52 protein-coding genes (2 of these 52 only partly in view) are annotated in these 57671 nt (G+C 56.6%); 20 read left to right on the forward strand and 32 right to left on the reverse strand.

Annotated features, from left to right (window positions below; translation table 11 throughout):
• The 8 genes from sucD to sdhC all read right to left on the reverse strand — a co-directional run.
• On the reverse strand, positions 1 to 223 hold the 5' portion of the coding sequence (sucD, locus tag AC007G_RS01430) for a succinate--CoA ligase subunit alpha (RefSeq protein WP_032688797.1). 647 nt of this gene lie to the left of the window's left edge; 223 of the gene's 870 nt are visible here — the first part of the coding sequence; the start codon lies at positions 221 to 223; the stop codon falls past the left edge of the window.
• Positions 223 to 1389, reverse strand: coding sequence for an ADP-forming succinate--CoA ligase subunit beta (gene sucC / locus AC007G_RS01435; protein WP_004859677.1), 1167 nt, complete (start codon positions 1387 to 1389; stop codon positions 223 to 225). Before sucC ends, sucD begins: the two co-directional genes overlap by 1 nt.
• Before the next feature lie 145 nt (positions 1390 to 1534).
• Complete coding sequence (gene odhB, locus AC007G_RS01440) at positions 1535 to 2755, reverse strand: 2-oxoglutarate dehydrogenase complex dihydrolipoyllysine-residue succinyltransferase (protein WP_032688799.1); 1221 nt, start codon at positions 2753 to 2755, stop codon at positions 1535 to 1537.
• A 14-nt stretch (positions 2756 to 2769) separates the two neighbouring features.
• On the reverse strand, positions 2770 to 5577 hold the full coding sequence (gene sucA, locus AC007G_RS01445) for a 2-oxoglutarate dehydrogenase E1 component (protein WP_004859672.1): 2808 nt from the start codon (positions 5575 to 5577) through the stop codon (positions 2770 to 2772).
• Between the two features lie 507 nt (positions 5578 to 6084).
• On the reverse strand, positions 6085 to 6801 hold the full coding sequence (gene sdhB, locus AC007G_RS01450) for a succinate dehydrogenase iron-sulfur subunit SdhB (RefSeq protein WP_004859670.1): 717 nt from the start codon (positions 6799 to 6801) through the stop codon (positions 6085 to 6087).
• 15 nt (positions 6802 to 6816) lie between these two features.
• Positions 6817 to 8583 carry a succinate dehydrogenase flavoprotein subunit gene (sdhA, locus tag AC007G_RS01455; RefSeq protein WP_004859668.1) on the reverse strand — a complete coding sequence of 589 codons (1767 nt, stop codon included), beginning with the start codon at positions 8581 to 8583 and terminating at the stop codon, positions 6817 to 6819.
• On the reverse strand, positions 8583 to 8930 hold the full coding sequence (gene sdhD / locus AC007G_RS01460) for a succinate dehydrogenase membrane anchor subunit (protein WP_004859665.1): 348 nt from the start codon (positions 8928 to 8930) through the stop codon (positions 8583 to 8585). Before sdhD ends, sdhA begins: the two co-directional genes overlap by 1 nt.
• A complete protein-coding gene (sdhC, locus tag AC007G_RS01465) occupies positions 8924 to 9328 on the reverse strand; it encodes a succinate dehydrogenase cytochrome b556 subunit (protein WP_004859662.1) in 405 nt (134 codons plus the stop codon). The genes sdhD and sdhC overlap by 7 nt, the downstream gene beginning before the upstream one ends.
• Positions 9329 to 9652: 324 nt before the next feature.
• Between sdhC and AC007G_RS01470 the strand changes: the two genes are divergently transcribed.
• Both AC007G_RS01470 and AC007G_RS01475 read left to right on the forward strand, forming a co-directional pair.
• Entirely contained in the window at positions 9653 to 9784 is a 132-nt protein-coding gene (locus AC007G_RS01470; RefSeq protein WP_418325369.1) for a hypothetical protein, read from the forward strand.
• A gap of 181 nt (positions 9785 to 9965) precedes the next feature.
• On the forward strand, positions 9966 to 11252 hold the full coding sequence (locus tag AC007G_RS01475; RefSeq protein WP_032688800.1) for a citrate synthase: 1287 nt from the start codon (positions 9966 to 9968) through the stop codon (positions 11250 to 11252).
• Positions 11253 to 11502: 250 nt separating this feature from the next.
• Here the strand turns inward: AC007G_RS01475 and nei are convergent, their stop codons facing one another.
• From nei to AC007G_RS01515, 8 genes are all read right to left on the reverse strand, one after another.
• Entirely contained in the window at positions 11503 to 12294 is a 792-nt protein-coding gene (nei, locus tag AC007G_RS01480; RefSeq protein WP_142630140.1) for an endonuclease VIII, read from the reverse strand.
• A gap of 15 nt (positions 12295 to 12309) precedes the next feature.
• On the reverse strand, positions 12310 to 12954 hold the full coding sequence (gene pcp, locus AC007G_RS01485; protein WP_085396623.1) for a pyroglutamyl-peptidase I: 645 nt from the start codon (positions 12952 to 12954) through the stop codon (positions 12310 to 12312).
• A gap of 9 nt (positions 12955 to 12963) precedes the next feature.
• Entirely contained in the window at positions 12964 to 13959 is a 996-nt protein-coding gene (locus tag AC007G_RS01490; RefSeq protein ID WP_032700559.1) for a DUF979 domain-containing protein, read from the reverse strand.
• Positions 13956 to 14684, reverse strand: a complete 729-nt coding sequence (locus tag AC007G_RS01495; protein WP_032688805.1) for a DUF969 domain-containing protein — start codon at positions 14682 to 14684, stop codon at positions 13956 to 13958. The genes AC007G_RS01490 and AC007G_RS01495 overlap by 4 nt, the downstream gene beginning before the upstream one ends.
• Before the next feature lie 62 nt (positions 14685 to 14746).
• Entirely contained in the window at positions 14747 to 15493 is a 747-nt protein-coding gene (pxpA, locus tag AC007G_RS01500) for a 5-oxoprolinase subunit PxpA (protein WP_032688806.1), read from the reverse strand.
• Positions 15483 to 16415: a 5-oxoprolinase subunit PxpC gene (gene pxpC / locus AC007G_RS01505; protein WP_032688807.1), complete on the reverse strand. Its 933-nt coding sequence runs from the start codon at positions 16413 to 16415 to the stop codon at positions 15483 to 15485. Before pxpC ends, pxpA begins: the two co-directional genes overlap by 11 nt.
• On the reverse strand, positions 16409 to 17065 hold the full coding sequence (gene pxpB / locus AC007G_RS01510) for a 5-oxoprolinase subunit PxpB (protein WP_032688997.1): 657 nt from the start codon (positions 17063 to 17065) through the stop codon (positions 16409 to 16411). The genes pxpC and pxpB overlap by 7 nt, the downstream gene beginning before the upstream one ends.
• A gap of 14 nt (positions 17066 to 17079) precedes the next feature.
• The gene (locus AC007G_RS01515) at positions 17080 to 17823 is read right to left on the reverse strand and encodes a type 2 GTP cyclohydrolase I (protein ID WP_142630144.1); all 744 of its coding nucleotides are present in this window, start codon (positions 17821 to 17823) and stop codon (positions 17080 to 17082) included.
• A gap of 270 nt (positions 17824 to 18093) precedes the next feature.
• Between AC007G_RS01515 and dtpD the strand changes: the two genes are divergently transcribed.
• Entirely contained in the window at positions 18094 to 19572 is a 1479-nt protein-coding gene (gene dtpD, locus AC007G_RS01520; RefSeq protein ID WP_032700563.1) for a dipeptide permease DtpD, read from the forward strand.
• Here the strand turns inward: dtpD and phrB are convergent.
• Positions 19544 to 20986 (reverse strand): deoxyribodipyrimidine photo-lyase, encoded by a 1443-nt coding sequence (gene phrB, locus AC007G_RS01525; RefSeq protein WP_142630146.1) that lies wholly within the window; start codon positions 20984 to 20986, stop codon positions 19544 to 19546. The two genes, dtpD and phrB, sit on opposite strands and share 29 nt — an antisense overlap.
• Before the next feature lie 194 nt (positions 20987 to 21180).
• Entirely contained in the window at positions 21181 to 21387 is a 207-nt protein-coding gene (locus AC007G_RS01530) for a DUF2517 family protein (RefSeq protein WP_032688813.1), read from the reverse strand.
• A gap of 308 nt (positions 21388 to 21695) precedes the next feature.
• On the opposite strand from AC007G_RS01530, the gene kdpF reads away from it, so the two are divergent.
• The 6 genes from kdpF to kdpE all read left to right on the forward strand — a co-directional run bounded on the left by kdpF (position 21696) and on the right by kdpE (position 29628).
• Complete coding sequence (gene kdpF, locus AC007G_RS01535) at positions 21696 to 21785, forward strand: K(+)-transporting ATPase subunit F (RefSeq protein ID WP_015584874.1); 90 nt, start codon at positions 21696 to 21698, stop codon at positions 21783 to 21785.
• Entirely contained in the window at positions 21785 to 23464 is a 1680-nt protein-coding gene (gene kdpA / locus AC007G_RS01540) for a potassium-transporting ATPase subunit KdpA (protein WP_142630149.1), read from the forward strand. Before kdpF ends, kdpA begins: the two co-directional genes overlap by 1 nt.
• Before the next feature lie 20 nt (positions 23465 to 23484).
• The gene (gene kdpB / locus AC007G_RS01545; protein ID WP_142630151.1) at positions 23485 to 25533 is read left to right on the forward strand and encodes a potassium-transporting ATPase subunit KdpB; all 2049 of its coding nucleotides are present in this window, start codon (positions 23485 to 23487) and stop codon (positions 25531 to 25533) included.
• A 10-nt stretch (positions 25534 to 25543) separates the two neighbouring features.
• A complete protein-coding gene (gene kdpC / locus AC007G_RS01550) occupies positions 25544 to 26119 on the forward strand; it encodes a potassium-transporting ATPase subunit KdpC (RefSeq protein WP_032697735.1) in 576 nt (191 codons plus the stop codon).
• A gap of 1 nt (position 26120) precedes the next feature.
• Positions 26121 to 28808, forward strand: a complete 2688-nt coding sequence (gene kdpD, locus AC007G_RS01555; RefSeq protein WP_046852917.1) for a two-component system sensor histidine kinase KdpD — start codon at positions 26121 to 26123, stop codon at positions 28806 to 28808.
• 142 nt (positions 28809 to 28950) lie between these two features.
• Entirely contained in the window at positions 28951 to 29628 is a 678-nt protein-coding gene (gene kdpE, locus AC007G_RS01560) for a two-component system response regulator KdpE (RefSeq protein ID WP_032688820.1), read from the forward strand.
• Between the two features lie 183 nt (positions 29629 to 29811).
• Here the strand turns inward: kdpE and pgm are convergent, their stop codons facing one another.
• Both pgm and seqA read right to left on the reverse strand, forming a co-directional pair.
• On the reverse strand, positions 29812 to 31452 hold the full coding sequence (gene pgm / locus AC007G_RS01565) for a phosphoglucomutase (alpha-D-glucose-1,6-bisphosphate-dependent) (protein ID WP_032688821.1): 1641 nt from the start codon (positions 31450 to 31452) through the stop codon (positions 29812 to 29814).
• A gap of 32 nt (positions 31453 to 31484) precedes the next feature.
• Entirely contained in the window at positions 31485 to 32033 is a 549-nt protein-coding gene (gene seqA, locus AC007G_RS01570; protein ID WP_142630153.1) for a replication initiation negative regulator SeqA, read from the reverse strand.
• Positions 32034 to 32216: 183 nt separating this feature from the next.
• Between seqA and ybfF the strand changes: the two genes are divergently transcribed.
• From ybfF to fur, 4 genes are all read left to right on the forward strand, one after another.
• Positions 32217 to 32990: an esterase gene (gene ybfF / locus AC007G_RS01575; RefSeq protein ID WP_032688823.1), complete on the forward strand. Its 774-nt coding sequence runs from the start codon at positions 32217 to 32219 to the stop codon at positions 32988 to 32990.
• Between the two features lie 133 nt (positions 32991 to 33123).
• Positions 33124 to 33417, forward strand: coding sequence for a LexA regulated protein (gene ybfE, locus AC007G_RS01580; protein ID WP_004859608.1), 294 nt, complete (start codon positions 33124 to 33126; stop codon positions 33415 to 33417).
• Between the two features lie 149 nt (positions 33418 to 33566).
• Positions 33567 to 34097 (forward strand): flavodoxin FldA, encoded by a 531-nt coding sequence (gene fldA, locus AC007G_RS01585; RefSeq protein WP_032696387.1) that lies wholly within the window; start codon positions 33567 to 33569, stop codon positions 34095 to 34097.
• Between the two features lie 292 nt (positions 34098 to 34389).
• The gene (fur, locus tag AC007G_RS01590; protein ID WP_015584881.1) at positions 34390 to 34842 is read left to right on the forward strand and encodes a ferric iron uptake transcriptional regulator; all 453 of its coding nucleotides are present in this window, start codon (positions 34390 to 34392) and stop codon (positions 34840 to 34842) included.
• A 62-nt stretch (positions 34843 to 34904) separates the two neighbouring features.
• Here fur and AC007G_RS01595 read toward each other — a convergent pair whose 3' ends face one another.
• Positions 34905 to 36050, reverse strand: coding sequence for a phytanoyl-CoA dioxygenase family protein (locus AC007G_RS01595; protein WP_112150031.1), 1146 nt, complete (start codon positions 36048 to 36050; stop codon positions 34905 to 34907).
• A 144-nt stretch (positions 36051 to 36194) separates the two neighbouring features.
• Here AC007G_RS01595 and AC007G_RS01600 point away from each other — a divergent pair, with 144 nt between their 5' ends.
• Positions 36195 to 37211 carry a substrate-binding domain-containing protein gene (locus AC007G_RS01600; protein ID WP_032688827.1) on the forward strand — a complete coding sequence of 339 codons (1017 nt, stop codon included), beginning with the start codon at positions 36195 to 36197 and terminating at the stop codon, positions 37209 to 37211.
• 43 nt (positions 37212 to 37254) lie between these two features.
• Here the strand turns inward: AC007G_RS01600 and AC007G_RS01605 are convergent, their stop codons facing one another.
• From AC007G_RS01605 to AC007G_RS01635, 7 genes are all read right to left on the reverse strand, one after another.
• Complete coding sequence (locus AC007G_RS01605) at positions 37255 to 38427, reverse strand: Gfo/Idh/MocA family protein (RefSeq protein WP_180888661.1); 1173 nt, start codon at positions 38425 to 38427, stop codon at positions 37255 to 37257.
• A gap of 9 nt (positions 38428 to 38436) precedes the next feature.
• Entirely contained in the window at positions 38437 to 39489 is a 1053-nt protein-coding gene (locus tag AC007G_RS01610; protein ID WP_032688829.1) for a sugar phosphate isomerase/epimerase family protein, read from the reverse strand.
• Between the two features lie 71 nt (positions 39490 to 39560).
• Positions 39561 to 40487 carry a substrate-binding domain-containing protein gene (locus AC007G_RS01615; protein ID WP_032696389.1) on the reverse strand — a complete coding sequence of 309 codons (927 nt, stop codon included), beginning with the start codon at positions 40485 to 40487 and terminating at the stop codon, positions 39561 to 39563.
• Positions 40488 to 40652: 165 nt separating this feature from the next.
• A complete protein-coding gene (gene iolG / locus AC007G_RS01620) occupies positions 40653 to 41648 on the reverse strand; it encodes an inositol 2-dehydrogenase (RefSeq protein ID WP_142630155.1) in 996 nt (331 codons plus the stop codon).
• Positions 41649 to 41674: 26 nt separating this feature from the next.
• Complete coding sequence (locus AC007G_RS01625) at positions 41675 to 42667, reverse strand: hydroxyacid dehydrogenase (protein WP_142630157.1); 993 nt, start codon at positions 42665 to 42667, stop codon at positions 41675 to 41677.
• Positions 42667 to 43485 (reverse strand): HpcH/HpaI aldolase family protein, encoded by an 819-nt coding sequence (locus AC007G_RS01630; RefSeq protein WP_073554281.1) that lies wholly within the window; start codon positions 43483 to 43485, stop codon positions 42667 to 42669. Before AC007G_RS01630 ends, AC007G_RS01625 begins: the two co-directional genes overlap by 1 nt.
• A gap of 9 nt (positions 43486 to 43494) precedes the next feature.
• Complete coding sequence (locus AC007G_RS01635; protein WP_227520732.1) at positions 43495 to 44937, reverse strand: NAD-dependent succinate-semialdehyde dehydrogenase; 1443 nt, start codon at positions 44935 to 44937, stop codon at positions 43495 to 43497.
• Positions 44938 to 45272: 335 nt separating this feature from the next.
• On the opposite strand from AC007G_RS01635, the gene AC007G_RS01640 reads away from it, so the two are divergent.
• The 3 genes from AC007G_RS01640 to AC007G_RS01650 all read left to right on the forward strand — a co-directional run bounded on the left by AC007G_RS01640 (position 45273) and on the right by AC007G_RS01650 (position 49059).
• Positions 45273 to 46211, forward strand: a complete 939-nt coding sequence (locus tag AC007G_RS01640; RefSeq protein ID WP_050461029.1) for a MurR/RpiR family transcriptional regulator — start codon at positions 45273 to 45275, stop codon at positions 46209 to 46211.
• A gap of 159 nt (positions 46212 to 46370) precedes the next feature.
• Positions 46371 to 48215, forward strand: a complete 1845-nt coding sequence (gene iolD, locus AC007G_RS01645) for a 3D-(3,5/4)-trihydroxycyclohexane-1,2-dione acylhydrolase (decyclizing) (protein ID WP_479466529.1) — start codon at positions 46371 to 46373, stop codon at positions 48213 to 48215.
• 34 nt (positions 48216 to 48249) lie between these two features.
• Positions 48250 to 49059, forward strand: coding sequence for an SDR family oxidoreductase (locus tag AC007G_RS01650; protein ID WP_032696392.1), 810 nt, complete (start codon positions 48250 to 48252; stop codon positions 49057 to 49059).
• A 75-nt stretch (positions 49060 to 49134) separates the two neighbouring features.
• Here AC007G_RS01650 and AC007G_RS01655 read toward each other — a convergent pair whose 3' ends face one another.
• The 4 genes from AC007G_RS01655 to nagE all read right to left on the reverse strand — a co-directional run bounded on the left by AC007G_RS01655 (position 49135) and on the right by nagE (position 55240).
• Positions 49135 to 49467, reverse strand: a complete 333-nt coding sequence (locus AC007G_RS01655; protein WP_032688836.1) for a ChiQ/YbfN family lipoprotein — start codon at positions 49465 to 49467, stop codon at positions 49135 to 49137.
• Positions 49468 to 49514: 47 nt separating this feature from the next.
• Complete coding sequence (gene chiP / locus AC007G_RS01660) at positions 49515 to 50918, reverse strand: chitoporin ChiP (RefSeq protein ID WP_032688837.1); 1404 nt, start codon at positions 50916 to 50918, stop codon at positions 49515 to 49517.
• A 454-nt stretch (positions 50919 to 51372) separates the two neighbouring features.
• Positions 51373 to 53040 carry a glutamine--tRNA ligase gene (glnS, locus tag AC007G_RS01665; RefSeq protein WP_032688838.1) on the reverse strand — a complete coding sequence of 556 codons (1668 nt, stop codon included), beginning with the start codon at positions 53038 to 53040 and terminating at the stop codon, positions 51373 to 51375.
• A gap of 178 nt (positions 53041 to 53218) precedes the next feature.
• Positions 53219 to 55240 (reverse strand): N-acetylglucosamine-specific PTS transporter subunit IIBC, encoded by a 2022-nt coding sequence (nagE, locus tag AC007G_RS01670; protein ID WP_032696394.1) that lies wholly within the window; start codon positions 55238 to 55240, stop codon positions 53219 to 53221.
• A 313-nt stretch (positions 55241 to 55553) separates the two neighbouring features.
• On the opposite strand from nagE, the gene nagB reads away from it, so the two are divergent.
• The 3 genes from nagB to nagC form a co-directional block, all read left to right on the forward strand.
• Entirely contained in the window at positions 55554 to 56354 is an 801-nt protein-coding gene (gene nagB, locus AC007G_RS01675) for a glucosamine-6-phosphate deaminase (protein WP_004859594.1), read from the forward strand.
• 128 nt (positions 56355 to 56482) lie between these two features.
• On the forward strand, positions 56483 to 57631 hold the full coding sequence (nagA, locus tag AC007G_RS01680) for an N-acetylglucosamine-6-phosphate deacetylase (protein WP_032688842.1): 1149 nt from the start codon (positions 56483 to 56485) through the stop codon (positions 57629 to 57631).
• A gap of 7 nt (positions 57632 to 57638) precedes the next feature.
• On the forward strand, positions 57639 to 57671 hold the 5' end (the start) of the coding sequence (nagC, locus tag AC007G_RS01685; RefSeq protein ID WP_142630161.1) for a DNA-binding transcriptional regulator NagC. 1188 nt of this gene lie beyond the right edge of the window; the window shows 33 of its 1221 coding nt (coding positions 1-33); the start codon lies at positions 57639 to 57641; its stop codon lies beyond the right edge, outside the window.

The following is a 57671-nucleotide window of genomic DNA, read 5'->3' on the forward strand; positions in this document are numbered from 1 at the left end:
CCGGAACGTAGATAACGGTCGCGGTCGCGCCGGTCGCTTCAACGGCTTCGCGTACGGTGTTGAACACCGGCAGACCCAGGTGAGTGGTGCCGCCTTTGCCTGGCGTAACGCCGCCGACCATTTGGGTACCGTAAGCAATTGCTTGTTCAGAGTGGAAAGTCCCCTGGCTACCGGTGAAGCCCTGGCAGATAACCTTGGTGTTTTTATCAATTAAAATGGACATTATTTCCCCTCCACTGCGGCAACAACCTGCTGTGCTGCGTCCGTCAGACTTTTCGCTGCAATAATATTCAGGCCGCTGTCAGCCAGTTTCTTCGCGCCCAGTTCGGCGTTGTTCCCTTCCAGACGTACGACAACCGGTACGTTTACGCCAACTTCTGCTACCGCGCCGATGATGCCGTCAGCGATCAGGTCGCAACGAACGATACCGCCGAAGATATTAACCAGTACGGCTTTAACATTGCTGTCGGAAAGAATGATTTTGAACGCTTCGGTCACGCGCTCTTTGGTTGCGCCGCCGCCAACGTCGAGGAAGTTAGCCGGTTCGCCGCCGTGCAGCTTAACGATGTCCATGGTGCCCATTGCCAGGCCCGCGCCGTTAACCATACAACCGATGTTGCCGTCCAGCGCAACGTAGTTCAGCTCCCACTGCGCAGCCTGCGCTTCACGCGGGTCTTCCTGAGACTGGTCGCGCATTTCACGCAGATCCGGCTGGCGGAACAGCGCATTGCCATCGGCGCCCAGTTTGCCGTCGAGGCAGATCAGATCGCCCTGCTTAGTGATAACCAGCGGGTTAATTTCGATCAGCGCCAGGTCGCGCTCCAGGAAGATGGTCGCCAGACCCATAAAGATTTTGGTGAACTGCTGAACCTGCTTACCTTCCAGACCCAGTTTGAACGCCAGCTCACGCCCCTGGTAAGGCATCGGGCCTGCCAGCGGATCGATCGCAATTTTGTGGATCAGGTGCGGGGTTTCTTCCGCCACTTTTTCGATTTCCACGCCGCCTTCGGTGGAGGCCATGAACACGACGCGACGGGAGCTACGGTCAACAACCGCACCCAGATACAGCTCTTTGGCGATATCTGTCGCTGCTTCAACCAGAATCTGGTTAACCGGCTGGCCGTTGGCGTCTGTCTGGTAGGTCACAAGGCGTTTGCCCAGCCAGTGCTCAGCAAATGCGCGAATGTCTTCTTTACTGTTAACTACTTTCACACCGCCCGCTTTACCGCGGCCACCAGCGTGAACCTGACATTTCACTACCCACGGACCCGCGCCGATTTTTGATGCGGCTTCTTCTGCTTCGCGCGGAGTAGTACAGGCATAACCCACCGGCGCCGGTAAGCCATAGCGGGCAAACAGTTGTTTTGCCTGATATTCATGTAAGTTCATGTGTTCAGTCCATCCTTCAGGGAATAATTATCTTTAAACCTGTAGGCCTGATAAGACGCGGCTGCGTCGCCATCAGGCATCTCATCAACGCCGGATGGCGGCGTAAACGCCTTATCCGGCCTACGGTAGGTAATACTCTTGCTGACTACACGTCCAGCAGCAGACGAGTCGGGTCTTCCAGCAGCTCTTTGATAGCAACCAGGAAGCCTACCGATTCACGTCCATCGATCAGACGGTGGTCGTAAGAGAGCGCCAGGTACATCATTGGCAGAATTTCTACCTTGCCATTGACCGCCATCGGGCGATCTTTAATGGCATGCATACCCAGAATCGCGCTCTGCGGTGGGTTGATGATTGGCGTGGACATCAGAGAACCGAATACGCCGCCGTTGGTAATGGTGAAGTTACCGCCGGTCAGGTCATCTACGGTCAGCTTGCCGTCACGGCCTTTCACTGCCAGCTCTTTAATATTCTTTTCGATATCCGCCATGCCCAGCAGATCAACATCACGCAGAACCGGAGTCACCAGACCGCGCGGCGTAGAGACCGCCATGCTGACGTCGAAGTAGTTGTGATACACCACATCATCGCCATCGATAGAGGCGTTCACTTCCGGATAGCGTTTCAGCGCTTCAACCACGGCTTTCACGTAGAAGGACATAAAGCCCAGACGGATACCGTGACGTTTTTCGAAGGCATCGCCGTACTGCTTACGCAGATCCATAATCGGCTTCATGTTGACTTCGTTGAAGGTCGTCAGCATGGCGGTGGAGTTCTTCGCTTCCAGAAGACGCTCGGCAACGCGTTTGCGCAGGCGGGTCATCGGAACGCGTTTTTCAGAACGGTGGCCCAGTTGTGCAACCGGTGCTGCCGCTGCGGCAGGTGCTTTCGCTTCGGCTTTAGCCGGTGCCGCCGCCAGATGTTTCTCCACATCTTCACGGGTCAGGCGGCCGCCGACGCCGGTGCCTTTGATGGCAGCCGCATCGAGGTTGTGTTCAGCCAGCAGACGGCGAATCGCCGGGCTGAGGGCATCATTGCTCTGCTCTTCCAGAGACGCCTGCTGACGCTGAGCCGGGGTAGACTCTTTCGCATCGGCTTTCGCCGCGGACTCTTTACCCGCGCTGTTGCCTTCACGCAGGCGACCGAGGATCTGGCGAGAAAGTACGGTGGCACCTTCGTCTTCCAGCACTGCATCCAGAATGCCGTCCGCTGAAGCCGGTACTTCCAGTACCACTTTGTCAGTTTCGATTTCCACCAGCACTTCATCACGCTGGACGCTATCGCCCGGTTTTTTATGCCAGGTCGCAACCGTCGCGTCAGCTACGGACTCAGGCAGATCGGGAACCAGAATATCTACGCTACTCATTATGTATCCTTTAATTAATCGACGTTCAGCGCGTCATTGACCAGATCTTGTTGCTGTTTCTGGTGAACGGACATATACCCTACCGCCGGAGAGGCGGAGGCCGGGCGGCCTGCGTAACGCAGAGAGGCCCCAAACGGAATCACTTCGCGGAAGTGATGCTGGCTGCAGTACCACGCGCCCTGGTTGAGCGGTTCTTCCTGGCACCAGACAAAATCATGTACGTGCGCGTAAGGTTTCAGCGCTTCCTGTACCGCCTGATGCGGGAACGGATAGAGCTGCTCTATACGCACGATAGCGACATCTTTTTGGTCGTTCTTACGGCGTTGTTCCAGCAGATCGTAATAAACCTTACCAGAGCACAGGACAACACGCTTCACCGCTTTCGGGTCGAGATCATCGATTTCACCGATGGCCGGCAGGAAGGTGCCGTTCGCCAGTTCGTCCAGGCTGGAGACCGCCAGCGGATGACGCAGCAGAGATTTCGGCGACATCACCACCAGAGGACGACGCATACCGCGCAGCGCCTGACGACGCAGCATGTGGTAAACCTGAGCCGGAGTTGATGGCACACAAACCTGCATATTCTGTTCAGCGCACAGCTGCAGATAGCGTTCCAGACGCGCGGAGGAGTGCTCCGGGCCCTGGCCTTCGTAGCCGTGCGGCAGCAGCATGACCAGACCACACATCCGGCCCCACTTCTGCTCGCCGGAGCTGATGAACTGATCGATCACCACCTGAGCGCCGTTAGCAAAGTCACCAAACTGCGCTTCCCAGATAGTCAGGGTGCGCGGTTCCGCAGTGGCGTAGCCGTATTCGAACGCCAGCACCGCTTCTTCAGACAGCACGGAGTCCCAGACTTTGAAATGCTCCTGGCCGTTATGCACATGCTGCAGCGGGGTGTAGGTCGAGCCGTTCACCTGGTTATGAATCACGGAATGGCGGTGGAAGAAGGTACCGCGGCCGGAGTCTTCACCGGAGAGACGAATCGGAATACCTTCATCAACCAGCGTGGCGTAGGCCAGGTTTTCCGCCGCGCCCCAGTCGAACAGCTTCTCGCCGGCAGCCATCGCCTGGCGATCGCCATAAATCTTCGCCACACGAGACTGCATTTCAATACTGTCCGGCACGGTGCTGATGCGTTTAGCCAGCTCCTGCAGACGTTTCATCTCGACTTTACTCGGGTAGCTCTCATCCCACTCGTGGTTGAGGTACGGCGACCAGGTAAAGGAGTGCAGATTCATCGGACGCCATTCCTCAACCACGCATTCGCCGGCATCCAGCGCATCACGATAGAGGTTAACCAGTTCGGTCGCATCTTCCAGGGTCGACACTTTGTCCTGCTCAAGTTTGTCGGCGTAGATTTTGCGCGGAGTCGGATGTTTTTTGATTTTCTGATACATCAGCGGCTGCGTTGCGCTCGGCTCGTCGGCTTCGTTATGACCGTGACGGCGGTAGCACACCAGGTCGATGAAGACATCGCGTTTGAAGGTATTACGGAAATCCAGCGCCAGGCGGGTAACGAAAGCAACGGCTTCCGGGTCATCCGCGTTCACGTGGAAGATCGGCGCCTGAACCATTTTACCGATATCGGTGCAGTATGGCGTGGAGCGCGCATCCAGCGGGTTCGAGGTGGTGAAGCCCACCTGGTTGTTGATAACGATACGTACGGTACCGCCCACTTCGTAGCCACGCGCCTTGGACATGTTCAGGGTTTCCTGAACCACGCCCTGACCCGTCACCGCGGCGTCGCCGTGGATAGTAATCGGCAGCACTTTATTGCTGCTCGGCTCGTCGAGGCGATCGAGACGCGCGCGAACCGACCCGATAACCACCGGGCTGACGATTTCGAGGTGCGACGGGTTAAACGCCAGCGCCAGGTGCACCAGGCCGCCTTCGGTTTCCATGTCAGAAGAGAAGCCCATGTGGTACTTCACGTCACCGGTGCCGAGGTGTTCTTTATGCTTGCCGGCGAATTCGTCGAACAGATCCTGCGGTTTTTTACCCAGAACGTTAACCAGCACGTTCAGACGACCGCGGTGCGCCATGCCGAGCACCACTTCACGGGTGCCGCTTTTGCCTGCGTGACGGATCATCTCTTTGAGCATCGGGATCAGCGCATCGCCGCCTTCCAGCGAGAAGCGTTTGGCGCCCGGGAATTTCGCGCCGAGGTAACGTTCCAGGCCTTCGGCTGCTGTCAGCTCGGTCAGGAAACGTTTCTTCTCATCAGCGGTAAAGCTGGCTTTCCCTGCTACCGACTCAATACGCTGCTGAATCCAGCGTTTTTCTTCGGTAGAGGTGATGTGCATGTATTCCGCGCCGATAGCGCCGCAGTAGGTTTGTTTGAGCGCGGCAATCAGCTCGCCCAGTTTCATCGTATCTTTGCCGATAGCAAATGAACCTACGTTATAGCTTTCCTGGAAATCGGCCTCGGTCAGATCGTGGTATGCAGGATCGAGATCCGCCACTCTCTCTTGCTTCCACAGTCCCAGCGGATCGAGATTCGCATGCTGGTGACCACGGAAGCGATATGCGTTGATGAGCTGCAGGACTTTAACCTGCTTCACATTGGTATCAGGGTCGGAAATCGAAGAAGTGTAACGTGAGGCATCCTTCGCCAGTCGACGGAAATAATCACGCGTTTTCGAATGAAATTGATCCGGTTTGACTCCGGTGCCAGGTAACTGCTGGAACATAGAACGCCAGTTGGCGTCAACAGAGTCAGGATCGGTTAAGAAGTCTTCATAGAGCTGTTCTATCCAGCTCTGGTTCGAACCAGAGAGGTAAGAAGAGTCCAGCCAGGCTTTCATTGCGCCGTTCTGCATCGTGATCCCTTAAGCATTTATATGCTTATTTCGCCGTAGAAACTACCACGCACAGCAAGTGTACGTGCCGGGGTTCACTTGTTGCGGACGAGTTGTGGCTTCTGCGTCCGCGAAGGAACCTTTAAAAACTGCCATTAATCTTCGGCGTTCAGGCTGCGGTTGCGTTAGCTGCCTTCACTTACCCCGGTCACATAGTTCACTCTGCTCCCGGGGATGCGTTCAGTTGCCGCCTTACCTCGCGCTGAACGCCTTGATTACTGGTACATATTTGGCGGTTTTTAAAGATTTCCTGCCATCCCCTTCATACTTCAAGTTACATGTGCGTTGCCTTCCCTCACTCACCCCAGTCACTTACTTGAGTAAGCTCCTGGGGATTCGCGGCGTCGTCGCCTTCCTGTAACTCGAATTATTTAGGGTATTCATTTCCCGGCGGCGCGAACGCTGCCGGGGCTACTGCTTCGGGTAGCCCGGATAAGCGATAGCGCCATCCGGGACAGACCGGGTTACTTACGCACTACGTTGCAGCAGCATCGACTTAATATGGCCGATGGCGCGCGTCGGGTTAAGCCCCTTCGGACATACACTGACGCAGTTCATGATGCTGTGACAGCGGAATACGCTGAAAGCATCGCTTAACCCTTCCAGGCGGCTGTCGGTTTCGGTATCGCGACTGTCAATCAGGAAACGATACGCCGCCAGCAGACCTGCCGGGCCGATAAACTTGTCCGGGTTCCACCAGAACGACGGGCAAGAGGTTGAACAACATGCGCAAAGAATACACTCGTACAGACCGTCGAGTTTTTCGCGCTGCTCTGGCTTCTGCAGATGCTCGCGAGCCGGAGGATTTTGCCCATTATTCAACAAGTAAGGCTTAATCTTCTCATATTGTGCATAGAATTGCCCCATGTCTACAACCAAATCGCGGATAACCGGCAAACCGGGCAGCGGACGGATGACAATTTTCTTACCCGGCTGATTCAGCGCGGAGATCGGCGTGATACACGCCAGACCGTTTTTACCGTTCATGTTCAGACCATCGGAGCCACAGACCCCTTCACGGCAGGAACGACGAAATGAGAGCGACGGGTCTTTTTCTTTCAGCTGCATCAGGGCATCCAGCAGCATCATGTCACGACCTTCTTCCGCTTCGAGGGTGTAATCCTGCATGCGCGGAGCATCGTCAACGTCCGGGTTATAACGATAAATTGAAAACTCTAGTTTCATTTTCCTGTCTCCGCATTAATAAGTACGAATCTTCGGCGGGAATGCCGGACGCAGTTTCGGTTCCATGTTAACGCTACGACGCGTCATGGATTCCGATTCTGGCAGATACAGGGAATGGCACAGCCAGTTTTCGTCATCACGATCCGGGAAGTCGAAGCGGCTATGCGCGCCGCGGCTTTCGGTACGGAAGTTTGCAGAAACCGCGGTGGCATAGGCAGTTTCCATCAGGTTATCCAGCTCCAGGCACTCAACGCGCTGGGTGTTGAACTCACTGGAGGTGTCATCCAGGCGCGCATTTTTCAGGCGCTCGCGGATCGCTTTCAGCTGCTCAAGCCCTTTGGCCATCGCATCGCCTTCGCGGAATACCGAGAAGTTATGCTGCATACACTCTTGCAGCGCTTTGCGGATTTCCACCGGATCTTCACCGTTACGGTTACCGTTCCAGCGGTTCAGACGCTCAAGGGACGCGTCGATTTCGGCTTCGGTAGCGTCAAGCAGATCGCCCTGCTCGGCAATCGACTCCTGCAGATGCAGACCGACCGCACGACCGAACACCACCAGGTCAAGCAGGGAGTTGCCGCCCAGACGGTTGGCACCGTGGACCGATACGCAGGCAATTTCGCCGACGGCGAACAGGCCAGGAATCACCACGTCTTCGCCCTGCTCGTTCACGGTCAGCGCCTGACCGGTCACTTTGGTCGGAATACCGCCCATCATGTAGTGGCAGGTTGGGATAACCGGAATCGGCTCTTTCACCGGGTCGACGTGGGCGAAGGTACGCGAAAGCTCCAGGATACCCGGCAGACGGGATTCCAGAACCTCTTTACCCAGGTGGTCCAGTTTCAACTTCGCATGCGGGCCCCACGGGCCGTCACAGCCGCGACCTTCACGGATTTCGATCATGATGGAACGCGCCACCACGTCACGACCCGCCAGGTCTTTCGCATTCGGGGCATAACGCTCCATAAAGCGCTCGCCGTGTTTATTCAGCAGATAACCGCCTTCACCGCGGCAGCCTTCTGTCACCAGAACGCCCGCACCGGCGATACCGGTCGGGTGGAACTGCCACATTTCCATATCCTGCACCGGCACGCCGGCGCGAATCGCCATACCGACGCCGTCACCGGTGTTGATGTGGGCGTTAGTTGTAGACTGGTAGATACGGCCTGCGCCGCCGGTTGCCAGCACGGTCGCACGCGCTTTGAAGTAAACCACTTCACCGGTCTCGATGCACAATGCGGTACAACCGACCACCGCGCCATCGGCGTTTTTCACCAGATCCAGCGCATACCACTCGGAGAAAATGGTGGTGTGGTTTTTCAGGTTCTGCTGATAAAGGGTATGCAGCAGCGCGTGACCGGTACGGTCAGCCGCCGCAGCGGTACGTGCCGCCTGTTCGCCGCCGAAGTTTTTCGACTGGCCGCCAAACGGACGCTGATAAATGGTGCCATTCTCCAGGCGGGAGAACGGCAGACCCATATGGTCAAGCTCCAGAATCGCTTCCGGGCCGGTCTTACACATATATTCGATGGCGTCCTGGTCACCGATATAATCGGAGCCTTTCACCGTGTCATACATATGCCATTCCCAGTTATCTTCATGGGTATTACCGAGCGCCACGGTGATGCCACCCTGCGCGGAAACGGTATGGGAACGGGTAGGGAACACTTTAGAGAGCAGCGCACAGGTCTGGCCGCTCTGGGAAATTTGCAGCGCCGCGCGCATACCTGCGCCACCGGCACCAATCACAACTGCATCAAATTCTCTGACAGGCAATTTCATCACACACCCCACACCACAACAAATCCATAAAGAACGTAAGCCACCAGCGCAACAACGATAACCAGTTGCAGAATTAAGCGTACAGCCAGCGGTTTAACGTAGTCCGTCAACACCTGCCACATCCCGATCCAGGCGTGAATCAGAATGGAAACGAGGGCTAACAGGGTGAAGACTTTAGTGAATGCGGAGGAGAAAAAGCCCGTCCAGACTTCCCAGGAAATTTCACCGGTGGTGGCAAAAAAGCCGACCATGTAGATGATGTAAAGGGTCAGAACGATGGCGGTAGCACGAACCAGAATGAAGTCATGTACGCCGTTGCGTCCCAGTGCTGAGGCGTTGCTTACCATACGAGGACTCCTGCGAGAAGTGAAAGCACGACAGTAATAACAAAAGAGATCTTAGCGGAGCGTGTCCCTACTTCGAGGGTTTCTTCCAGGTAGCCAAAATCCATCAGCAGGTGGCGGATACCGACAACGGCGTGGTATGCCAGCGCGGTCAGGATGCCCCACATGATGAACTTCACAAAGAAGCTATCCATGATGGAAGACGCAACGAGGAAACCTTCTGGAGAGGAAAGGCTGGTGCCCAGCAACCAAAGCAGAATCCCGACCGCCACGAAGGTGATCACACCGGAAACGCGATGGAGAATGGACGCTATCGCTGTGATTGGGAACCGGATCGTTTGCAGATCCAGATTGACAGGTCTTTGTTTTTTCACATTTCTTACCATGAATAACGCCCACATGCTGTTCTTATTGTTTCCTTCCTCCGGTCTGCTTGCGGGTCAGACAGCGTCCTTTCTATAACCTGTGGTCATGATAAAACCCCTTTTCAAGAGCTAAAACGTGACCAGACAACGCTGGGTGGCTCGGGATTGCAGGGTGTTCCGGAGACCTGGCGGCAGTATAGGCCGTTCACAAAATCATTACAATTAACCTACATATAGTTTGTCGGGTTTTGTCCGGAACAGTGATCGATGTCACGATAACAACATTATTTTAAATTTTAATCACCTGATTTGACAAATATTAAACATTCTTGTTACAACCATTACCAGATAAATGCAATAATGCTCAAAAGTTATGGGGTCACTCTTTCACCTGAGAATAAGTTATGCAACAGTGTGATGGTATTGACCGATGTAATCAGGACAGTTATTAGTGGTATACAGATTTTTAAATTCGGACTGCTAAAACGCTGATTTGCTGCTGTTTCGTCGTAGGCTGAAGACGTACCATCAAGCGCCTTTGCTCTGTACCCTGCAATTTCCGCTGACGCAGAGCTGTGTGCAACATAACAAACTGGTAACGTAGTCAGGCACGGGCCGAAGGCAAATCCACACCCGGCAGTCTTACGCAATAAAGGCGCTAAGGAGACCATAAATGTCTGATGCTAAAGCAAAAATCACCCTAGGCGGTGATACTGCTATTGAACTGGATGTGCTAAAGGGCACGCTCGGTCAGGATGTTATTGATATTCGTAGTCTTGGATCAAAAGGCGTATTCACCTTTGACCCTGGTTTCACTTCCACCGCATCCTGTGAATCTAAAATCACGTTTATCGATGGTGATGAAGGTATCCTGCTCCACCGTGGTTTCCCGATCGATCAGTTAGCGACCGAGTCCAACTACCTCGAAGTGTGCTACATCCTGCTGAACGGTGAAAAGCCGAACCAGGAACAGTACAACGAATTCAAGACCATCGTTACCCGCCATACCATGATCCACGAGCAGATTACCCGTCTGTTCCACGCGTTTCGCCGTGACTCCCACCCGATGGCGGTCATGTGCGGTATCACCGGCGCGCTGGCCGCGTTCTATCACGACTCCCTGGATGTCAACAATCCACGCCACCGTGAAATCGCCGCCTATCGCCTGCTGTCCAAAATGCCGACAATGGCAGCAATGTGTTACAAATATTCAATCGGCCAGCCTTTCGTTTATCCGCGCAATGACCTCTCCTACGCGGGCAACTTCCTGAATATGATGTTCTCCACGCCGTGTGAAACCTACGAGGTTAACCCGGTACTGGAACGCGCCATGGACCGTATTCTGATCCTGCACGCTGACCACGAACAGAACGCATCCACCTCCACCGTCCGTACCGCAGGTTCTTCTGGCGCGAATCCGTTCGCCTGTATCGCTGCGGGCATCGCCTCCCTGTGGGGACCGGCGCACGGTGGCGCGAACGAAGCTGCGCTGAAGATGCTGGAAGAGATCAGTTCCGTTGAGCACATTCCGGAATTTGTCCGTCGCGCGAAAGACAAAAACGACTCTTTCCGTCTGATGGGCTTCGGCCACCGCGTGTACAAAAACTACGACCCGCGCGCCACCGTGATGCGTGAAACCTGCCATGAAGTGTTGAAAGAACTGGGCACCAAAGACGATCTGCTGGAAGTGGCCATGGAACTTGAGCACATCGCGCTCAACGACCCGTACTTCATCGAGAAGAAACTCTACCCGAACGTCGATTTCTACTCCGGTATCATTCTGAAAGCGATGGGCATTCCGTCCTCCATGTTTACCGTTATCTTCGCGATGGCGCGTACCGTAGGCTGGATTGCTCACTGGAACGAAATGCACAGCGACGGCATGAAAATCGCGCGCCCGCGTCAGCTGTATACCGGCTACGAAAAACGCGACTTCAAATCCGACGTGGCCAAAAGCTAAGTTCGATCCTGAAGACAAAAAACGCGCCTGCGGGCGCGTTTTTTATTGTTAACAACGTGCATTCTGCCGGAATTAACCGGCGGCGCTTCGCTTGTGCAGGCCGACAAAAGCGGGTCGATAGCGCAGCCGCTTGCACGAGTCAGATACCAGGCCGGTGGATACCGTAGGCCGGGTCGGGCGTCAGCCGCCACCCGGCACGAAATACGGGCACAATGTCTAAAAAAGAGCGATGGGGTGACTCAACGTATCGCTAATGCTGACATCCCGGACACCAGTAAAATGGCCGCGACGCGAGCATTGTTTTCTCGATAATCCCGCCGCAGCGCTCGCAGATTTCGCCATCGCGATGGAAAACTTTAAAGCGGAACAGCGCGCCATGATGTTTATTCTCATCCACCGTACCGCGGGTGCGATACGACAGGCGTGGAATATCCAGCAGCGCATAGGCCAGGGCGTCGAGCTGCTTATCATTGAGCGCCGATGCGTGATGCCGCCCGCTCAACCCGACCTGCCAGAGAATCTCCACGCGTAAATAGTTTCCCAGCCCGGCCAGAAACGCCTGATCCAGCAGCAAAGCGGATAACTGCCGTCGGCGGAATCTGGCCGACAGCAGGCGGGCTTTGACCGATTCCGCGGTCAGCGTCATATCCAGCACATCGGGTCCTACCCGCAATAAAAACGGATGCGTAGCCAGCTGCTCCGGCGTCAGAATGTCGATATCCGACGCGCTATAGAGCAAAATCGCCTTCTCCGCCGTCTGCAGTCTGACCCGCAGCACGCGGTTGCTGACCGGCTGTGCGCCAGCCTCCACCACGCGCCAGACGCCGTACAGCTGATTATGACTGTAGAGCGTCAACCCGCCGGAGAAATGCGTCAGCAGCGCTTTACCGCGGGTTTCTATCTGGGTTACCCGCTGGCCCACCAGCGGAGCCTGATACACATGTAGCTGCGGAAAAGCGAACCAGACATCGGTAAGGGGTTCGCCTTTGACCGCCGCCTCCAGGCTATCCGCCGCGCGGCGGATCTCCGGACCTTCCGGCATAGTAGCGTCCTTCTGTTAGTGCGTTGCACCGCCGACAATTTTCACATCCCCCTCCTGGCGCAGGGAGATGGCAATCGCCGTCTCCAGCGCCGCACGGACGGTTTGGAGCGCCATACTCGCCTCACCCGGATGGGCGGCCGCCTGCTCCGGGAGGTACGGAATATGGATAAAGCCGCCTTTCACCCCGGCTCTCCCGTTTAATGCATGCAGCAGACCATACATCACGTGGTTGCAGACGAATGTCCCCGCCGTTTGCGACACCGATGCCGGTATGCCCTGCTCGCGCAGCGCCGCGACGATCGCTTTCACCGGCAGACTGCTGAACCAGGCCGCCGGACCGCCGGCCACCACCGGCACGTCAACCGGCTGTTGGCCTTTATTATCGGCAATACGCGCATCATCAACATTTATCGCTACACGTTCGACGGTAATATCGACACGACCACCCGCCTGCCCGACCGCTATCGTTAACAGCGGTTGATACTCATCCAGCGCCGCATACAGCGCCGTCAGGGCCTCACCGAATACACAGGGCAGCTGTCGTGCGACCACGCGCTCACCGCCAATTATCGTGCCATCGAGCTGCTTCACCACTTCCCACGAAGGGTTCACCGCCTCACCGCCAAAGGGTTCAAATCCGGTGATTAATACGCCCGCCATCTTTCCTCCTTACAGGAACATCAGGAAATAGAGTAGAAATACGTTGACGATCAGCAGCAGTACGCCGGTCGGAATCTGCGCCTTAATCACCGCGTTTTTATCCGGCAATTCCAGCAGCGCCGCCGGCACGATGTTGAAGTTTGCCGCCATCGGCGTCATCAGGGTCCCGCAGTAGCCGGAGAACATACCGATCGCCGCCATCACCGCCGGATTCCCGCCGTGCTGAAGCACCAGAATCGGAATACCAATCCCCGCCGTGACAATCGGGAAGGCGGCAAACGCATTGCCCATGATCATCGTCAGCAGCGCCATGCCAATGGTATAGACCGCCACCGCGACAAAACGGCTGTCTACCGCCAGATAATGCTCGGTGAGCCAGGCAATACTGCTACCTACTCCGGCGCTGGTAAACAGCAGCCCCAGTACCGCCAGGATCTGCGGCAAAATAAACGCCCAGCCCACCGAATCCAGCAGACGACGCGCCTCCTGTAGCGGCTGTGCGACATTTTCCCGGGTCATGCGAATCGCCATCATCAGGCCAATCAGCGTCCCGGCGGTCATCGAGAACAGCGTAATCAGCGTGGCATGATTACCCGGGCCAAACACCCGGACTTGCCACGATGGCAGATTATTAAACAGCAGCACCCCGATCACCGTGACAACCGGAATGGCCAGCGCCGGATAAAACAGCCGGTTACCCAGGCGGGTCGCGCTGGCGGTTCGCTCTTGCTGGGTGCGCTGGTGATAGCTACCCAGCCTGACGCCGCCAAAACCGGCAATCAGCGCCAGCGCGACGACGGCAACGCCGACGGCAATATTGACCGAGCGCTTGTCGTCCACCCACTGATAAGTCCAGTCGCCAAGCAGGAACAGCAGACCATAGAGCCCCCAGAACAGGCCGGTGGTCAGGCGACGAGGGTTGCTTTTGTCGCGCCATGACATGACCGCGACCACCAGCAGAACGACGCCCGCCAGCCAGTAGAGCCAGGTTTGTTGAAAATTCATGCCACACCGCCTTTCGCCTGCGCGGCGGCGTTCACTTTATCCAGCTCGCGCTGCAGATGACGATCGAGTCGCCACAGACGCGCTGAATGGATCGCGAAGGCGCAAATCGCCGTCGGGATCCCCCACAGGGCAATATGCAGCGGTTCAGTCTGGATCCCACCGGACTCCAGCATAAAGTTGTGCATAAAGATGATGGCGCCGAAGGCGACGAAAATGTCTTCGCCAAAGAACAGGCCGACGTTGTCCGTCGCCGCCGACATCGCGCGTAAGCGATAGCGAATGCTCCCGGGCAGCGGACCTAACGTTTTTTCCGCCGCCCCTTCCGCCATCGGCGCCAGCAGCGGACGCACCATTTGCGGATGGCCCCCCAGGCTGGTTAACCCCAGCGCAGCCGTCGCTTCGCGTACGAACAGGTAGACGATCAGCAGACGTCCGGCGGTGGCGCTGTGGATCTTCGCGATCCACGCCTGGGCGCGCTCTTTCAGACCGTGCCGTTCGAGCAGCCCAATGACCGCCAGCGGCAGCAAGAGAATAAATGGCAGGTTACGGGTGTTAAGAAACCCCTCCCCCAGCTTTTCCAGAATGGTGGCGATGGGCATTTGTGCCGCCACGCCGGTAACAATTCCAGAGATAATGACCACTAAAACCGGATTAAAACGCAAAATAAATCCGACCACAATCACGGCAATGCCGATCAGCGGCCAGAGAGATATCGCTTCTCCCATGATAACGTCCTGTTAGTTGTGAGTGTTGTTGTGAGTGTTGTAATACCTTAATAATTATTGTTTTATTCTTCTGTCTGCGCACTAACCTGAATATTGCGTCCGGCAAAAGCCGCGCGCAAACGGCGTGCAAAATCCAGCGCATGTTCACCGTCACCGTGAAGACACACGGTATCGGCAATAACGTGCGCCCATTCACCGGTGATACTGCGTACCCGATGATGCTGCACCATTTCCAGCGTCTGCGCCAACGCCTGCTCTTCGCTGTCGATAAGCGCCCCGGGCTGTGAACGCGGCACCAGGCTACCGTCAGCCAGATACCCGCGATCGGCAAATACCTCCTGCCGCGTAATCAACTTGTAATGCTGCCCGGCGCGAATTAATTCGCTCCCGGCCAGTCCGACCAGGATCAGCGCAGGATCGAAATCTCGCACCGCCCGGGCAATCGCATCGGCCAGCGGCGCCTCTTTTGCCGCCTGGTTGTAGAGCATACCGTGCGGCTTCACGTGCTTCAGTTCGCCGCCTTCCGCGCGCACGATCGCCGCCAGCGCGCCAATCTGATACAGCATCTGGGCATAAACCGTCTCCGGCGGTAGCTGCATCGCGGTGCGGCCAAAATTTTCCCGATCGGGAAAGCTGGGGTGCGCCCCGACGGCCACGCCGTTTTTCAACGCCTCGCGCACGCATTTATGCATCAATAACGCATCGCCGGCATGAAAACCGCAGGCGATATTGGCGGAGGAGACCAGCTGTAACAACGCGCTATCGCTCGCGCAGCCTTCCCCCAGATCGGCATTTAAATCAATGATCATCGCTCAGTCTCCATGCCAGTTGTTGCAGATAACGCTGCTGATCCGCACGCGCCTTCAGCGCCTCTTCCAGCGTGCACGGAACAAAATGAATCGGTTGGCCCAGCGGAATTTGCGCCAGCTGGTACATATCAGCGTCGATAATGCAGGCAATACGCGGATAGCCGCCGGTGGTCTGCGCATCGTTCATCAAGACAATCGGCTGACCGTTATGCGGAACCTGTACCACCCCCGGCAGCAGGCCGTGCGAAAACATTTCGCGATCGGTGGTGCGCGTAAGCGGTTGGCCCTGCAGGCGATATCCCATCCGGTTGCTCTGGGCGCTAAGCTGCCAGGGGGAACGCCAGAACGCCCCCTGCGAGGCCCGATCAAATTCATGGTACTCCGGTCCCGGCAACGCGCGGATGCGGTTGCCGATCGGCAGTGACTTAACGCCGCGCGACGTACTGAATCGTCGCGACGCTTTCCCCAGCTTCAGCCGATCGCCATCCTGCAGGCGTCGCCCTTCAAGACCGCCAATGCCGACTTTCAGATCGGTACAGCGCGAACCGAGCACCACCGGAACATCAATGCCCCCGGCCACCGCCAGATAGCTGCGGATCCCGTACTGCGGGGTTTTAAGCACCAGATGCTGTCCGGCCTTCGCCGCCATTCGCCAGCCAACCCATACCGGCTTGTCGTCCAGCATAGCTTCACAGGCAGCACCGGTCAGCGCAAACCAGCAGTCACGTTCAAACTGAATATCCACCTGGCCGAGCGTAATCTCCAGCGCGGCGGCATTCGCCGCGTTGCCGACCAGCAGGTTGGCAATCACCAGCGAGGGTTTATCCAGCGCACCGCAGAGACTGATCCCCGACTGCCGCTGTCCTTCACGTCCGCCATCCTGTACCGAGGAGTACATTCCGGCGCGGATCATCTTCAACATACCCCCTCCTTTTGCGGCACAAAGCGGACTCGATCTCCGGAACGCAGCAGCACGGGCTCCTGACGCAGGGGATCAAAGAGCGCCAGCGGCGTACGGCCCAGCAGCTGCCATCCGCCCGGTGTCGCCAGCGGATATACGCCGGTCTGGGCGCCGCCGATGCCGACAGAACCGGCGGGGACCCGCAGACGCGGTTCCGCATGTCGCGGCATCGCTAAACGCGCCGGCAGTCCGCCGAGATAAGGAAATCCCGGCTGGAAACCAAGAAACCACACCACGTACTCGACGGAGGCGTGCAGTTCAACCACCTGCTTTTCAGTCAACCCGCTGTGCCGCGCTACGTTCGCCAGATCGGGGCCGTCTTCGCCGCCGTAGATAACCGGAATAGTCATCAGCCGTGACGGTGGCTCCAGCGCCTCGCTCTCCTCCCACCAGCGCTGCAACTGCTCAATCGCATCCCATGCCATCTCCTGCGGATGGCGCAGCACCACGGTAATATTGTTCATCCCCGGTATCGCATCCAGGGCCTCTTCGTGATCCGCCAGTCTCTGAGCCAGGCGCCAGATACGCTTTTGACTTTCCAGCGTAACCGGGGGTTCGAGCTCCAGAACCACGGCGGTTTCTCCTAACATGTAACAACGCGCTCGCTGCACTTTTCTCTCTCTCATCAGGCCGGGTTAGGGATATCAATGAAGGTCACATCCAGATCGGTATTTTCGGTCAGCCATTCGCTCAACGCGCGAATACCGCCGCGTTCGGTGGCATGATGCCCGGCAGCATAAAAATGCAGGGACTGCTCGCGCGCGGAGTGGATAGTTTGCTCCGAGACTTCACCGGTAATAAACGCATCGACGCCAAAGCGAGCGGCGCTGTCAATAAAGCTCTGGCCACCGCCGGTACACCAGGCGACACGGGCCACTTTTTCTGCCCCGGTATCGCCGCACCACAGCGGCTTGCGTCCCAGGCGCGCCTCAATCCACGAAGCCAGCTCCAGCCCGGAAACCGGCATCGACAGCTCTCCCCACGGGACCAGCGGCTCAATTTCACCCATGACGGTGATCCCCAGCAGCTGCGCCAGCTGGACGTTATTCCCCAGTTCCGGGTGGGCATCCAGCGGCAGATGCCAGCCATAGAGATTGATATCATTTGCCAGCAGCGTCTTCATGCGCTGGCGTTTAATGCCGCGAATCACCGGCGATTCGCCTTTCCAGAAATAACCATGATGAACTATCACCGCATCCGCCTGCAGGCGCACGGCCTCATCCAACAGCGCCTGGCTGGCGGTGACGCCGGTGACAATTTTTTGCACCGTCTCACGCCCTTCCACCTGAAGGCCATTTGGCGCGTAGTCGCTGAATGTCGCGCTATTGAGCTTTTCGTTAATCAGTTGTTCCAGTTCGCTATTTTTCATTGCCGCTCCATCAGGTCATCATTTTGTGCACAGGCATAACATAGCGGTATCCGCGTAGATCGTCGATAGCCTCTGCGCAAGAGGGGCTAGTTTGACTTTTAGCTTAATCCCGCAATTTGTCTACCCACCCCGTGATGCATTCGTGTATATTTATGCACTATTAAAGCATATTAAATAACCAGAAAGCCTTTAAGACCATGAATAACACTACCAAACCGCTATTCATGCAGAAATATCGACTTTCGTTTTACGGCAGGAACCAGGCGTTACATGAACAGACAATCATCGCAACCGCGCGCCATCTATTACGTCGTCGCGCTGCAAATTTGGGAATATTTCAGTTTTTACGGCATGCGGGCGCTGCTGATTTTGTATCTCACCAATCAGCTTAAGTACGACGATAGTCACGCCTACGCCCTCTTCAGCGCATACTGCTCTCTGGTGTACGTCACGCCGATTCTCGGCGGTTTCCTGGCCGATAAACTCCTCGGCAACCGAATGGCGGTGATGCTCGGCGCGTTGTTGATGGCCATCGGCCATCTGGTGTTGGGCGCCAGCGAAATTGCGCCGACCTTCCTCTATCTGTCGCTCGCCATCATCGTCTGCGGTTACGGATTGTTTAAATCCAACGTCAGCTGCCTGTTGGGAGAGCTGTACGAACCCACCGATCCACGCCGCGATGGCGGCTTCTCGCTGATGTATGCGGCGGGGAATATCGGTTCAATCGTCGCCCCCATCGCCTGCGGATATGTGCAGGAAGAGTACAGCTGGGCAATGGGCTTCGCCCTCGCCGCCGTCGGGATGATTGCCGGGCTGGTGATTTTCCTCTGCGGCAGCCGCCATTTTCGTCACACCTCGGGCGTCAATCGCCAGGCACTCTGCGCGCGCCGCTTTATGCTGCCTAACTGGGGCTGGCTGCTGGTTTTGCTGATCGTGGCCCCGCTGCTGATCACCGTGCTGTTCTGGAAAGAGTGGTCGGTCTATGCGCTGATCGTGGCGACCATTGTCGGCCTGGTGGTCCTGGCCAGAATTTATCTGCGGGCAGAGACGGCCAAACAACGTAGAGACCTGCGACTCATTATTGTCCTGACCGGATTCAGCCTGCTGTTCTGGGCTTTCGCTCAACAGGGCGGCAGCTCCATCAGCCTGTATATCGACCGCTTCGTGAACCGGCATATTATGAGTTATGAGGTCCCGACCGCGATGTTCCAGTCGGTGAACGCCTTTGCGGTCATGCTCTGCGGAATGGTGCTGGCCTGGGTGGTGAAAGAGAATATCAACGGCAATCGTACCGTGCGGATCTGGGGTAAATTTGCGCTGGGTCTGGGGCTGATGAGCGCCGGCTTCTGCATTCTGACCCTGAGCGCGCGCTGGTCGGCCGCCTACGGGCACTCGTCGATGCCGCTGATGGTACTGGGTCTGGCGGTGATGGGCTTTGCCGAACTGTTTATCGACCCGGTAGCGATGTCGCAAATCACCCGCATTGAAATCCCTGGCGTGACCGGCGTGCTGACCGGCATCTATATGCTGCTCTCCGGCGCCATCGCCAACTATCTGGCCGGCGTGATTGCCGACCAGACGGCGCAGGGCGCGTTCGATGAAGCCGGTGCGACCAGCTACGCCATTGATGCCTATATTAACCTGTTCAGCCAAATCACCTGGGGGGCTTTAGCCTGCGTCGGCCTGGTGCTGGTCATCTGGCTGTATCACGCCCTGCGGGTCAGGACCCGCGCCCTGGCCGTGGAGTAAGGCTTTTACTGGCGGCCTCCCAGGCCGCCAGCGTCTCCAGCCGCGCCTGCTTGTGATCGACCAGCGGACGCGGATAGTTCAGGCTCACCCTCTGTTTATCGGCCCAAATCCACGGCTGATGCAGCGCCTTATCAGGGACATCTGCCAGCTCAGGCAGCCATTGCCGAATAAACGCCCCGCCCTTATCAAACTTCTCTCCCTGGGTGGTCGGATTAAATATACGAAAATAAGGGGCGGCGTCGGTGCCTGTCGAAGCTGCCCACTGCCAGCCGCCGTTATTCGCCGCCAGGTCGCCGTCAATCAGCCGGTTGATAAAATAGCGCTCGCCCGCGCGCCAGTCGATGCGCAGGTCCTTGACCAGAAAACTGGCGGCAATCATCCGCAGCCGATTATGCATCCACCCCGTGGCATTGAGCTGGCGCATGGCGGCATCGACGATCGGAAAACCCGTTTTCCCGGCTTGCCACGCCTCTAATCCTTGCACATCGTCCCGCCATGTCACGTTATCGGTCCAGGCAATAAACGGGCGCCCTTTGCATAAGTCCGGGTAGAACACCATCAAATGCCGGTAAAACTCCCGCCAGATCAGTTCGTTCAGCCAGACGGAGCCTGCTTCACCGTCGAGCGCTGCGGGCTGCTCAGCCAGCAGTCGATGCAGGCACTGGCGCGGGGAAAGTACCCCCACGGCCAGACATGGCGACAGCCGACTGGTGCCTTCCGTGGCGGGAAAATCACGCTGCAGGTCATAATCGGCGGCTTGCTGCTGGCAGAAACGGCGCAGTCGGGCGATAGCCGTTTTCTCATCCTCGGCAAAAAGGTGGGGATCAAAAGCCTCCTGCGGATAGCCAATCTCCGGCAGCGGCGCTGGCGTCAGTGGGCCGTGGCCGCGCACCGTTGGTGCGGCCACGCACTCCGGCAGCGCCTCACGCAGTCGACGGAGAAAGGCGTTTTTAAAGGGAGTAAACACCTTATACATTTCGTGATTCCCGGTCAGCACGCTGCCGGGAGACAGTAAAAGCGCATCGTCAAACCCGTGACACACCACGCCGGTCAGCCGCTTTTCCACCGCGGCATCGCGCTGCCGCTCGTTAATTTCGTACTGATAGTTATAAAACAGGTGGCTGACCTGCTGCTGCGCGCAATAGTCAGCCAGCAGCTGGACGCTGGCGGAAAAATCCTCCGCCTCCGCCACCTGCAACGCAATTCCTCGCTCGGCAAGGGCTGACTGCAGGCTACGCAGATGGCGGACGATAAAAGCCGCCTGCCGCGGCGCCATACCGTGCTGATGCCACTGGCCCGGCGTGGCGATAAACAGCGCCAGCACGCGGGCATGCGGATCGCGACAGGCGGCGGCAAGCGCCTGGTTGTCATGGATACGTAAGTCAGCGCGAAACCAAACCAGATGAGTGGCCATAAAACTCCTGCAATCAGTAACATTCATGGATTCGATACCACCAGGCCGCGTAAGAAACCCGTACTCCGCGGGGTACGTATCAGGAAATTCAGATATAGAGTGTTGCAGGAGGCGCGCAGGCGCAAGCAGAGGTCGTCGACCCGGGCAAAAAAAACCGCCGGAGAACCGGCGGTTATGCACTCTGGCGATGGCTGTCAGTAAAAGTCAGCGGCGGCCTTTTCAGCCTGCGCCATCCATACCGGCTGCTCGCTGGTTTTTGCCCATACGCGATGTAGCCAGCTGTAATAGCGGGCCCGGTCTTTCCAGAACAGCATCACCGGAAGTGCTGCTACGCCAGCCACGACGGCGAAAGCACGACGTAAAAAGATAACGTGAGCAGGATAAGTTTTATACAACGCCATAATTTCTCTCCCTTAGTCAGGCCGGCAAGCGACGCCGGTAAAGTGTCAATGTCTCTCTGGCTAAAATAATACCGCTTTGTATGTAATTTTACTACTCATCCGACCACTAAAAACGGCTCATTTCGCCTTTATTTACATTCATCCGGTAATTGAGTTACATAAAAGTTAAATTAATACTAATCATTGGTTAATTTGTGGTTTTGGTGATTTTTATATTTTTTTTACACCGCCCGTTCTGATTTTTGCAAAATCTTTGCACCAGAATTTCTATCCTCCGGGTAAATCGTAAAAACACCCGGAGGTGGATTGTGAGTGCAGGCGTAATTGCTGGCGTGGCGCTGGTATTCCTGTTGCTGGCCTATTTGGTCTATGCCCTGATAAATGCGGAGGCATTCTGATGGCCGCACAAGGATTTTTACTTATCGCCAGTTTTCTTCTGCTGCTAATGGTACTGGCTCGCCTGACGGGGACGTTGCTGGCGAGAATGATCAACGATTCCCCGCTGCCGGTGCTTGCCGGCATTGAGCACGGCATCTGGCGGCTCTCGGGGATTCGTACCCAGGAGATGAACTGGTGCCAGTATCTGCTTGCCATTCTGCTGTTCAATGGCATTGGGCTGGTGGTGCTGTTGGCGCTGCTGATGTCTCAGGGCACGCTGCCGCTCAACCCTCAGCATCTTCCCGGCCTCTCATGGGATCTGGCGCTGAATACAGCGGTGAGTTTTGTCAGCAATACTAACTGGCAGGCCTATGCCGGAGAAAGTACCCTGAGCTACCTCAGCCAGATGGCCGGCCTGACGGTGCAAAACTTCCTGTCGGCGGCAACCGGCATCGCGGTGATTTTTGCCTTCACCCGCGCCTGGTCGCGTCAGCAGGTCAGCACCCTTGGTAACGCCTGGGTCGATCTCACCCGCATTACCCTATGGCTGCTGCTGCCGATTTCACTGCTGATTGCCGTGTTCTTTATTCAGCAAGGCGTGCCGCAAAACTTCCTGCCGTATCAGGCCTTCACCTCGCTGGAAGGCGTGCGTCAGTCGCTGCCAATGGGGCCGGTCGCTTCGCAGGAAGCGATCAAAATGCTCGGTACCAACGGCGGTGGATTCTTTAACGCCAACTCATCGCACCCGTTTGAAAACCCTACGGCGCTGAGCAACATGGTGCAAATGCTGGCGATCTTTTTGATCCCGGCCGCGCTGTGCTTTGCCTTTGGCGACGTCGTCGGCGATCGCCGCCAGGGACACGCGATTTTGTGGGCAATGACGCTGATCTTTATCGTCTGCGTCGCGGTGGTGATGTGGGCAGAAACCCACGGTAACCCGCACCTGCTGCAGCTGGGGGCGGACAGCAGCCTGAATATGGAAGGCAAAGAGAGTCGCTTTGGCATTCTGGCCAGCAGCCTGTTCGCGGTGGTCACCACCGCCGCCTCCTGCGGCGCGGTCAACGCCATGCACGACTCCTTTACTGCGCTGGGCGGCATGGTTCCTATGTGGCTGATGCAGATCGGCGAAGTGGTCTTCGGCGGCGTGGGATCGGGCCTCTACGGCATGCTGCTGTTCGTCATGCTGGCGGTATTTATCGCCGGGCTGATGATCGGCCGGACGCCGGAATATCTCGGTAAGAAGATCGATGTGCGCGAAATGAAAATGATCGCCCTGGCTATCCTCGTGACGCCCACTCTGGTCCTGCTGGGTACCGCGCTGGCGATGATGACCGATGCCGGACGCGCGGGGATGTTTAACCCGGGACCGCACGGCTTTAGCGAAGTACTGTATGCCGTCACTTCCGCCGCCAATAACAACGGCAGCGCCTTCGCCGGCCTCGGTGCAGCTACGCCATTCTGGAACCTGCTGCTGGCGTTTTGCATGCTGCTCGGCCGTTTCGCGGTCATCGTGCCGGTGATGGCTATCGCCGGTTCTCTGGTGAGTAAAAAGATCCAGCCGACCAGTTCCGGCACTCTGGCCACCCACGATGTGCTGTTTATCGGTCTGCTGATCGGTACCGTGCTGCTGGTTGGCGCCCTGACCTTTATTCCTGCCCTGGCGCTCGGCCCGTTGGCGGAACACTTCTCCTTACTTTAAGTGATGCGGAGCACCCTGTTATGAGTCGCAAACAATTAGCCCTGCTCGAGCCGACGCTGGTGCGCCAGGCGCTGCTGGATGCAGTGAAAAAACTGAGCCCGACGGTACAGTGGCGCAACCCGGTGATGTTCATCGTCTGGATCGGTAGCCTGATAACCACGCTGCTGGCCGTGGCGATGGCCAGCGGGCATCTCGCCGGCAGCGCCGCTTTTACCGCCGCCGTGAGTATCTGGCTGTGGTTTACCGTGCTGTTCGCCAACTTCGCCGAAGCGATGGCAGAAGGCCGCAGCAAAGCGCAGGCCAACAGTCTGAAAGGGGTGAAAAAAACCGCTTTTGCTCGCAAGCTGCGCACGCCGCAGCATGATGCGCCTGTCGACCATATTCCGGCCGAGGATTTACGCAAAGGCGATGTGGTGCTGGTGGAAGCAGGCGATATTATTCCCTGCGACGGGGAAGTCATTGAAGGCGGCGCCTCGGTGGACGAAAGCGCCATCACCGGTGAATCCGCTCCGGTGATCCGTGAATCCGGCGGCGACTTTGCATCAGTCACCGGCGGGACGCGCATTCTTTCTGACTGGCTGGTGATCCGCTGTAGTGTCAACCCCGGTGAAACCTTCCTTGATCGAATGATCGCTATGGTCGAAGGCGCCCAGCGTCGCAAAACGCCGAATGAAATTGCGCTGACGATCCTGCTGATCGCCCTCACGCTGGTGTTCCTGCTGGCTACCGCCACCATCTGGCCGTTCTCCGCCTGGAGCGGCAATGCGGTCAGCGTGACGGTGCTGGTCGCACTGCTGGTGTGCCTGATTCCGACCACCATCGGCGGCCTGCTGTCGGCCATCGGCGTGGCCGGGATGAGCCGCATGCTGGGCGCCAACGTCATCGCCACCAGCGGACGCGCGGTAGAAGCCGCGGGCGACGTTGATGTCTTACTGCTGGATAAAACCGGTACGATTACCCTCGGTAACCGCCAGGCCTCCGCGTTTTTACCCGCTGAAGGCGTAGAAGAAAAAACCCTTGCCGATGCCGCCCAGCTCTCATCTCTGGCCGATGAAACGCCGGAAGGCCGCAGCATCGTGGTACTGGCAAAACAGCGCTTCAACCTGCGCGAGCGCGATCTGCAGTCGCTGCACGCGACCTTCGTCCCCTTCACCGCCCAGACGCGTATGAGCGGGATTAATATCGATCGGCGGATGATCCGCAAAGGCTCCGTCGACGCCATTCGTCGCCATGTCGAGGCCAACGGCGGCCACTTCCCGGCGGACGTCGACCAACAGGTGGAAGGTGTTGCCCGTCAGGGGGCGACACCGCTGGTGGTCGCGGAAGGCGAACGCGTGCTGGGGGTTATTTCGCTGAAAGATATCGTTAAAGGCGGGATTAAGGAGCGCTTCGCTCAACTGCGGAAGATGGGCATTAAAACGGTAATGATTACCGGCGATAACCGCCTCACCGCAGCGGCGATTGCCGCTGAAGCGGGCGTCGATGATTTCCTTGCCGAAGCGACGCCGGAAGCCAAACTGGCGCTGATCCGTCAGTACCAGTCCGAAGGCCGTCTGGTGGCGATGACCGGCGACGGTACCAATGATGCCCCGGCGCTGGCTCAGGCCGATGTCGCGGTGGCGATGAACTCCGGTACCCAGGCGGCAAAAGAGGCGGGCAACATGGTGGACCTCGACTCCAACCCGACCAAACTGATCGAAGTGGTGCATATCGGTAAGCAGATGCTGATGACCCGTGGGTCGTTGACTACCTTCAGTATTGCCAACGACGTGGCGAAGTACTTTGCCATTATTCCGGCCGCCTTTGCCGCCGTCTATCCACAGCTGGCCATGCTCAACGTCATGCACCTGCATTCGCCTGCCTCGGCGATTCTGAGCGCGGTTATCTTTAACGCGCTGATTATCGTCTTCCTGATCCCGCTGGCGCTGAAGGGCGTGAGCTATCGCCCGCTGTCGGCTTCGGCGATGCTGCGCCGTAATCTGTGGGTCTATGGCCTGGGTGGGCTGCTGGTGCCATTTATCGGTATTAAAGCTATCGATCTGTTACTGACCCTGACCGGGCTGCTGTGAGGAAAATACCATGTCATTCATTCGACCGGCACTTGTGCTATTTATTCTGTTAACGCTCCTCACCGGTGGCGTCTATCCGCTGCTGACGACGGCTCTTGGGCAGTGGTGGTTCCCGCAGCAGGCAAACGGCTCACTGATCCGGATCGGCGGCGAAGTCCGCGGTTCCAGCCTGATTGGCCAGAATTTTACCGCGGCGGGTTATTTCCAGGGACGCCCTTCGGCGACCGCTGAAACGCCATACAATCCGCTCGCTTCCGGCGGCAGTAATCTGGCCGCCAGCAACCCGGCGCTGGATAAGGCCGTCAGCGAACGCGTGCAGGCGTTACGTCTCGCCAACCCGGAAGCTGACCCGCGCGTGCCGGTAGAACTGGTGACAACGTCGGCAAGCGGGCTGGATAATAACCTCACGCCGACGGCAGCGCTCTGGCAGGTACCGCGCGTCGCGAAGGCCCGTAATCTGCGTATTGAGCAAGTCACTCGCCTGGTGAATGAGGCGACGCAAACGCCGCTGGCCAGTTTTCTCGGCCAGCCTGTGGTAAATATAGTGCAACTGAATATGGCGCTGGATGCCCTGAAGGATAAGTAAAATGAGTGACGAGCCGCTGCGCCCGGACCCGGACCGCCTGCTGCAACATACCAGCGAGCCGCATCGCGGCAAGCTAAAAGTGTTCTTTGGCGCCTGCGCAGGCGTCGGTAAAACCTGGGCTATGTTGGCGGAAGCGCAGCGGCTGCGCGCCCAGGGGCTGGATATTCTGATCGGCGTGGCGGAAACCCACGGGCGGAAAGAGACCGCGGCGATGCTGGAAGGGCTCAGCACCCTCCCCCAGCGCCGCTTCTCTCATCGTGGGCGTTACGTCCACGAATTCGATCTCGACGCCGCGCTGGCGCGCCGGCCGGCGCTGATCCTGGTTGATGAACTGGCGCACAGCAATGCGCCAGGCTCGCGCCACCCCAAACGCTGGCAGGATGTCGACGAGCTTCTCGATGCCGGTATCGATGTTTTTACCACCGTGAACGTCCAGCACCTCGAAAGCCTGAACGATGTCGTCAGCGGCATTACCGGCGTTCAGGTGCGCGAAACCGTCCCCGATCCCTTTTTTGACGCCGCCGACGATGTTGTGCTGGTCGACCTGCCTCCTGACGATCTTCGTCAGCGCCTGAATGAAGGCAAGGTCTATATCGGCGGCCAGGCGGAGCGGGCTATTGAAAACTTTTTCCGCAAAGGAAACCTGATTGCCCTGCGTGAGCTGGCTTTGCGCCGGACCGCCGATCGGGTCGATGAACAGATGCGCGCCTGGCGCGACCGCCAGGGGCAGGAAAAGGTCTGGCATACCCGCGACACCCTTCTGCTGTGCATCGGCCATAATACCGGCAGTGAAAAACTGGTGCGCGCCGCCGCGCGACTGGCCGCACGATTTGGCAGCATCTGGCATGCGGTTTACGTCGAAACGCCTTCCCTGCACCGTCTGCCGGAAGCGAAACGGCGGGCCATTCTGGCCGCCCTGCGCCTCGCGCAGGAGTTAGGGGCGGAAACAGCCACGCTCTCCGACCCGTCCGAAGAGAAAGCCGTACTGCACTACGCCCGCGAGCACAATCTGGGCAAAATCGTGATTGGCCGTCAGGGAAAACGCCGCTGGTGGAACCGCAGCGGATTCGCCGATCGCCTGGCGCGTGACGCGCCCGACCTCGATCTGGTGGTCATCGCCCTTGATGAGAAAAGCGCCCCGCTGCCCTCGCGGGCCAGCGACAGTCGTACCACCATGGAGAAGTGGCGCTTGCAAATCCAGGGCTGCCTGGTGGCGCTGGCGCTCTGCGCGGTCATTACGCTGGTGGCGATGCAGTGGCTGGTGGCCTTTGAAGCGGCCAACCTGGTCATGCTCTACCTGCTTGGCGTGGTGATTATCGCGCTGCTATACGGCCGCTGGCCGTCGGTGCTGGCGACGGTTATCAACGTGGTCAGCTTCGACCTGTTCTTTGTTTCGCCGCGCGGCACGCTGGCGGTTTCCGACGTACAATACCTGCTGACCTTTGGCGTCATGCTGACCGTCGGCCTGCTGATTGGGAATCTCACTGCCGGCGTCCGCTATCAGGCCCGCGTGGCGCGTTATCGTGAGCAGCGCACCCGCCATCTGTATGAGATGTCAAAAGCGCTGGCGGTCGGGCGCAGCGAGGATGACATTGCCTCGACCAGCGAGCGCTTTATCGCCTCCACGTTCCAGGCCCGCGGGCAGCTGCTGCTCCCGGACAGTAGCGGCAAACTGCACCCGCTCACCCACCAGCCGGGGCTGACCTCGTGGGACGATGCCATCGCCCGCTGGAGCTTCGATAAGGGCCAGCCCGCCGGTGCCGGTACCGATACGCTGCCCGGCGTTCCCTATCAAATCTTACCGCTGAAAAGCGCCGCCCGGACCTGGGGACTGCTGGTAGTGGAACCCGAAAACCTGCGTCAGCTGATGATTCCTGAGCAGCAGCGCCTGCTGGAAACCTTTACGCTACTGGTCGCCAGCGCGCTGGAGCGGCTGACGCTCACCGCCAGCGAAGAGCAGGCCCGACTCAACAGTGAGCGGGAGAGCCTGCGCAACTCGCTGCTGGCGGCACTCTCCCATGATTTACGCACGCCGTTGACCGTTCTCTTCGGGCAGGCGGAAATTCTGACGCTCGACCTCGCCAGCGAAGGCTCGAAACATGCTCCGCAGGCCAATGAAATTCGTCAACACGTGCTGAATACGACCCGGCTGGTCAATAATCTGCTGGATATGGCACGCATTCAGTCCGGCGGATTTAACTTACATAAAGAGTGGCTGACGCTCGAAGAGGTGATCGGCAGCGCCCTGCGCATGCTGGAACCGGGGCTCGGCGGGCAGCATATTCAGCTGGCGCTGCCCGATCCGCTGCTGCTGGTTCATGTCGACGGCCCGCTGTTTGAACGGGTGCTGATTAACCTGCTGGAGAATGCGTTGAAATATGCCGGCTCGAAGGCGCAGATCGGCATTACGGCGCAGGATGATGAGCAGCAGCTGCGCTTAGAGGTGTGGGATAATGGTCCCGGGATCCCAACGGGTCAGGAACAGGCTATCTTTGATAAGTTTTCCCGCGGACATAAAGAGTCGGCGATCCCTGGCGTCGGGTTGGGTCTGGCCATCTGTCGTGCGATTGTTGAAGTGCACGGCGGTACGATTAGCGCTCATACGCGACCAGAGGGCGGTGCCTGCTTCCGTGTTACACTCCCCAGGGAAACGGCCCCGGAACTGGATGAATGGACCGGAGCGGCATAACGCTGCCCCGGCCGAATGCCCGCGAGGCGCTGCTGCGCGCCTGCCCGGACTAGCGCCGGCGAGAGTATCCTGAGCAAGGCGTTAGCCGCGTTCCGGGCGCTTCTGAAGGAGAGGGTTCTATCTGTCTGAACGGGAATAACGGGTGATAAACGTACTGATTATTGAAGATGAACATGCTATCCGTCGCTTTCTGCGCACCGCGCTGGAAGCCGACGGTATGCGCGTATTTGAAGCCGATACCCTGCAACGGGGCCTTATTGAAGCTGCAACCCGCAAACCTGATGTAGTCATCCTCGATCTCGGGCTACCCGATGGCGACGGCAATGAGTTTATTCGCGACGTGCGCCAGTGGAGTCAGATGCCAATTATCGTGCTGTCGGCCCGTACTGAGGAGCACGATAAAATTGCCGCGCTGGACGCCGGCGCCGATGACTATCTTAGTAAGCCCTTTGGCATTGGCGAGCTGCAGGCGCGCTTGAGAGTTGCGATGCGCCGACATGCCGGCGCGCAAGCCGACGAGCCGCTGGTGCGCTTCGCCGATATTGAAGTCGATATTCCCGCCCGCCGCATCGTACGCGGTGACGAAGAGCTCCACCTGACGCCGATTGAATTTCGTCTGCTGGTGGTGCTGTTAAATAATCCCGGCAAGGTCCTCACCCAGCGCCAGTTGCTCAATCAGGTGTGGGGGCCAAATGCGGTGGAACACAGCCATTATTTACGCATTTACATGGGGCATCTGCGGCAAAAGCTGGAGGTCGATCCGGCGCGCCCGCAGCATTTACTGACCGAAACGGGGATCGGCTATCGGTTTATGCCGTAGCGCGATTCCTGTCGCCATCCTGCGGGCTCCACCGATAAAGCAGGAAAACCTCTGCGAACGGCGGAATGGCGCCATAAAAAAGGGTCCCATGATGACCATGGAACCCTTCTACGTCACTCCGCGGATCAACCGCCCTTTAAAAGGGCGACAATCCCCTGAGAATGCCTGTTCGTTTCACCTGACTCAGGCGTTTTTCAGCACTTCGCTGACGATTTCCACCGCTTCTTTCTCGATCTGCTTACGATGTGCTTCACCGAGGAAGCTCTCGCAGTAGATCTTGTAAGCGTCTTCCGTACCTGACGGACGTGCGGCGAACCAGCCGTTGTCGGTCATCACTTTCAGACCGCCAATCGATGCGCCGTTGCCCGGCGCGGCGGTCAGACGTGCGGTGATCGGGTCGCCGGCCAGCTGGCTGGCGCTGACCATTTCCGGCGACAGCTTCGACAGCGCCGCTTTCTGTGCGGAAGTGGCCGAAGCCTGCAGACGGTTATAGCTCGGCGCGCCGAAGCGGGCGGCCAGTTCGTCGTAGTGCTCCTGCGGGTTTTTACCGGTGACGGCGGTGATTTCTGCCGCCAGCAGGCACATGATGATCCCGTCTTTGTCGGTCGACCACGGGGTACCGTCAAAACGCAGGAACGAGGCGCCCGCGCTCTCTTCGCCGCCGAAGCCGAAGCTGCCGTCGAACAGACCGTCAACAAACCATTTAAAGCCCACCGGCACTTCCACCAGCTTACGGCCGAGGTCGTTCACCACGCGATCGATCATCGCCGAGGAGACCAGCGTCTTACCGACGGCGACATCCTGGCCCCACTGCGGACGATGCCGGAACAGGTAGTTAATCGCCACCGCCAGATAGTGGTTCGGGTTCATCAGACCTGCCGGCGTGACGATGCCGTGACGGTCATAATCCGGATCGTTAGCGAACGCCAGATCGAACTTATCGCGCAGCGCCAGCAGCCCTGCCATCGCGCACTCCGAAGAGCAGTCCATGCGAATGGCGCCGTCTTTATCAAGGTGCATAAAGCGGAAGGTTTGATCGACGTGATCGTTGACGATAGTCAGATCGAGTTTGTAGTACTCGGCGATGCGTTTCCAGTATTCGATACCGGAACCCCCTAACGGATCGACACCGAGCTTCAGGCCGGCTTTCTGAATCGCCGCCATGTCGACGATATCCGCCAGTCCTTCGATAAACGGCTGCACCAGATCCTGCTCTTTGACATGACCGGATGCCAGTGCCGCGTCGAGGGAGAGGCGCCTGACGCCCTGCAGACCCGAGGCCAGCAGTTCGTTAGCGCGATTCTCGACCACTTTGGTGACGTTGGTATCCGCCGGGCCGCCGTTCGGCGGATTGTACTTGATACCGCCATCTTCCGGCGGGTTATGCGACGGCGTAATCACGATGCCGTCCGCCAGCGGACCGCCTTTTTTGTTGTGCACCAGGATGGCATTGGAAATGGCCGGCGTCGGGGTGAAACCGTTGTTTTCCTGCACGATAACATCAACGCCGTTGGCTGCCAGCACTTCAAGAACCGAAATAAAGGCCGGTTCGGAGAGCGCGTGGGTATCTTTACCTACGTAGCAGGGACCGGTAATCCCGTTCTTCGCGCGGTCTTCCGCAATCGCCTGAGCGATCGCCAGAATATGCTGCTCATTGAAGTTATGGCGCCCTGCGCTGCCACGATGGCCAGAGGTGCCAAACTTCACCGCATGCTCCGCGTTGCCCGCTTCCGGCTTCAGTACGTAGTACTGCGCGGTCAGCTGAGCAACGTTAATCAAATCACTCTGTTGTGCAGGCTGACCCGCACGCTTATCGATTGCCATTGCCTGATCCTTCTGATGCAAGGTGAATAAAACTAGATCGTGCCGCAGACCTTCTCAATTAATTCCGCTGGGAACTGCATCGACTGCATGATGTGTTCGATCATGCTGCACTTACGACCGGTATTCGTATTGGTGATAACCCACCACGGTGTACCAGGAACCTGTTTGGGTTTGGTCTGGTTACCACTTTTTAGCAGGATCCGCGAATCTTCGGCAAAGTAAACGCGGGTGCGCCCGTGCAGAGACTCGGTGGCCTCAGCAAACGCTTTGTTATCTAAGGAGTACAGCGTGGTCAGGACCAGCATGAAGCGGTTCACCGCGCGTTTTTGTTCGGCGTATTCATCAGATAACAGCAGCTCGCGCATCGCGCGGACTTTATCTTTCGCCGGATTCACGGGCTTCGCTTCGACGGCAGGCGTCGCTGCCGGCGCCGGAGCGATTTTTACAGCCGGTGCGGCAGTCTGGGAAACGGCGGAAAATTTCAGCATGCGCCGTAAAATGTCGGATGCACTCTCGCCAATATGCTGGGTGTGGCTGGCAATATAGCGATAGAGATCATCATCAACTTCAATTGTTTTCATCTTAATCCAGTGCGATATCTTATTCTGAATACAAGTTGTCAGGATTATAAGGACAAATCCTGACCGCGGATAGCGTCAAACCAGGATGGCGGTAAAACTCAGATAGCTCTGGGTCTTGCAGCCGGATGGCAGAATGTCCAACATAATACCCTAACCCGACGAAGCGAAAAAAAGAACTTTGCCATGAAATTAAATAGCCGCACGCAATCTGCACAAAATCCGCACAATAATTCCCCGGTTGTCCTGGTCCACGGTCTGTTTGGCAGTCTCGACAACCTGGGCATCCTCGCCCGCGACCTGGTGAACGACTACGATATTTTGCAGGTTGATATGCGTAACCACGGTCTTTCTCCCCGTTCGCCGGAGATGACCTACGCGGCGATGGCGCAGGATCTGCTCGATACTCTTGACGATCGGCAGATAGAGAAAGCCACCTTTATTGGTCATTCGATGGGCGGAAAAGCGGTCATGGCGCTCACCGCGCTGGCGCCGGAGCGCATCGCAGGCCTGGTCGCCATTGATATTGCTCCGGTGGACTATCACGTGCGCCGTCATGATGAAATTTTCAACGCCATCAATGCCGTCACCGACGCCGGCGCCGCGTCCCGTCAGCAGGCGGCCACGGTGATGCGCGAACATCTACAGGAAGAAGGCGTGATTCAGTTTCTGCTGAAATCCTTCGTTGATGGCCAGTGGCGCTTCAACGTGCCGGTGTTATGGGATCAATATCCGCACATCGTGGGCTGGCAAACGGTTCCTGCCTGGCCTCATCCAACCCTGTTCATCCCGGGAGGCAACTCCCCCTACGTCACCGATGACTATCGCGATACCCTGCTCGCCCAGTTCCCACAGGCGCGGGCGCACGTCATCGCCGGCGCCGGCCACTGGGTACATGCGGAGAAACCGGAAGCCGTCCTGCGCGCCATTCGTCGCTATCTGACCGCTTTGCAGGCTTAACTGGCTAAAAACTGCCCGACCGCGCTGCAGAATGCCCGCGGTCGTTGGCGCAGCGGTTCGCCTGATGTATTATGGCGCGCTATCTGTGTCGGCTATAGCCCGGCAACTTGTTTCCCCGAAGTCACTCTGAATCATGGCAAAAGAACAAACGGACCGTACGACATTAGATTTGTTCGCAACCGAGCGTCGCCCGGGTAGACCAAAGACCAATCCGCTTTCGCGCGATGAACAACTGCGCATAAATAAACGCAATCAGCTCAAACGCGATAAAGTTCGCGGCCTGAAGCGTGTGGAGTTAAAACTCAACGCTGAAGCGGTTGATGCGCTCAACGAACTGGCGGAAGCTCGCAATATGAACCGCAGCGATTTGATCGAAGAGATGCTGATGAACCAGCTGGCAACCCTGCACAGCCGGGATAAAGCCTGAAAATCCTCAAAAAAACACTTTCATGTAGCAGAGTGTGCAGTCGGGCGTGATTGCTGTTTCCGCGCCCTCTCCTGTTCTGCTATGATTGCCGTTATCTGCGGGCATTACGCCACTACCACATCATTAAGTTTCAAGAGGTTATTTTACTCATGGCAATCATCGGCATCTTTTTTGGCAGCGACACGGGCAACACCGAGAATATTGCAAAAATGATTCAGAAGCAGCTTGGTAAAGATGTTGCTGATGTTCACGACATTGCCAAGAGCAGCAAAGAAGATCTGGAAGCCTACGACATCCTGCTGCTCGGCATTCCGACCTGGTACTACGGTGAAGCTCAGTGCGACTGGGATGACTTTTTCCCGACGCTGGAAGAGGTCGACTTTAACGGTAAACTGGTTGCGCTGTTTGGCTGCGGCGATCAGGAAGACTACGCGGAATACTTCTGTGACGCGCTGGGCACCATCCGCGACATCATTGAACCGCGCGGCGCCACCATCGTTGGCCACTGGCCGACTGCGGGCTATCATTTTGAAGCTTCTAAAGGCCTGGCGGATGACGATCACTTCGTCGGTCTGGCTATCGATGAAGACCGCCAGCCGGAGCTGACCAACGAACGCGTGACTAAGTGGGTTAAGCAGGTCTCTGAAGAGCTGCATCTCGAAGAAATCAAAAACGCCTGATGATTGTGCGGCGTTACCGTTAAATTTCGCCGCATTAATAGATAGAAGCAATCAAACTAATAGCTACAAGTTTTTAACTTTTAATCACATATCTGTACAATGTCCTCTGATTTAACGAGGTCAGGTGACGCAGTTTGTAGCTGGGACCTCGTTTTTGACAGCATACAAGGCCCGATACTTGCAGTTTTCATTTAACGATGGCAGTTCTATAATGAGACGCATTGCATCGGGTGATTCTCTGTATTACTTCCGCTGATGGAAGTAGATCGTTTAGCAACAGGACAGATTCCGCATGACTGACAACAATACCGCATTAAAGAAGGCTGGCCTGAAAGTCACACTTCCACGATTAAAGATCCTGGAAGTCCTGCAGGAACCGGATAACCATCACGTCAGTGCGGAAGATTTATACAAGCGCCTGATCGACATGGGTGAAGAAATTGGTCTCGCTACTGTTTATCGCGTGCTGAACCAGTTTGATGATGCTGGCATTGTGACTCGTCACAACTTCGAAGGCGGTAAATCTGTTTTCGAACTGACCCAGCAGCACCATCACGATCACCTTATTTGCCTCGATTGTGGCAAAGTGATCGAATTCAGCGATGAGTCTATCGAAGCGCGTCAGCGTGAAATCGCCCACCGCCATGGCATCCGTCTGACCAACCACAGCCTGTATCTTTACGGCCACTGTGCGGAAGGCGACTGCCGCGAAGATGAACATGCACACGACGCGCTGGAAAAGTAATTTCCCACCGCGCGGACCGCAAAAAGCCAACCTGACGGTTGGCTTTTTTTATGTGCAAACGCCTACCCTTTTCTGCGCGCGGTATGCTCGTCGAGAGCACGAGTAAACTGTTCCTCATCCCACCGGTTTGCCAGCGCTTCCCGCACCAGAGTCTGTTGGGTTTTCGGGACCATTCCACCTAATGGCGGGTCGGTATCAAGATTGGTGGGGAATGAGTAGCCCCGGGCAGCCACGGCAATCAGCGCCTGAAAATCGCCCGCGCGATATTGTCCGTCCTGAAGCTGGGGATAGATTTTTTTCAACACCAGCTCATGGTTCACATCTTCCATCGGGACGCCGAACGCCGAGGAGATCTGCAAAAGATTAGCGGTGCGAACATGATCAGTCGTCGTGTTGTTCCCGGCGGCATGAAACAACGCCGGGTTAAAAAACAGCCCGTCGCCTTTTTGCAACGGCAACTGAACATAGTGCTGGTTAAAGTAGTCGACGAACTCCGGCTGGCGGTAGGCCATATAGCCGAGCTCATACTGATGCGAAAACGGCAGCAGGCGCGTAGGCCCTGACGCCAGCGGCATATCGCTGTGCGCAACCGCCCCTTGTAACGTCAAATACTGCGACAGAATCTGCGCAGGGATGGGAAACTCGGCAACAAACTCGCCCTGCTGAAAGCCGAGATGATAATCGCGATGGGGCTGCTGCGCTTCGCCGCCAGGGCGTACCTGGTTAACCTGAGCGGTCATTCGCCACGCAGGTCCCAACCACGCCTGACAAATTAACCCAAGCATTTCATTAGCATAGTAGTCGCAGAAGGTCTGCGGGCTACGCTCCGCCAGCTTTTGTAACGCATTCCAGATCCGGCCATTGTTCCCCGCGCGAGAAAAGTGGTCAGCCTGAACCCGGGTGCGAGACTCATCGGCCATGATGGTTTCAAACACCGCCGAAGCGCGGTCGATGACATCCATATCCTGATAAAGCCCGCGTACCACCAGCACGCCGGGACCGTAAGAGAGCCCCTGATGTAGCTCGCTTAATACCGCATGTTTATTGGTCGCCGCGACCTGCGCTAACACGTCATGGTCGTAAATCAGAACTTCCTCAGCGACTTCGCTGACCAGCGGATAGTCTTGTTTGTTCACCTGCTGCTGACAGAAGATGTTGAAATCCTCAACTGAGGCCCGATCGGGTCGGACAAAATATTGCGATGTCATGAGTAGCTCCACGGGGTAAGGGTGCCAGACGGCGGTTATTTTTTTGTTCAACGTCTCGAAAACGAACGTTGTTAAGAAATAACTTAGCAGCTAGACTCCACATCAAGAACCTCAAAAACACCTCATAAAAACCTCATGTGATCGATGGCAAAATTTACCCAAAAGCAGATAGCCGCTCAGTCAGGACTGAGTCTCGCCACGATCGACCGGGCGCTACATCATCGGGGGCAGGTACACCCGCAAACGCTGCATCGCATTCAGCAGGCTCTGGCCGATCTGGAACTGCTGCAAAAGTCCGGGCTCGCCCAGGGAAGAACGATCTATTTCGATGTCATCATGCATACCCCTGAACGCTTTAGCGAGCTGGTCAGGGAGGCGCTCAGCAGCCAGTTAGCCAGCTTTAACCCCTTTCGCATTCAGCTCCGCTTCCACTGTTACGAGGACATCAGCGAGCGAGAGATGAACGCGCTGCTGAAAAAATGCGCGCTCAGCAGCCACGGCGTGATTTTAAAGGCCATGAACTCCCCCTCGCTGGTTTCCACCATCGACGCTTTGCTCAAACGCCGCGTGCCGGTTGTCACCATCGTCACCGACATTCCGTCCAGCGCCCGTCTGCGCTACATCGGCATGGATAATGTTGATGCGGGCAAAGCCGCGGCATTTTTGATGTCAAAGTGGCTGGGCGCCGACAGCACTCAAATCGCCGCCGTCACCGGCAGCAATGATTTCATCGGAGAGCGGGAGCGTATTGCCGGATTTATCTCGGGAATTGAACAGTTTGCCCCGCGCAACAGCATCAATGTCGTCGCCGGCGGACTAGGCATTGACCATCAGATGTACGCCTGTCTGTGCCAGTACCTTGATGCTCATCCGCATACCGAAGCGGTCTATACCGTCGGCGGCGGTAACGCGGGGATTATCCGCGCCTTCGCCGAGAGAAACCGACGCATAAAGACCTTTATCGGCCATGATTTTGACCGGGAAAACCGGGCACTGATGCAGGCGGGGAAAATCGATGCGCTGATAGAACACAATCTGCAGCTGGATGCGCAGACCGCATTCCGCTCTTTGCTGGCCTTCCACGGTTTTATCCCTGAGGGCGACTCGCTCAAACCCTATTCACGGATCAACATCATCACCCGGTTCAATATGTATACCTGAAAGGAAGATGCGCAGTCGGTGAAGAGTGCGCATCCACATCGCCTCAGCGGTATGCTGGCGTGACCCACAGCGACCCCTGCTCATGGCTGTCGACAACCGCCTCGACAAACGCCACGCCTTTAAGACCATCATACACCTGCGGTACCGCGGCCCCCGTCAGGCTGAGCGCCTGCTGCGCCTCACGGCTATGCAAGGCTGCGGCGAAGCCGCTGTAGAGGTTGCTGAACGCCTCGATATAGCCTTCAGGATGGCCCGGCGGCGTGCGGGTACGCGCTTGCGTGAGCGCATCCAGATCCGCGCGCCCGCGCTTAATGATTTGCGTCACCCCTTCTAACGGAGTGAAAACCAGTTCGTTGGGCTGCTCCTGGGACCAGATCAAACTGCCTTTTTCGCCAAATACCCGCAGACGCAGCGCGTTGGCGCAGCCGATCGCCACCTGCGAAGACCACAGCATTCCACGCGCGCCGCCTTCATAGCGGATCAGCACATGGGCATTATCATCCAGAGCACGGCCTTCAACGAAAGTGGCTAAGTCAGCCAGCACGCTCTGCGCCTTCAACCCTGTGACATAGCCCGCCAGATGATAGGCGTGGGTACCGATATCGCCAATCGATCCGCCGCGGCCGTTTTTCAGCGGATCGACCCGCCAGGCCGCCTGCGGGTTATTCTTCAGTTCCACGCCGGTGGCCATCCACTCCAGCGGATATTCCACCTGTACAGTACGTACCTTGCCGAGCAGACCTGCCGCGATCCGCGCACGCGCCTCCACAACCATCGGGTAACCCGAATAGGTATAGGTCACGCCGAGGAAGCGCCCGGTTCGCGCCACGATCTCCTGCAGCGCCTCCGCTTCCGCCAGGGTGGTGGTGAGCGGCTTTTCGCAAATGACATCTATCCCCGCTTCAAGGCAGGCGCGGGCTATCGGGAAATGGGTAAAATTCGGCGTACAGATAGCGATGATATCGACACCATCCTCGCGGGCCGCTTCGGCGGCAACCATGCTCTGATAGTCGGTATAGGCACGATCCTCGGCGATCAAATTGTCGAGAGCAAACGCCCGTCCCCTTTCCGCATCGACGTCAAATGCGCCGGCCACCAGCTCGTAGCGATCGTCAAGCCGGGCGGCAAAGCGATGAATTCCGCCGATATAAGCCCCCTCTCCGCCGCCCACCATTCCTAAGCGAATACGCCGTCCCTGCAAAGTTTGTCTGCTCATTTTGCCCTCTTATAGTCCGAGAATGCTTCGGTTTACCGAACGATCGGCATAGGATTTACAGAAATCATCAAAGGATTGATCGGTCACCTTGATGATGTGTTCCGCGATAAACTGCGCCCCTTCCCGGGCGCCATCTTCCGGATTCTTAAAACAGCACTCCCATTCCAGAACCGCCCAGCCGTCAAAGTCATAACCGGTCAGTTTTGAAAAGATCGCCCCGAAGTCGATCTGCCCGTCTCCCGGTGAACGAAAGCGTCCCGCCCGGCGACTCCACGGCTGATAACCGCCGTAGGCGCCGGTTTTGCCGTCCGGGCGAAACTCGGCATCCTTAACGTGAAATGCTTTAATGCGCTCGTGGTAATGGTCGATGTAGGTCAGGTAATCCATTCCCTGCAAGATCAGATGGCTCGGGTCGTACATGATGTTGCAGCGCGGGTGGTTGCCGGTTTTTTCCAGAAAGCGCTCAAAGGTCAGCCCATCATGAAGGTCTTCGGTGGGATGAATTTCGTAGCACAGATCGATGCCTTGTTGGTCAAAGGCATTGAGGATCGGCGTCCAGCGGCGGGCCAGCTCGGTAAACCCCTCTTCAATCAACCCTTCCGGCCACTGCGGATAGGGGTAGAGATAGGGCCACAGCAGGGTACCGGAAAAGGTGACATGCTTCGTCAGGCCCAGCCGCCGTGAAGCTTTTGCCGCCAGCAGCAGCTGCTCGCTTGCCCACTGCTGGCGCTCCCGGGGATTATTGCGCAGCGCCGCCGGGGCAAAGCTATCGGCAGGCAGATCGAAGGCCGGATGCAGCGCCACCAGCTGTCCCTGCAGGTGGCTGGCGAGGTCGGTCAACGCCAGCCCGTGTTCATCGAGGATGCCCAGCACTTCATCGGCATAGGTCTGGCTCTCCGCCGCGCGCTCAAGGTTAATCAGGCGCGCATCCCAGCTGGGAATCTCCACCCCTTTAAACCCTTTTTCCGCCGCCCAACCGGCGATCGCGTTCAGAGAATGAAAAGGCGCTTCATCGCGAGCAAACTGCGCAAGAAAAACGCCTGGACCTTTCATCGTAAGCATAAAAACTCCGTCATAAAATGTGCACTTGTGAATATCACCAGTGCACTCATTGACCGTCGGACAATCCATTATTAATGGTTCATGAATTTTTGATAATTTTCTGGGGTAATTAACTGGAAGGGGATAAATTCAATATCTTTTACCTTTTCCCCTTTCGATATTTTCTCAGCCATATCGACGGCCCCGAAGGCCTGGGCTTTGGCATCCTGAAATACGGTCACGGTCATCATGCCGGTTTTCATGGCCTGCAGGCCATTATTTCCGCCATCGGTCCCACCCACCAGAATATCTTTACCCACCTTCATGCCATTACTTTTAATGGCCATCGCCGCGCCGATGGCCATTTCATCAGCGTTAGCAGAAAGAATATCGATTTTCTCGCCGGTAAGTATCCAGTTATTCATCAGATTCATACCATCTTCACGCATCCATTTCGCGGTATCTTCGAGCACCACATGCATATTCGGGTGTTTAGCAATCACCTCTTTCGCCCCCTGGGTTCTGAAACGGGTAGCGTCATTGTTTAACAGCCCTTTCATAATCGCGACGTTGACGCTTTTGCGATCCTTCACCATGTCAGCGAGATACTGCATCTGCATGCGTCCGGCTTCGATCTCGTCGCTGCCGATATAGCTTACGCCATCGCCCATTTTCGAATCAGAGGGCATACGGTTGAGATAGATGAGCGGGATTTTCGCGGCGCGAGCCGCATCGGTAATATTCTTTGTCCCCTGAGTATCGACCGGATTAACGATAATGACGTCGACTTTCGCATTAATAAAACTTTGCACCTGGCCAAGCGATTTATCGACCGCCCCCTGAGCATCTTCAAATTGCACCTTCATATCGGGATAGGTTTTTGCCCGTTCGGCAATATAACCGCGCAGCCGTGAAAGGAAAACATCATCCATTTGCGCCATCGTTACGCCAACCTGAAGAGCCATGGCGGCAGGACTGGCTAATAACGAGGCAAGGCACAGTAAGGTTATTTTTTTCATGTTCATCTTCCAGATAAATGATTAGCTTTAAATGTGTGCCGAAAATATAAATAAAATTTCCGGCAGGTTACGTTGAATGGCTATATTCAGCAAAGCGTTCACCGTCCCACCATGGGGAAATAGCCAGCGGCATCAACTCATCCAGATATATTTTGTAGAAAACTGTTAATTCAATTGTACGACCTGCCGGGTATCCGCCGATAATTGTGCAGCGTCTGCCAGCGCTAATGCCGCACAGCCATCGTGAATATTCACCGGTACATCTCCCCCTTGTTTTACCGCACGGATAAATGCCGCCATCTCCAGACGATAGGCGTCGGTATAGCGTTGCATAAAGAAATTAAGCAGTGGGCCACGAACTTCCGTCTCTTGTGCGCCGTAGCGGCGTACGCTGGTCTCACGCTGATTGTCGTTAAGCAACATGCCGCCGGCGCCAAAGGCTTCAATCCTCTGGTCGTAGCCATATACCGCCTGTCGGCTGCAGTTAATCTGACACTGCTTGCCGGAAGCGGTACGCAGCTGCACCATCACGGTATCGTAGTCGCCCAACGCCTCCAGTTCGGGCGCAAACAGCCGGCTACCGCTGGCAAAGACTTCCACCGGCTCCTCGCCAAGGATCCAGCGCGCAAGATCGAAATCATGGATCGCCATATCGCGAAATATGCCCCCGGAATGTTTGAGGTAGTTCATCGGGGCCAGGCCAGGATCGCGGCTGGTAATCAGCAGCTGATGTAGCTCGCCAATCTCTCCCGCCCGCAGACGCTGGTGAATTTCGCTAAAACCCGGGTCAAAACGGCGGTTAAACCCCAACATCACCCGGGAGGCGCGTTCTCCAAGCACCCGCTGGGCTTCACGCGCTTTTTGAATATCCAGATCGACCGGCTTTTCACATAACACCGACTTCCCAGCCTGGGCTGCCGCCAGCATCAGGCTCACGTGGGTATCCGTCGGCGTCCCGATCACCACCGCGTCGATGGTCGGGTCGGCGATAGCCTCCAGCGGATCGCTTATCGCTCTTCCGCCATATGCCGCCGTCAGTTTCTGCGCATTCTCTATAAAGGGATCGGCAACCATCGCCAGCACAGCATCGCAATGACCGGCTACATTAGCCGCATGGACATGGCCAATACGCCCGGCGCCAAGGACTGCAACGTTTATCATGGTATTCTCCACAGGATCTTCAGGCTTCAAGGTAATGGGTTCATCACCGCATTGATCGCCAGCACTTCAGGGTTGACGACCAGCGACGGTTCCAGGCATTCGTTGAAATAATCGATAATATTCTGCGCCGCCGACACCGACATGCGCATCGCCGCTTCGCCGGTCAACCCGGCGCTGTGCGGCGTCAGGATCAGGCGTTCTTTTTGTTCCAGCAGCGCGGAGGCCAGATCCGCCGGTTCGCATTCCAGAACATCCAGCGCCGCCCCGCCGAGATGATTAGCGGCCAGCGCGCCGGCCAGCGCGTCCTCATCAATAATTCCCCCCCGGGCGGTATTAATAATCAATGCCCCGGGTTTGAGCAGCGCCACTTCCGCCCGGCCGATCAGCGGCCGATCGCCCACCCGCGGCAGATGAATAGTGACGGCATCCGCCTGCTGCAGTCCGGCGTCGATATCCCGAACCCGGGCAACGCCGAGATCGGCAAACGCGCTATCGGCCACATAAGGATCCCAGGCCACCACCTTCATGCGAAAAGCCTGCGCCAGTCGGGCAACCTCCCTGCCAATACGGCCGAATCCGAGGATAAACAGCGTTCTCTCCGCCAGTTCGACGGCAGAAAAGGTATTACGACTGTTCCAGTCTCCTGCACGAATCGCCTGATCGAAGTAACAGACCCGCTTCGCCAACGCGAGCAGCAGCGCGAGGGTATGCTCCGCCACCGAACGCGAATTCACATCGCCCACCACCGCCAGCGGAATGTGCCGGGCGCTCAGCGCTGCGATATCGACCGAGTCATAACCTACGCCGTGACGTGAGACGATCTTCAACTGCCGGGCGCTCGCAATCTCTACGGCGGTCAGCGGCTGGGTACGGATCAATAAGGCATCGGCCTGCGGCAAAAACGGCGCATAGCTGTCGACGCTCACCGGCGAAATCAGTTCGACGGTAAATCCCGGCGCACTACGCAACAGCTCAATTCCTGCGGGATGAATTTTCCCGGCCACCAGAACATGCGGCATCAGTAACCTCCCTTCGGCGAAACGCTCCCGGCCGGCGAGGTGTTCCCCTGCAGCTGGTGAAAGCGTTGAACGCTGGCGGCGGCCGCGGAACGCAGCAGCTGGACATCATTAGAGACGGTGACCAGATCGAATCCCCAACTGACGGCCTTCGCCGCGTACTCTGGCGTGCCGTTATGCAAACCGGCGCGCTTTCCGGCGCGGTGGGCCGCCGCGAGAATTTGCTGGATTGCCGCGACGATCTCCGGTTCTTCACGATCGAAGCCGGTGCGGTATCGACGTCCGGTCAGACCGAGGGTTAAATCCGCCGGGCCGATGTAAACGCCATCCAGACCGGGGGTATCGAGAATCGCGTCAAGATTGCGTACGGCTTCTGCGGTCTCAATCATGGCGAAGCAGACGACCTGCTCATCGGCATGCTGGCCGTAATCCTGGCCGGTGGAAAACGTCACGCGCGTTGGGCCAAAGCTGCGGCTGCCGGCAGGCGGGTAGCGTACGCAGGAGACCAGCTCGCGCGCCTGCTCCGCGGTGTTAATCATCGGGCAGATGATCCCCCAGGCGCCGGCGTCCAGCGCCTTCATAATCATCCCAGGATCCAGCCACGGCACGCGTACCATCGGCGCCACGCCGCTGGCGCGCATCGCCTGCAGCATCGGCCTGGCATCGTCATACCCGACAAAACCGTGCTGCAGATCGATCGTCAACGCGTCGTAACCCTGCTCCGCCATGATTTCGGCACTGAAAGCGCTGGCGATACTCAGCCACCCGTTCAGCACCGGTATCCCCGCCGCCCAGCAGGCTTTGATGTTATTCGTTTTCATCACTGCTCCTTACACCACAATTTGTGCCAGCTTGACATTCATATAGTCGAGGAGACCTTCGCTTCCCCCTTCCCGCCCCATGCCACTGGCTTTAATCCCGCCAAACGGCGCTTCAGCCGCCGCCAGCGCATAGCTGTTGATCCCCACCATACCGGATTCGAAACGGGCGACGGTTTCACGCATCCTGGCCGGGTCACGAGTGAAGGCATAGGCGGAAAGCGCAAAGCCGCTATTGTTGACCCGTGCCCACAGATCATCGTCATCGCCAAAAGAGGTGATGGCGGCAATCGGGCCAAAGTTTTCTTCGGCCAGCGCCCGCGCCTCATCCGGCAGGTCGGCAATCACCGTCGGTTCGAAGAAATAGCCGCCATTGCACTCGATACGCCGTCCACCGGTCACCACCCGGCCGCCTTTACGCCTGGCATCCTCAACGATGCTTGCCATCTCCTCCAGACGGCGGGGATGAATCAACGGCCCCATTTGCGTATCCGGCTCCAGACCATAGCCGACCTTCAGTCTGCTGGCGCGCGCGGCAAAGCCGTCGACAAACGCGGCATAGCAGCTCTCATGGACATAGAAACGATCGCAGGTCACACACACCTGGCCGCTGTTGGCAAATTTGGTGGCTACCGAGAGATCCAGCGCCTTATCGATGTCGGCATCCGGCCAGACGATCACCGGTGCGTTCCCCCCCAGCTCCATACTCAGGCGTTTGATTGTGGCGGCGGAGTCGCGGATCATCTGCTGCCCCAGCCGGGTCGACCCGGTGAGTGAGATCTTCTTCACCAGCGGCGAACTGACCAGCGGCTCGTAGGTAGCAGAGGTCGGCCCGATCACCAGATTCGCCACGCCGGCGGGCAGACCCGCCCGGCGTAAGCACTCAAAAATCATCATCGCCGAACCAGGAACTTCGCTGGAGGGACGCAGCACCACCGCACAACCGGCCGCCAGGGCAGGAGCCAGCTTACGCGCCACCAGCACTACCGGAAAATTCCAGGCGGTGAACGCGGCAACGATCCCCACCGGCTCATGGTGTACCTCCAGACGCCCGCCCGGTACGCGGCTTTCAATAATGCGACCGTAGATACGCCGCGCCTCTTCGGCATACCAGACAAACTGATCGACCGACAGCTCCCACTCACGTTTCGCTTGTGCCAACGGTTTACCGCTTTCCCGGGAGATCGTCAGCGCGGCCTCCGGCGCCATCGCCACCATTTCTCGCGCCACGGCCTGCAGGATATCGGCACGTTGCCAGGCAAGGGTTTCTCGCCAAAGCGCCAGTCCCTGCCCGGCACTAAGCAGCGCATCCTGAGTATCGCTTTCTGCCGCCGCCGTAATCTGGCCGATAATCTGCCCATTACCCGGATCGCATACCGCGATCGATTGCGGACCGCTCCCCCGACGCCACTCTCCCGCAATAAACTGCCCATAATCGTCGTACATTGTCGTCATGCCTCCGGCTGCTTTCCTGCCTTAAAATCACCATTAATTGCAAACATAGGTTATAAGCAACAAAAATTGCAATAAGGGGATTTATGACAAAACAAACGAGGGGGATGTGTATTTAATCAATAAAAATCAGTGAGATAAAAAACGAAATCGCAACGTTTATTTCAAAATAAATAAAAATGAAAATTTATTTTTACGATAGCAATCACAAATTTCATCCAAGTTTTTTCCCAGCAGCCGAACGATCGGATAGAAATAATTGCAGATGAGCTTTTACTCACAATTTTTATTGCAGTAACGTGCAGGCATAACGGTGTACTGTCCAGGAAGACCATCAAATGAGTCAGAAAAAACACAACCAGCTGCCGGATAACACGATCCCTCATCGCAACTATGAGCAGATCGTGAATGAAATCACCCGCCGCTATCCCCAGCTGTCGGAGCGCTTTCAACAGGCCGCGCGTTACATTACGCAAAACCCCAATACCGTGGCGCTGGAGTCGATTAACGCCATAGCCGCGAAATGCGGTATGCACCCTTCGGTGCTGGTCCGTTTTGCCCAGGCGTTCGGCTACAGCGGATTTAAACAGATGCAGAGCGTCTTCCAGACCCGGCTGGCGACGGCGGCACCGGGATATAATGAGCGGATTACCGCGCTGGAAAACGACCTGAAAAAAAATCAGCACCAGGGCAATCTGGGTTTTCTGCAAAGTCTGGTGATCCGTGATATCGCCACCCTGCAGGAGCTATTAAGCAATGTCAGCGAGCAGGACCTGGATGTTACCGCCCGGTTGTTGAAAGAGGCAGATACGATTTTTATCGCCGGTCAGTTACGTTCGGAACCGGTAGCGCAGCTCATGCGTTATCTGCTGACCATGCTGAATCGCCGGGTTTGCCTGCTGGACTCCTCCGGGGGGCTGGCCCAACAGATAGCCAGCAATATGCGTGAAGGCGACGTACTGCTTGCCATCTCTTTTCGCCATTACGCCAAAGAGGTGATTGCCATCGCCGATGAAGCGGCTATCCGGCAGATCCCTGTCATCGCCATGACCGATAGCCCGCTTTCGCCGTTGGCCAAAAATGCCCGGGTTCTGTTTACCATCCCCGAAGAAGAGTACAGCTTCTCGCGGTCGCTGGCGGCCCCGGTGTGCCTGGCGCAAAGCATTGCGATGGCATTAGCGTCGGCGCTCTCGCCTGAGGAAGCAGAACCACGGCTAGAAACGCTGACTGAGCAAGCCCAGCACGCGAGCATGGGACGTAAACGCCAGCGCGACTGATGGAGAATGAGATATCCCCCTCTCCCGGTCTGCCGGGAAGGGGTAACCACAGCCTTTTTTTGCAACTTTTATTGCTAGCCAAGCACATAAAGCAATAAAAGCTGTCACCCGTAACCAGGATGTCCTTAGACGGCATCCCCTTTTAGAGTGAGTAAAAGCATGGCTACTGTTCGTTGTACGGCGGCTCAGGCAATCGTCCGTTATCTGAGCAATCAGTTTACAGAGGTGGACGGGAAACAGGTTCCTCTCTTTCCGGGGGTCTATGGCATTTTTGGTCATGGTAACGTCACCTGCTTAGGTGAAGCCCTGGAAGCCGCACAGGAAACCCTCCCGACCTGGCGTGGACAGAATGAACAGTCCATGGCTTTTGCCGCCGTCGGTTTTGCTAAAGCGATGGTTCGGCGGCAGATTATGGTAGTCACCGCGTCCATCGGACCGGGCACGACTAACCTGTTGACGGCGGCAGGTGTCGCCCATACCAGCCGCTTACCCCTGCTGATGATCTGTGGCGATAGCTTCGCCCGCCGTCGTCCGGATCCGGTGATGCAGCAGATAGAACACTTTAACGACCCAACCCAAACGGTTAACGACGCGTTCAAAGCCGTCAGCCGCTACTGGGATCGCATTACCTACCCGGAGCAGCTCCTCTCCTCTCTGCCGCAGGCGGTCGCCACCATGCTCGATCCCGGCGACTGTGGTCCGGCGTTTATCGGTATCTGCCAGGATGTGCAGGAGATGGCGTATGACTATCCGGACGCCTTCTTTCAGCCGCGGGTGCATCTGACGGCGCGCCCACGGGCCGATCGGGTACAGCTGGCCCTCGCCGCAGAACGACTGCTGCGGGCGCAACGTCCGTTGATTATCGCCGGTGGCGGAGTACGTTATTCGCAGGCAGAAAGCGCGCTGGAAAATTTCGCCACAGAACATGGGATCCCGGTGGTGGAAACCATTGCCGGCAAAGGCACTTTCACTCATCACCATCCGCTGCATATGGGCCCGATTGGCATTCTCGGCTCCACTTCCGCCAATGAGCTGGCGGCCAATGCCGATGTGATCCTCGCTATCGGCACCCGGCTGATGGATTTTGTCACCGGCTCATGGACCGTATTCAGCCATGACGCGCAGTTTATTACCCTCAACGCCGCGCGTTTCGACGCGCATAAGCACCTGTCGCTGCCGCTGGTGTGCGACGCTCGCGAAGGGCTCAATGATTTACACGCGGCGCTGGGCAACTGGCGGGCAGACGCCGCGTGGCTGGAGAGAGGACGTCAGGCTTTCGTGAAGTGGAATGCGCTGATCGCCGAAAAACAGGAGCCGACTCCGGCGGAAGGTGACCCGACCTACGCCCAGGTCGTGGGTATCGTCAATGCGCAGGCGGCGCCGGAAGACTACATCATCAGCGCCGCCGGCGGGCTACCGGGCGAGCTGGTCAAAGGCTGGCGGGTGAAAAATCCGGGTACCTTCGACTGTGAGTTCGGCTTCTCCTGCATGGGTTACGAGCTTTCCGCGGGTTGGGGGGTCGCAATGGCGGGGCTCGATCGCGATGTCATCGTGATGATCGGCGACGGCACCTACATGATGATGAACTCGGATATCTACTCCAGCGTCCTCTCCGGGCATAAATTCATTCTGATCGTCTGCGATAACGGGGGATATGCGGTGATCAACCGCCTGCAAAACGCCAAGGGCGGCGCGTCGTTTAATAACCTGCTGAAAGATTGCCGGGTGCAGGAGCCTTTTCATGTTGATTTTGTCGCTCACGCGCAATCAATGGGAGCCTGCGCCCGCAAGGTTAATACGCTGACAGAGCTGGAAGCGGCCATTCAGTGGGCGAAAGGAAATGACCGTACGACCGTCATCTCTATCGCCACTCATCCCTGTAGCTGGACACCAGGGGATGCCTGGTGGGATGTCGGGGTGCCGGAAGTCAGCGCCCGTGAATCCGTGAACCAGGCTTACACCGAACATCTTACCGGACGCCAGCAGCAACGTGTCGGCTTCTGACCACAACACAACACGTAGATAAAGAGGCATAACCATGAATAATTTCGCCGGCAAAGTCGCCGTTATCACCGGTGGCACCCAGGGTGTGGGTGCTGCTATCGCTCGTCAGCTGGCCGAAAATGGTGCCAGCGGCATCATCATCTGTGGTCGAAACCAGGAAAAAGGACGCCTCGTCGCCGACGAGATTATGAGCCGTACGGCAGCCCAGGTGACGTTCGTGCGTGCCGATCTCTCTTCGGTAGACGATTGTCGCACGGTGATCGCCAAAGCAGATGAGTTATTCAAGCGGGTGGATGTGTTGGTCAACGCAGGCGGGATGACCGACCGGGGATCGATTCTTGATACCACGCCGGAGCGCTTTGACAGCATTTTCGCCACCAATGTACGCGGCCCGTTCTTTCTGATGCAGGAGACGATCAAAATTATGCGCCGGGAAAACATTACCGGTAGCATCGTCAATATCTGCTCCATGTCATCATTGGCCGGCCAGCCGTTTATTGCCGCCTATTGCTCATCAAAAGGCGCCCTCGCGACGTTAACCCGCAACACCGCCTACGCGCTGTTACGCAACCGGATCCGCGTAAACGGGCTGAATATCGGCTGGATGGCCTCGGAAGGTGAAGACCGCATCATGAAGACCTATCACGGTGCGCAGGATGACTGGCTGGAAAAAGCCGCCGCCTCACAGCCCTTTGGCCGTCTGATTCAGCCGGAAGAGGTTGCGCGCGCGGTCGCCTTCCTCGCCAGCGATGAGTCCGGGTTAATGACCGGATCGGTGATTGAGTTCGATCAGTCCGTCTGGGGCGGTTACGATCAGTCCCCTGCTCCGGTCGCGCCGCTGTAAACAGGATCGCGCGCCATGAAAAACGCCTGATGTTAACCATCAGGCGTTTTTATTGACGATGTCTGGCGCCTGCGATCAGGGCTGCGTATTGTTGCTGCGAATCTCTTTCCAGATGCGATCGCAACGTGCTTTCACCGCCTGGTCATTGCCGGTACGGGTCGCCTGAATACATTGTTGGTAATCCAGAACGCGCACGCTTTCCTGGTTGGCAAACGCTTGATGCTGTTTCTCTTCTTTCAGCACGTCCAGCACGCTCTGGCAGGCCTCCACTTTGTCCGGGTTCCCTTCCGCCGTATTGATACAGGCGCTATAAGCATCTTTTAACTTCGTATCTTCCTTCGGTGCGGGGGACTGCGTGCAGGCTACCAGGCCCGATGCCATAACCGCGATGAGTAATAGCTTCTTCATATTCGACCTCTCAGGCTTGCGGCAGGTTTACGCCTGCCGCTGCGGCATCAGAAAATAGTGAACGGGGCAATAACCATGAACTTCACGTCACGCTCGTCCTGGAAGATGTTGCCATAGCCACCGCTCCAGCTCGGGATATCGGAGTGGTTGTCGTATTGGGTAAAGTGCAGTTTGAACAACGTCCCTTTCGCGCGGCCGTCCTGGACGGTGTACATGGCATCGAGGCTATAGGCGGACTCTTCCAGACGTTTGTCCGGGTTGTAGTAAGCGTCCGGCGTGGACATTTTGCCCGGTTTAGCATCCCACGCGTACACGTATGACGCGCCGAACGCCCAGCCCGGCATATTCCAGTTCTTCATGTCATACATCGCACCGAAGAACACCGCTTTTTCACCGTTGGCGTTGAAGTCAGAGCGGTTATCCCACCAGATATCAAGACGACCGTTGGAGGAAGCATAGGTCGGAGTCATACGCTGCAGGAAGTAGCCCTGCTGGCCTTCAGCTTTCACCCAGGTGCCTTCCAGACGCAGATCGAGGACATCAGCAACCTTGTAGCCAAAGGTCAGCGCCTGCAGCCAGGCGGTACCGTCGTAGATATCGTTCGTACCGCCGTTACTGACTTTGTCGCGGGTGCCGTAGAACTGGTAGCTGGTATTTAACGGCGTTCCGGCAATATCAAATTTATAGCTGGCTTTGGCAAAATACTGGTCGATATAGCCTTCAGCCTGACCAAACGCCGCTTCCAGCACGAGGTCATTTTTAAAATCGTATTTGGCACCCAGTGAGTGCAGATAATCGACTTTGGTTTTCTTGTCGTTCTGGTAGAACTTATCCATCTCAATGTGCCATGGCGCTTTGTATTCGTTCGTCCACATATAGGAGAAACTCAGCGCGCCGGCATCGCCATAATCAAAATTGGCGCCGGCTTCAGCACCCTGGTAAGTACCCGGCATAAAGCTCCAGTGCGGAGCCAGCAGCGTTTGCCCGGTTGGCTGGATATAACCGCCGCGAGCCCATACCGGGCCATATTTAAATTTCGCCGCAGCTTTATACAGGCTGATCCCGCTCTTATCGCCAGAGTAATCTTCGTCGTAGGCTTTATTTTTTGAGGAGAAGGCAATTTCGTTCGGGTGACCGCTTTCGCTGCTTTCCGCCATTTCAATTGCGGTGAAGGCAGCCACGTCAATACCAAACATATCAGCGGCATAGCCGGACTGGAAATCCAGATTGGCGTTCCAGGTCGAATGGGAAAGGTTGGTTTTGTATTTATCGCCGTCGGTCACATCTTTCCGGTCGCGCTCACGCTGCCAGTAGTAAATGCCGCCGGTTAAGGTGGAATCATCAATAAAACCTGCTGCGCTGGCCTGCGGAACAACGATCCAGCCCGACATCGCGGTGACGGCGGCAATAGCCAGCGCCAGCGTACTACGTTTGCCACTAAACGTACGCATGTGCATATCCTCTTTGACGTTTTAAAAACGCGGAGCCAAAGGCAAGCCGCGAAAAAATAAATAAGACTGCTAAAAAGGTGGAGCGGTAAAAGCCGCGTAACCACTGCTGATAGACTATTTTTCGTGACGCGAATTATCAATCTCTTTCGCCGATCAAAGCTTAAGATTATGACAAAGCGCACATATTCTATTTCTTTTTGTAACAATATCAGGTCTCATACTTTTTACGCGTAAGTAATTACTAAATCGAAAGAAAATAACGAATGAAAGCGCTTACAGCCGTTTTAGGTACCGGCGGGAGGAGTGGCAGGTCTGGCAGATATGACAAACAGCAAACAAGATTAATTCGCATCGCGAAAATAACGAACTTAATTCACTGATTCCAAAATAAAAAAAAACGCCGCTACATGCGGCGTTTTTACACAGAGACGACGGCCAGGCCGCGACGAAAAATTTACTCGCCGACTTTAGCCCAGGTATCACGCAGACCAACGGTGCGGTTAAACACCAGATGCGTTGCGGTTGCATAGCGGCTATCGAGACAGAAATAGCCTTCACGCTCAAACTGATAGGCTTTGCTGGCTTCCGCAGCGGCCAGGCTCGGCTCAGCGAAGCCCTGCTTGATCACCAACGATTCAGGGTTCATCACCGTCAGGAAGTCTTCTTCCGCCCCTGGATTCGGCACGCTGAACAGGCGATCGTACAGACGGATTTCCACCGGCAGCGCGTGCGCCGCGCTGACCCAATGGATAACGCCCTTCACCTTGCGACCATCGGCAGGATCTTTGCTCAGCGTATCGGCGTCATAGGTACAGAAGATGGTGGTGATCGTGCCCTCTTCATCCTTCTCTACGCGCTCGGCCTTGATCACGTAGGCATTACGCAGGCGAACTTCTTTACCCAGCACCAGACGCTTGTACTGCTTATTCGCTTCTTCACGGAAGTCGGCACGGTCGATCCAGATCTCCGCGCTGAACGGAACTTCACGGCTGCCCATCTCCGGTTTATTCGGATGATTCGGCATCGTCACCATCTCGCTTGCATCCTGCGGGTAGTTTTCGATGACCAGCTTAACCGGGTCGATAACGGCCATGGCGCGCGGAGCGTTTTCGTTGAGATCTTCGCGGATGCAGGATTCCAGCGACGCCATCTCAATGGTGTTGTCCTGCTTGGTCACGCCAATGCGCTTGCAGAATTCACGAATAGAACTGGCGGTATAGCCGCGACGACGCAGACCGGAAATGGTCGGCATACGCGGGTCATCCCAGCCTTCTACGTGCTTCTCGGTAACCAGCTGGTTCAGCTTACGCTTGGACATCACGGTATATTCGAGATTCAGACGCGAGAATTCGTACTGACGCGGGTGAACCGGGATGCTGATGTTGTCCAGTACCCAGTCATACAGGCGACGGTTGTCCTGGAACTCCAGGGTACACAGGGAGTGCGTAATGCCTTCCAGCGCATCGCTAATGCAGTGCGTGAAGTCGTACATCGGATAGATGCACCACTTGCTGCCGGTCTGATGATGATCGGCAAATTTAATGCGGTACAGTACCGGATCGCGCATGACGATAAACGGCGAGGCCATATCGATTTTCGCACGCAGGCAGGCCTTCCCCTCTTCAAAACCACCGGCACGCATTTTTTCAAACAGCGCCAGGTTCTCTTCCACGCTGCGATCGCGATACGGGCTGTTTTTACCCGGCGCTTTCAGCGAACCGCGATATTCGCGAATTTCATCCGCCGACAGTTCGTCAACATAGGCCAGGCCTTTGTTAATCAGCTCAACGGCATACTGGTGCAGCTGGTCAAAATAATCAGACGAGTAGCAAACATCCCCGGACCAGTGGAAACCTAACCACTGCACGTCGTTTTTAATCGACTCCACGTATTCGATATCTTCTTTCACCGGGTTGGTGTCATCGAAACGCAGGTTGCATTGGCCTTGATAATCCTGAGCAATACCAAAGTTCAGGCAAATAGACTTCGCATGGCCAATGTGCAGATAACCGTTCGGTTCCGGCGGGAAACGAGTATGAACGGTGGTGTGCTTACCAGTAGCCAGATCTTCATCGATGATCTGACGAATAAAGTTAGTCGGGCGGGCTTCTGCCTCACTCATCGTGGGTTCCTCAAAGCGTAAACAACGTATAACGGCACATGATCTTACAAGCGGGGCGTAGAGACAACTATTAGTTACTGAAAATACGTATCTGAAGAAGATTATGGGGTCAGATGGGCGAAAAAAAAGCGGCGGAGGTTTCCCCCCGCCGCTCAGGCATAAACGCTACTCAGGAGCCTTACTTGCCTTTAATCTCATACAGCGGCGTCTGACCTGCCACAACCTTACCGGTTGCCAGAATCACCAGCGCACTGTAATCGTCGCTGTTGCTGCACACGACCGGGCTGATCATGGAACGGGCATTGGCATTCAGGAAGTCCAGATCCATTTCCAGAATCGGCTGGCCAGCCTGCACTTCCGCGCCTTCTTCAACCAGACGTTTGAAGCCCTGGCCGTTCAGCGCCACGGTATCGATGCCCATATGGACGACGATTTCCGCGCCATTTTCCGTTTCCAGACAGAACGCGTGGTTGGTGTTGAAGATCTTCACGACAGTACCGGCAGCCGGAGCCACGACGGTTTTGTCGGTCGGTTTCACCGCCACACCATCGCCGACCGCTTTGCTGGCGAAGGCTTCATCAGGCACCTGCTCCAGCGCAACGATATCACCGGTAATCGGCGATACCAGCGCGGCGATGGTTTTGGCGTTAGCCACGGCCTGCGGTTTTGCAGTCGGAGCGGCCGCGGCCGGTGCCGCGTTGGCTTCTGCCGCCGCCACGGGTCCCGTCGTTTTCATCGCGTTAGCGATTTTTTCCGCCACGAAGCCGACAATGATCTGTACGCTGGTTTTGTTCAGGCGAATAACGCCAGACGCGCCCAGACGTTTCGCCAGCGCTTCGTTCACCAGTGAAGAGTCCTTAACGTTCAGACGCAAACGGGTGATGCACGCATCGATACCGGTCAGGTTGTCAGAACCGCCGACTGCAGCGATGTACTGACGTGCCAGCCCTGCAACATCCTGCTCGCTGCCGCTGCTGACATTCACATCCTGGCCATCCGCTTCGCTACCGGCAACGGCCAGTTCGCGACCCGGGGTCATCAGGTTGAATTTGGTGATGGTGAAGCGGAAGACCACGTAGTAAATAACAAAGAAGACCAGACCCTGCGGGATCAGCATCCACCAGTGGACCGCCAGCGGGTTACGGGACGACAGCACCATATCCACCAGACCGGCGCTGAAGCCGAAACCGGCAATCCAGTGCATGCTGGCAGCGATGAACACGGAGATACCGGTCAGCACGGCGTGAATGACATACAGCACCGGCGCCACGAACATGAAGGAGAACTCCAGCGGTTCAGTGATCCCGGTAAAGAAGGCGGCAAAGGCGCCCGCCATCATAATACCCAGCACTTTTGCCTTGTTCTCAGGACGCGCGCAGTGGTAGATAGCCAGCGCCGCACCCGGTAAACCAAACATCATGATCGGGAAGAAGCCCGCCTGGTAACGACCGGTGATTCCCACAACCGCTTTACCTGCTTCGATGGACTGAGCGCCGCCGAGGAAGTTAGGGATATCGTTAATACCGGCAACGTCAAACCAGAACACGGAGTTCAGCGCGTGGTGCAGACCGACCGGAATGAGCAGACGGTTGAAGAACGCATACACGCCCGCACCGACGGAACCCAGTTTCTGGATATGCTCACCGAAGTTCACCAGACCGTCGAAGATAACCGGCCAGATGTACATCATGATGAACGCGACAACAATCATCACAAAAGAGGTGAGGATCGGCACCAGTCGGCGGCCGCTGAAGAAGGAGAGCGCTTTCGGCAGTTCAACGCTGCTAAAGCGGTTATACAGCTCCGCGGAAATGATCCCTACGAGGATCCCCACGAACTGGTTGCTGATTTTCCCGAATGCAGCCGGAACCTGATCCGCCGGAATCTTCTGGATCATGGAAACCGCAGCCGGAGAGCAGAGCGTGGTCAACACGAGGAAGCCCACAAAACCGGTAAGCGCCGCAGCGCCGTCTTTATCTTTGGACATACCATAAGCCACACCAATGGCAAATAGTACGGACATGTTGTCGATGATCGCGGAACCGGATTTAATGAAGAACGCCGCCAGCGCGTTGTCTCCACCCCAGCCTACCGGGTCAATCCAGTAACCGACACCCATTAATATCGCTGCCGCCGGCAGCGTGGCGACCGGCACCATAAGCGCGCGGCCAACCTTTTGTAGATAACCTAGAATACTCACTTTATTCCCCCTATGAGACCCCGATAAGGCTCATTCAAAGCCACTTTTTTATTGTGTAACCAGGTTGGTTTTTTAACTTACTTGCAAAGTGTGTGGAAAATTAATTCGTATCGCAAATTAAATGCGTATTTTTTGTGACTATAATCACCAAATATCGTATTAACCCCTCCCTGCGACTGGCTAACATCGAAAACTTATTTTATCATTCAAAAAATCAACACGGATTGACCCCGCTCGTCGTAGTGACTGTAATACTCTTAATAGTATGCCGGCGCCAATCCGCCAGGTTCTAATTTAACTATAGAGGTGAAGAATGAGACTGATCCCCCTGGTAACCGCTGAACAAGTCGGCAAATGGGCCGCTCGCCACATCGTTAACCGCATTAACGCGTTCAAACCGACGGCGGACCGTCCGTTTGTCCTGGGTCTGCCTACCGGTGGTACGCCTCTGACCGCTTACAAAGCGCTGGTTGAAATGCACAAATCAGGCCAGGTTAGCTTTAAACATGTTGTGACCTTCAACATGGACGAATATGTCGGTCTGCCGAAAGAGCATCCGGAAAGCTATCATAGCTTCATGCATCGTAATTTCTTTGATCACGTTGATATTCCGGCGGAAAACATTAACCTGCTGAACGGCAATGCGCCAGATATCGATGCAGAGTGCCGCCGTTATGAAGAAAAAATCCGCTCCTACGGCAAAATCAACCTGTTTATGGGCGGCGTTGGCAACGACGGGCATATCGCCTTCAACGAACCGGCCTCTTCACTGGCCTCCCGTACCCGTATTAAAACCCTGACCCATGAAACCCGCGTGGCAAACTCCCGTTTCTTCGACGGCGACGTGGATCTGGTGCCGAAATATGCGCTGACCGTGGGTGTGGGCACCCTGCTGGATGCGGAAGAAGTGATGATTCTGGTACTGGGTCACCAGAAAGCGCTGGCGCTGCAGGCAGCGGTTGAAGGCAACGTCAACCATATGTGGACCATTACCTGTCTGCAGCTGCACCCGAAAGCGGTGATCGTCTGCGACGAGCCGTCCACCATGGAGCTGAAAGTGAAGACGTTGAAATACTTCAATGAATTAGAAGCCGAAAACGTCAAAGGGCTGTAAGGTAGTCTCGTCCTGCGGCCTGTCCGCAGGACATTTCATTTTTTTGCTACACCAGCTCCGCCAGGCGGCATCAGAGCAACCATACAGAAGCCAGCCTGCAGCAGAGCGCGTGTGAACCGGGGGTCGTAATGTATGCATTAACCCAAGGCCGGATTTATACCGGTCATGAAATTCTGGATGACCATGCGATTATCATCGCTGATGGCCTTATCGAACGTATCTGTTCACTGGCTGATTTACCGTCTGAGATTGAGCAACGCTCGGTCAATGGCGCCATTCTGGCCCCCGGTTTTATCGACGTCCAGCTGAACGGTTGTGGCGGCGTGCAGTTTAACGACAGCCCTGACGCAGTTACCGTCGAAACGCTGGAAATTATGCAGAAGGCCAACGAACGTTCCGGCTGCACCAGCTATCTGCCGACGCTGATTACCTCCAGCGATGATTTGATGAAACAGGGCGTGCGCGTCATGCGCGAGTACCTGCAAAAACATCCCAACCAGGCGCTGGGTCTGCACCTTGAAGGCCCGTGGCTGAACATCGTGAAAAAAGGCACGCACAACCCGGACTACGTGCGTAAGCCGGACGCTGCGCTGGTCGATTTCCTGTGTGAAAACGCGGATGTAATAACCAAAGTGACTCTCGCCCCTGAGCGCGTCAGTACCGAAGTGATTCGTAAACTGGTGGCTGCCGGGATCGTGGTTTCCGCAGGCCACTCCAATGCCACGCTGAAAGAAGCGAAAATCGGTTTTCGCGCGGGCATTACCTTCGCCACCCATCTGTACAACGCCATGCCGTACATCACCGGGCGTGAACCGGGCCTGGCTGGCGCGATTTTCGACGAACCGGACGTTTACTGCGGTATTATCGTCGACGGTATGCATGTCGATTATGCTAACGTGCGGAATGCAAAACGCCTGAAAGGCGACAAGCTGTGCCTCGTCACTGACGCAACCGCCCCGGCTGGCGCGCATATTGACCAGTTCATTTTTGCTGGTAAAACAATATACTACCGTAACGGGCTGTGCGTGGATGAAAATGGTACCCTCAGCGGTTCTTCGCTGACCATGATTGAAGGCGTTCGCAATCTCGTCGAGCATTGCGGTATCGCACTGGACGAAGTGTTGCGTATGGCAACCCTCTACCCCGCGCGCGCCATTGGCGTAGAGAAACAGCTCGGCAGCATCGCACCGGGAATGGTCGCTAACCTGACCGCCTTTACCCGCGATTATAAAATCATCAAGACCATCGTTAATGGTAACGAGGTCGTCACTGAGTAAGTAAAGAATGACAGCAGGCGGACATGCTCAAATTGGTAAC

The sequence above is a fragment of the Klebsiella sp. CSG-1 genome (assembly GCF_056521145.1).

Bases quoted from the DNA above. Each gene is read 5' to 3' on its own strand.
- AC007G_RS01610 (WP_032688829.1), bottom strand. From the start codon at position 39,489: ATGCTTACGATGAAAGGTCCAGGCGTTTTTCTTGCGCAGTTTGCTCGC.
- pxpC (WP_032688807.1), bottom strand. From the start codon at position 16,415: ATGTTGAAGATGATCCGCGCCGGAATGTACTCCTCGGTACAGGATGGC.
- AC007G_RS01605 (WP_180888661.1), bottom strand. From the start codon at position 38,427: ATGAGCAGACAAACTTTGCAGGGACGGCGTATTCGCTTAGGAATGGTG.
- pxpA (WP_032688806.1), bottom strand. From the start codon at position 15,493: ATGATCATTGATTTAAATGCCGATCTGGGGGAAGGCTGCGCGAGCGAT.
- ybfF (WP_032688823.1), top strand. From the start codon at position 32,217: ATGAAATTAAATAGCCGCACGCAATCTGCACAAAATCCGCACAATAAT.
- nagA (WP_032688842.1), top strand. From the start codon at position 56,483: ATGTATGCATTAACCCAAGGCCGGATTTATACCGGTCATGAAATTCTG.
- AC007G_RS01630 (WP_073554281.1), bottom strand. From the start codon at position 43,485: ATGAAAACGAATAACATCAAAGCCTGCTGGGCGGCGGGGATACCGGTG.
- sdhC (WP_004859662.1), bottom strand. From the start codon at position 9,328: ATGTGGGCGTTATTCATGGTAAGAAATGTGAAAAAACAAAGACCTGTC.
- fur (WP_015584881.1), top strand. From the start codon at position 34,390: ATGACTGACAACAATACCGCATTAAAGAAGGCTGGCCTGAAAGTCACA.
- glnS (WP_032688838.1), bottom strand. From the start codon at position 53,040: ATGAGTGAGGCAGAAGCCCGCCCGACTAACTTTATTCGTCAGATCATC.
- AC007G_RS01495 (WP_032688805.1), bottom strand. From the start codon at position 14,684: ATGGGAGAAGCGATATCTCTCTGGCCGCTGATCGGCATTGCCGTGATT.
- AC007G_RS01615 (WP_032696389.1), bottom strand. From the start codon at position 40,487: ATGAAAAAAATAACCTTACTGTGCCTTGCCTCGTTATTAGCCAGTCCT.
- AC007G_RS01530 (WP_032688813.1), bottom strand. From the start codon at position 21,387: ATGGCGTTGTATAAAACTTATCCTGCTCACGTTATCTTTTTACGTCGT.
- dtpD (WP_032700563.1), top strand. From the start codon at position 18,094: ATGAACAGACAATCATCGCAACCGCGCGCCATCTATTACGTCGTCGCG.
- AC007G_RS01515 (WP_142630144.1), bottom strand. From the start codon at position 17,823: ATGAAAAATAGCGAACTGGAACAACTGATTAACGAAAAGCTCAATAGC.
- chiP (WP_032688837.1), bottom strand. From the start codon at position 50,918: ATGCGTACGTTTAGTGGCAAACGTAGTACGCTGGCGCTGGCTATTGCC.
- AC007G_RS01650 (WP_032696392.1), top strand. From the start codon at position 48,250: ATGAATAATTTCGCCGGCAAAGTCGCCGTTATCACCGGTGGCACCCAG.
- sucC (WP_004859677.1), bottom strand. From the start codon at position 1,389: ATGAACTTACATGAATATCAGGCAAAACAACTGTTTGCCCGCTATGGC.
- seqA (WP_142630153.1), bottom strand. From the start codon at position 32,033: ATGAAAACAATTGAAGTTGATGATGATCTCTATCGCTATATTGCCAGC.
- AC007G_RS01600 (WP_032688827.1), top strand. From the start codon at position 36,195: ATGGCAAAATTTACCCAAAAGCAGATAGCCGCTCAGTCAGGACTGAGT.
- AC007G_RS01625 (WP_142630157.1), bottom strand. From the start codon at position 42,667: ATGCCGCATGTTCTGGTGGCCGGGAAAATTCATCCCGCAGGAATTGAG.
- iolD (WP_479466529.1), top strand. From the start codon at position 46,371: ATGGCTACTGTTCGTTGTACGGCGGCTCAGGCAATCGTCCGTTATCTG.
- kdpC (WP_032697735.1), top strand. From the start codon at position 25,544: ATGTCATTCATTCGACCGGCACTTGTGCTATTTATTCTGTTAACGCTC.
- AC007G_RS01490 (WP_032700559.1), bottom strand. From the start codon at position 13,959: ATGAATTTTCAACAAACCTGGCTCTACTGGCTGGCGGGCGTCGTTCTG.
- sdhA (WP_004859668.1), bottom strand. From the start codon at position 8,583: ATGAAATTGCCTGTCAGAGAATTTGATGCAGTTGTGATTGGTGCCGGT.
- nagB (WP_004859594.1), top strand. From the start codon at position 55,554: ATGAGACTGATCCCCCTGGTAACCGCTGAACAAGTCGGCAAATGGGCC.
- sdhB (WP_004859670.1), bottom strand. From the start codon at position 6,801: ATGAAACTAGAGTTTTCAATTTATCGTTATAACCCGGACGTTGACGAT.
- fldA (WP_032696387.1), top strand. From the start codon at position 33,567: ATGGCAATCATCGGCATCTTTTTTGGCAGCGACACGGGCAACACCGAG.
- iolG (WP_142630155.1), bottom strand. From the start codon at position 41,648: ATGATAAACGTTGCAGTCCTTGGCGCCGGGCGTATTGGCCATGTCCAT.
- kdpD (WP_046852917.1), top strand. From the start codon at position 26,121: ATGAGTGACGAGCCGCTGCGCCCGGACCCGGACCGCCTGCTGCAACAT.
- odhB (WP_032688799.1), bottom strand. From the start codon at position 2,755: ATGAGTAGCGTAGATATTCTGGTTCCCGATCTGCCTGAGTCCGTAGCT.
- AC007G_RS01475 (WP_032688800.1), top strand. From the start codon at position 9,966: ATGTCTGATGCTAAAGCAAAAATCACCCTAGGCGGTGATACTGCTATT.
- sucA (WP_004859672.1), bottom strand. From the start codon at position 5,577: ATGCAGAACGGCGCAATGAAAGCCTGGCTGGACTCTTCTTACCTCTCT.
- AC007G_RS01640 (WP_050461029.1), top strand. From the start codon at position 45,273: ATGAGTCAGAAAAAACACAACCAGCTGCCGGATAACACGATCCCTCAT.
- AC007G_RS01655 (WP_032688836.1), bottom strand. From the start codon at position 49,467: ATGAAGAAGCTATTACTCATCGCGGTTATGGCATCGGGCCTGGTAGCC.
- AC007G_RS01635 (WP_227520732.1), bottom strand. From the start codon at position 44,937: ATGACGACAATGTACGACGATTATGGGCAGTTTATTGCGGGAGAGTGG.
- ybfE (WP_004859608.1), top strand. From the start codon at position 33,124: ATGGCAAAAGAACAAACGGACCGTACGACATTAGATTTGTTCGCAACC.
- pcp (WP_085396623.1), bottom strand. From the start codon at position 12,954: ATGGCGGGCGTATTAATCACCGGATTTGAACCCTTTGGCGGTGAGGCG.
- AC007G_RS01595 (WP_112150031.1), bottom strand. From the start codon at position 36,050: ATGACATCGCAATATTTTGTCCGACCCGATCGGGCCTCAGTTGAGGAT.
- kdpA (WP_142630149.1), top strand. From the start codon at position 21,785: ATGGCCGCACAAGGATTTTTACTTATCGCCAGTTTTCTTCTGCTGCTA.
- nei (WP_142630140.1), bottom strand. From the start codon at position 12,294: ATGCCGGAAGGTCCGGAGATCCGCCGCGCGGCGGATAGCCTGGAGGCG.
- pgm (WP_032688821.1), bottom strand. From the start codon at position 31,452: ATGGCAATCGATAAGCGTGCGGGTCAGCCTGCACAACAGAGTGATTTG.
- sdhD (WP_004859665.1), bottom strand. From the start codon at position 8,930: ATGGTAAGCAACGCCTCAGCACTGGGACGCAACGGCGTACATGACTTC.
- kdpB (WP_142630151.1), top strand. From the start codon at position 23,485: ATGAGTCGCAAACAATTAGCCCTGCTCGAGCCGACGCTGGTGCGCCAG.
- AC007G_RS01470 (WP_418325369.1), top strand. From the start codon at position 9,653: ATGCTCAAAAGTTATGGGGTCACTCTTTCACCTGAGAATAAGTTATGC.
- phrB (WP_142630146.1), bottom strand. From the start codon at position 20,986: ATGGCCACTCATCTGGTTTGGTTTCGCGCTGACTTACGTATCCATGAC.